Here is a 53,038-nt window from a genome sequence, read left to right on the forward strand (position 1 = left end):
ATGTGAACCATTTTACACCTTTACGAATCTTGTATGTATATGTCAATCCATCTTGAGATACTGACCAGTCTTCAGCGACTGCAGGAGTTAGATTTCCATATTGGTCATTTGTAAAGAGACCATCGATACCATTTGAAGTAGCAACTTTTGTACTTTGTTTACCAGAAATTAGGTAGTCCAATGTTTCTGGGTCAGCAGTATAAGTATAGCCATAAGCCTTTGGTGCTTCAGCATTTGATGATTTTGAAGAACCGCAAGCTGCAAGAACACCTGTAGCAAGTAGCGCAACACCCGCTACCGCAAGAATCCGACTTTTTTTCATATTTTTAAACTCCTCGTTTTAAATTGTGGATATTGAAGATTATACCACAGTTTTTTTAAAAAGTAAACGAATTTTCAGAATATTTTGTCGCATGTTTTTTTAAACATTTGAATCTTATGTTTTCAGAAAAGAAAACTATTGACGAGAAACAATTTTCAAGGTATAATAATAAAAGTTAAGGCGGTATAGCCAAGTGGTAAGGCACGGCTCTGCAAAAGCTTGATCGTCGGTTCAAATCCGTCTACCGCCTCTATATAAACGAAGACTCCTAACGGAGTCTTTTCTTTTTTGCACTTAAAAAGCTTTATCAGTATTCTCTGATAAAGCTTTTGTTTTATTCAGTTTCTTCTTCTGATTCAAGTTCTTGAATTTGAACCTTAAGCTTGGTGACACGACCATTTTTTACCTTGTCATTTGTCAAGGTGATATGCTTGTTGCCACTATCTAACTCATAACTGAGTTTTTCTGATGTTGGAATAGTTCCCACACCAGTCAAATAATAACCAGCAATGGTATCTACATCGTCACTTTCAAGCTCGACATCAAAATAATCATTGAAATCGTTCAAATTCATTGTCCCTTGGACAATATGAGTGCCCTCGCCGATAGTATGAACATAGACTTCAGCACGGTCAGTCTCATCATCAATCTCACCAACAATCTCTTCAAGGAGGTCCTCGAGTGTTACCAAACCAGCCATTCCTCCGTATTCATCAAGAAGAATAGCCATCTGTCTTTGTGAATTTCTCAGTTCTTTTAACAAATCATCAACAAAAATAGTTTCAGGTACAAAGAGAGGTTCCTGTAATATCTTTTTCAATACAATATTATCAAAACCATCGGTAAAACCCGCTTTTAGCAGACTCTTGGTGTGAATCAAACCAATCACGTTGTCCTTGTCATCATCATAGACAGGAATTCGAGAAAAGTTTTGTTTTAAAATACTTTCGATAATGGTCTGAGTGTCATCTTGGATATCTACCATGAAGGCATCTGTTCGAGGAACCATGACTTCACGTGCCATGAGCTCATCTAGTGAGAAAATTCCTTGCAACATTTCGATTTCATCCGCATCCAAAGTTTCTTCACTATTGGTAAGCATATACTCAATCTCATCCCGAGTCATTTTTTCATCTGCATCGTCAAATGTCATTGGTGTCAAACGACTCAAGAGATTGGTTGATGCTGATAGCATCCAAACAAAGGGACTCACAATCTTACCGAGAGCAATAATAAATGGCACTGTTCGGATTGCCAAGGCATCTTTTAGATTTAGAGCAATGCGTTTAGGATAAAGTTCACCAAAAACGATTGAAATATAGGTCAAAAAAGCAAGTGACAGGAAGCTTGCGATTGCATGCGCAGTTTCGCTATTCCCCATCCATGAGGCTATCAATTGTCCAAGAGAGTCTGCAAGTTTAGCCCCTGACAAGATTGTAATTAAAGTAATCCCAACTTGAATGGTTGATAAAAAGTGATTTGGGTTTTCAAGTACCTTTAGCAAACGGATATAACGTTTATCACCTTCTTCAGCCTTTTGTTCAACACGTGAACGACTAAGGGAAACCATAGCCATCTCTGTCGCAGAGAAAAAAGCATTTAAAAAGGTCAAAACAACTAATAATACAAACTGCAGTAACAAATCCTGACTGCTCGGGTCTTCCATTTTCCTTCTCCTAAAAAGTATAATTGAGACTATTATACCATATTTTTCAATTTCTACACATTAATTTTCGATTTCTATAGTAAATCCCCTATCAAAACGATAAGGGATTATCTATTTATTAGTCTTTTGTAACCGTAACTTCCCCTGTTCGGTAATCTAACCGAATTCCCTTTTGAACATTAGGAATTACTACATTAAACTCCAATTCTCCGTCAGAGGATTTTGCTTCAATTTGAGAGGCAGAAGGTACTAGGTCCTCTTCTGTCGCATACAGTAGCGTAACGCGGTAACGCACTCGTTTATTCTTATCTAGCGCTTTTCGAACTAAACCTTCATAATAGTTTTGTCCTGTTGAATCTTCTGCGCGAGCTTGGTTGGCCCAGGCTGTTTGTACAGCGATGTTTTTAGGATTACTAGTAGATGCATCAAAGCCATCTAGACCACCAATCAAGGCATAGCCTAATAAATGTCCTCTATCTACAGCGTGATTATAACTTCCTTTTAGGTTCTTGACCTGATGCCAGCCTGCTGGAGTCCAAGAGGTCGAACCATTACCCGTCTCTTCGCGATCCTTATACTGTCGAGTTGCTTTTGACATGAGAGCATTGGCTACGGTAGGAACGGTCTCACCACCTACAGTTTTAGTTTTATTATCAGCATAGGGTTTACTTGATACCTTAGCATCTAGATTGGTTTTGTTCCCATTTACAATAAAGGCACCTGCTCCATTCCACTCAAGGGATCCCTTTATTTGTTTTTTGACCGAATCAGTCAATACACTCTCAGCCAATTCTTGACTAGGAGTATCAGGTGACTCTGACTTTTGCTGTACCTGTGTTTGTGGTGTATTATTGGAAGCCTGCATTTCTCTTATGTAGTAACTTCCTGCCGACAAAAGTAGAAAAATCAGGAGACCTATGAGGGCCTGTCTGGTTTTTTTATTCATGTTTCCTCCTTATTTTTTATCCTTAGAAAAAGGCCGGTTCCCCAGCCTATTTCCCTGTAAATTTTGCAATCAGTTCATGCCATTTATCGGGTGTCAAAATTGCCCACGGATCTTGACCTTTTCCTACGATACCATAGCCAATCATCAAGCCAATTCCAAGCGCCAAAATCCCTAGAAGCAAAACAATAATGACCAATAGAAATCGACGTAGCACATAAGATACTTCTTTATTCATCTTCATCAGCTTCCACACTTACCCGTTCAATATTAGCCCCTAACTGAGCTAATTTTTCATGGAAACGATAATAACCTCTATCCAAATGGACAAGTTTCCCAACAACAGTCTCACCTTCAGCTATTAAACCTGTCAGGATCAAGGCTGCACTGGCACGAAGGTCCGTAGACAGCACTTCTGCCCCTTGGAGAGGTTGCCCGCCAACGATACGAGCAGTGTCACGGATGATCTCAGAATGCAAGCCCATGCGACGCATTTCTTCTAGATGTTGGAAGCGATTCTCAAAGACTGTCTCAATCATAGTCGATTCTCCTTGAGCAACCGTCATAAGAGCAGTAAACTGCGCCTGCATGTCCGTAGGAAACCCTGGATGTGGTAAGGTCTTGACATGAACTGCTTTTAGTTTGTCTCGTTGAGAACGGATGCGGATTCCTTCATCTTCGTCGATGACTTCAACACCCATTTCTTGTAATTTCGCCAACAAGGGACGGTTGTGTTCCCAGATAGCATCTTGAATCAGGACATCTCCACCTGTCATTGCAGCAGCAACCATGAATGTCCCTGCTTCGATGCGGTCTTGAACAACGTTATGGGTTGCACCATGCAAGTTTTCAACACCAGTGATGGTAATGCTCTCTGTTCCCGCACCTTTGACTTTAGCTCCCATTTTATTCAAGAAGACAGCCAAGTCTACAATTTCAGGTTCACGCGCAGCATTTTCGATAACAGTTACGCCATCAGCTAGCGTTGCAGCCATCATCAAGTTTTGGGTTGCCCCAACACTAGGAAAGTCCATATAGATATGGGCTCCATGCAAGCGTTCTGCCTTAGCTTCGATATAACCAGCTGTTTGGGTAATCTTAGCCCCCATTGCTTCCAAACCTTTAAGGTGAAGGTCAATCGGACGACTACCAATCGTACAGCCACCTGGCATGGAAACTTTAGCATGACCAACTCTAGCTAGAATTGGACCCAAGACTACAATAGACGCACGCATCTTGCTAACATACTTATAAGGTGCTTCTTCTGTGATATCATCTGTCGCATCAACTTCAACAATATGTGCTTCTTGATCAAAGTCCACTTTCGCATTTAATCCACGAACCACTTGATTCATGGTAAAGACATCTGATAAGATCGGAACATTTTTTAAAACTGTTTTTCCTTCACTTGCTAAAATAGTCGCCGCAAGTAGTGGTAAAACTGCATTTTTCGCACCTTCAATCGTAACACTTCCAACTAGGCGATTATCTCCACCTTGAACTACAATTTTTTCCATGGATATTTTCCTTTACTATTGATTTTGTATTAGACTTACTTTTTGAATAATCCTTTTATCTATTTTATTAACAATCCACGCCAAAATCAGACTAATTATCAACACAAATAATGTGAATAGTACATCGTTTACTCTAGATGACACAAATATTTTTGCTAACATAGAAATTACTAATCCATGTATCATATATAATTCAAACGATATACGACCAATTAAATTTAAATAGACATTTGAAAAATTTATTTTTTTCAAAAAAACTATAATAAAATAGATTGTAAAAATAATATTATCTAAATTAGCAGCTAGTGCATAACTATAGCTATCTTCTATGTGTAAATACTTAAGTAAAATATCGTATCTATGTGAAACAAAGAGTAACACAGTGACTAAAACAATTACGATAAAGTAATATTTTTCTAAAAATCTATCAATTTTATTTTGATTTTTAGCCCATATTAGGCCAATAGCGAAGGCAAGAACGCTATTATACCACCAAAAATTATAACCTAACTTTATAGCCAAGCAGATGTAACAGATTATAAATATTGTATTGAAAACAATAGACAAGAACTTATTTTGAAAAAACTTAAACGATAAATAAAAAAATATATACATTAAAATTATAATGTCTACGAACCAACCATTATAGATAATAGTACTTCCTTGTTTAAATAAATTAATAAAGAAATTTAAATCAATTAATTGACCATTTACGAATCTATAAAACATATAAATCAAAGATATAATAAAAAATGGAACTATAATTTTGGAAAGTCTTTTTACTAAAAAATTATCCAGATAGTTTTCTCTGCTTTCATTTTGAACATACAACCCGTATGCAGATAAAAAGAAAAATATAGAAACGATATAGGTCCCCATATACGAAAAATTAGAAAACTCCTCACCAGTTTTAACCAATGGTGATATATGATGAAATATTATTCCTAAAGCTAAAAAACCTCTAAGACCTGATGTGGACTTAACATTGAGATACTCCTTGTTTTGAGGCAACAAATAAAGTAATAGCGTTATCAACAATAAGATTACAATATCCATTAAATCTCTTTCTCCAAATATCTTTATTAATTCTTAAAAATTATAATAATCCTCGTACTGCTTCTTGCCATAATTGATAGAGATTTAGGAAAAAAGAACTAATCAGATACCCTAAACCGATACTACACAATACTACTAAAAGTCGTACCTTCCTCGCATTGTCCTTAGTTACCTTTAAAATTTGATCCCATTTGACCAAATCTTTCAACAGTTGAAAAACTAGGTAGACAAAAAACATATGACTACTGAGGGTAAAAAACAATTGAATCATCTGCCTATTATACCATCTTCTCTTTTTCTACGCTAGTCTATGGACTTGCACTATATTTTATGGGTTGTTTTTCAAGTAATCAATTGCATCCTGAAGTGTTTTTACAGGAACAATCTTCATGTCTGTTTTAATCATTTCAGCAGCTTCTACAGCCGTGTCATAATTACTTTTAGCATTAGGATTGGCCTTTTTAGCTTCTTCAGTTACTGGATTGTTTGGAGCAAAGAATACAGTAGCTCCTTTTTTTGCAGCAGCAACAACTTTTTTGTCAATTCCACCAATATCACCAACATTTCCATCTCTGTCGATACTTCCTGTACCAGCAATGATTCGTCCATTTCGAAGAGTAGGGTCTGCAATTTGCGTATAGATGGATAAACTAAACATCATTCCAGCACTCGGACCACCAATGCCAGCAGTTGAAAACTTGATTGGCACATAACTTGACACTTCTGTGCGGTCAATCAAACCGATTCCAATACCGTTTTTCCCATTTTCCAGAGTAATGATTTTTCCTTCAGCAGTCTTGACTTTTCCGTCTTCCTGGTAGGTAACCTTAACCTTGTCTCCAAGAGTTTGAGAGTTGACGTAGTCGACCATCTCCTTGGAGCTTTCAAAAGTCTTATCGTTTACAGCCGTCACGGTGTCAGCGATATTGAGAATCCCCTTGAAAGTCGAGTTATCCGTCACAGTCAAAACATAGACCCCCAGATATTTGAGCTCTATTTCCTTACCAGCAGATTTCAGACCTTGATATTTGGCCATGTTTTGCGAAGTTTCCATGTAAAACTGGTTGATTCGCATAAATTCTGCATCTGAAGAACCACCTGTCATCTCTTTAGCACTTCGAATATCCGTAAAAGGCGTCAGCCAAGCATAAACCAAGTCCACCAGTCTAGCATGTTTAACCCCAACTGTCACAAATTGATAGGAACCTTCCTCTTGGTCAGCTTGATTATTGACTTGTAAGACTTTTCGAATATCTTCTGAAGTCCCTGGAACCTCAATGTAATAAGGCAGGGGTACCGTAAAAGCTATAAAAGTAATAACAAGCCCAATGATTAAATATATGGGCCATCTAGTTTTTTTCTTCATGTTTTAACTCCTCTAAGACAGCATTTGGGACATACTCACTGATATCTTGACCAAATTTCAACAATTCTCTCACAGCTGAAGAACTAATATAGATATGTTCTGGGCGACTGTGGAGATAGACTGTCTCCATTTCTCCTGCTAATTGATGGTTGTAAAAATCAAAACTAGCTTCATACTGAAGATCAGTAGCATTACGCAAGCCACGCACCAAGACCTCTACACCTAGTTTTCTAGCAACATCAACCACTAACTCATCGTGAGAAGCTATGACTTGAACATTTTCTAAATGTACCACTGCTTTTTCAACCGTCTCTAGTCGGCTTTCTATCGGTAAAAATCCATTTTTGTGTGGATTATAAAAAATTCCTACATACAATTGATCAAAGAGCTTACTTGCACGCTCAATGAGATCCATATGCCCATTCGTCATTGGATCAAATGAACCTGTAAACAACCCAATCTTATCTGACATAAACCGTCACCTTACTAATCCCATATATTTTTTCCTTCCAGATGCCCAAACAGGCGATTTCTTCTGGAAGTTCTACTGATTTATCAGTCTCGCAGACCACCATGACATCTTCTGAAAAAAGATTTCTCTCCGCCATTTTTTCAATATCCGACACGATTTGTTCTTTTGCATAGGGAGGGTCCAAGAAAATAAGATCAAAGACACCATCAATCTGTTCCAATGCACGGCTAGATTCCATTTTCAATAATTGAAACTTTGAGGTTTCCTTGGTCATCCGGATATTTTCTGCCACAATATTCTGGGCCCGTCTATCCCTCTCGACCAGAACAGCACTTGACATTCCCCTTGAAACTGCTTCGATGGATAAACCGCCGCTACCCGCATAAAGATCTAGTACACGTCCTCCTTCAAAGTAGGGACCAATCATATTGAAAATAGCTCCTCGGACCTTGTCTGATGTCGGCCTCGTTGTTTTGCCCTCCAACGTCTTTAAAGGACGTCCTCCGTAGATTCCTGATACGATTTTCATAAGGTATATTATACCAAATTCTGATAAAAAAAAGAAAATCGAACCTTGCGGCTCGATTGATTAAAGAATATTGTCGTAAGTATCTCTGACTTCTTGTGGCCAAACACTTGTTTGAACTTCACCGATATGTTTCTTACGAAGTAAGAACATAGCCATACGTGATTGACCAATTCCTCCACCAATTGTCAATGGGAAGAGACCGTTTAAGAGAGCTTTGTGCCATTCCAAAGAAAGACGATCTTCATCTCCTGTAATAGCTACTTGTCGACGGAGGGTATCTTCATCGACACGAATTCCCATTGAAGATAATTCAAAGGCTGCACCCAAGTTATCATTCCAGACAAGGATATCTCCATTCAAGCCATGATAACCATTTTCAGATTCAGTTGTCCAGTCATCATAGTCTGGTGCACGGCCATCATGAGGTTTCCCATCCGATAATACACCACCGATACCAATTAGGAAGACAGCACCGAATTCCTTACAGATAGCATTTTCACGTTCTTTCGGTGTCAAGTCTGGATAGCGTTCAACAAGCTCTTCTGTATGGATAAAGGTAATTTGCTTAGGCAAAATTGACTCAATATCGTATCGTGCTTCAACTGCTAGCTCAGTCAAACGAATAGCCTTATAAATCTTTTCAACTGTTTCTTTAAGATAGGCTAGATTGCGTTTTCCATTAGGAATAACCTTTTCCCAGTCCCACTGGTCCACATAAACCGAATGAGTCGCATCTAGTGAATCTTCGTCCGGACGAAGAGCCTTCATGTGAACGAAGAGACCTTCTCCTTCACCGAAACCAAAACGTGCCAAAGTATGGCGTTTCCACTTAGCAAGTGAATGTACCACCTCGTAGGTTTCGTCTGGAATTTGCAGAACCTTAACAGATACTGGATGTTCAATCCCTGAAAGGTTATCCTGCATCCCGTCTCCAACCTTACTTAAGATTGGGCCTTGTACTTCTACTACTTCTAACTTATCTTTTAAATACTGGGTAAAGGTATTTTTCACAAATGAAATCTCTTCTTGCTGATGGATAAAACTTTTCTTCATACATTCCTCCTTTAGAATAATAATAAAGATTATACCTTTTTATCAGTAAAAATAAAAGAAAAAAGAGCTCATTTGAGCTCTAAAAGCATTAATCGTCACGTCCAAAGATACGTAGGAAGCTAAGGAAGAGGTTGATAAAGTCAAGGTAGAGGCTAAGTGCTAAAGAAATTGCCCAGCCTGTAGCGACTTGACCATCTGACTCTTCGTAAACATAACGAATCTTTTGATTATCCCAAGCAATCAAACCTGCAAAAACAAGCACCATAACAATACTAATAATGTAGTCCATTAGGCCACTATTTAAGAAGATATTGACAACCATGGCCAGTATTAGACCAAATAAAGCTGCAATCAATGCACGTCCGATACCACTCAAATCCTTTTTGATGACGACTCCTATGATAGCCATGACAAAGAAGAGGGCTGCACTGGAAATAAAGGCAGTCAAAACTGTTCCTGGAAGATAGAGCGATACGATGAAACTCAGCGAAAAACCGTTCACTACTGAATAGATGAGAAACATCGGAAGAGCTGCTGGGCTATTTTTATAAGCCATATTGCTGGCTGCAATTACAAGAGCAACTTCAACTACTCCTGTCACGATTAGCCATATGCGTGCATTTAACATTAACTGTACGAGAAGGTCTTGGAAGGTTGTTAACATTAAGGCTGAGACAATTGCAGATAAGGCAATCCCAATCCCTACAAAAGCATAAACTTTTGCATAAAATTGATTCAAACCAGAACGTTCTTGAATAATTGTTTGATTCATATTTCTTCTCCTTATGAAATCTTTTTACTGATTATAACAAAAATTAACTATTTTAACTCAAATAAAACATGAGTATGCCTGCAGCGATGGCGACATTCAGACTTTCCGCCTGCCCCTTCATGCTGATATGAACCAGTTGATCTGCTTGATCTGCCATGAAGGGACTAATGCCTTGCCCTTCATTTCCCATAACCAAAGCAAAATCCTCTAACCGATCCAGTTCACGATAATCTTTAGAGTTCTGGGACAAGGTAGTTGCTAGAATGGACAAGTGATTCTTTTTAGCCTCTTCAACGAATGTTTCAACAGACATGCGATAAATCGGCAAATGTAAATGACTGCCCTGCATGGAACGAAGTGTTTTGAGACTGTAGATATCAGCCGACTTGCTTGAAACGATGACTCCAGAAAAACCTGCAGCATCTGCCGTCCGAATCATGGTCCCCACATTTCCAGGATCCTGCACATCTTCCAAGAAAAGATATTTTCCAGAGGTCAAATCCGGCAACTGCTCCTCTTCCTTTTGAACAATGGCAACGATGCCCTGAGGCGTCTGGGAATCTGCTAAATCGAATAAAATTTCCTCTGTCACAAAGACAGTCTGAGGATAATCTACTAGTTTATCTCCATACTCTACTAGAGCAAATATTTTCTCTATCTTTGCACCAGCCTGAATAGCTTCTTCGAACAAATGCCATCCTTCAATTAAATAAGAAGATTTTCGATATTTTTTTTGATGCAATTTCTTGGCATTTTTTACCACAGAATTTGCTTTAGAGGTTATAATAGTCATAGAAATATTATAACACAATCAAGGAGGTTTAGTATGCAAAAGGTCAAAATGATCGCACAGGGACGCGTCCAAGGCGTTGGTTTCCGCTGGGGCGTCTATACCCTTGCCCTCGAGCTAGGTGGAATCACCGGTCGGGTCTGGAACAACGATGACGGAACAGTTGAAATTCTTGCCCAAGCAGAGTCTTCAGCTATCATGGCTAAGTTCATCCAAGAGATCCGAAAAGGGCCCACTCCCTTCTCAAAAGTAACCTATCTCGACGTCCAATTAAGCAACTTTCCATCCTATTCAGATTTCAAAGTCGCAAATTAGGTCTCTAGAACTATTGTATATTTTCAAAAAAAGCAGTAGAATAGAAAGGTATAATTTTTTAAGAAGGAATAAAAACAGTGAAATCAATTAAACGAATCGCCCTCTCAGTCATGGGAGTGGCTATGCTATTAGTCTTGACAGGATGTGTCCAGGTTGATAAAGCAACAGGTCAGCCAACCGGATTTATCTGGAATACCATCGGAGCACCTATGGCAGAGGCTATCAAATATTTTGCCAATGACCAAGGTCTTGGTTTCGGTGTTGGTATTATCATCGTAACTATTATCGTCCGCTTGATTATCCTTCCACTTGGTATCTACCAATCATGGAAGGCTACCCTTCACTCTGAGAAGATGAACGCCCTCAAGCATGTCCTTGAGCCACATCAGACTCGTCTCAAAGAAGCAACGACTCAAGAAGAAAAACTAGAAGCCCAACAAGCTCTCTTTGCTGCTCAAAAAGAGCATGGTATTAGTATGTTTGGTGGTGTAGGATGTTTCCCTATCCTCATTCAAATGCCTTTCTTCTCTGCTATCTACTTTGCTGCTCAACACACAGAAGGTGTTTCTGAAGCTAGCTTCTTAGGTATTGCACTGGGTTCTCCAAGTTGGATTCTCATTGCCTGCGCAGGTATTCTCTACTACATCCAATCACTCCTTTCTCTACACGGAGTTGAAGACGAGACTCAAAGAGAACAACTCAAGAAAATGATTTACATGAGTCCGTTGATGATTGTCATGTTCTCAATCTTCTCACCAGCTAGTGTAACGCTTTACTGGGTTGTCGGTGGTTTCATGATGATCCTTCAACAATTCATCGTCAACTACATGATTCGTCCAAAACTTCGTAAAAAAGTACGTGAAGAATATGCCAAGAACCCACCAAAAGCAAGTAAAACTTCAGGTGCTCGTAAAGATGTAACCCCTGAATCAGCTGCAGTTATCTCAACTTCTGCTAAGAAGAACAAAAAACGCAATTCTGGAAAACAACATTCTAGATAAAAAATAAAAGGCTTAGCATTCGAGCTAAGCTTTTTTTATATCAGAAAAGCCCGATATTTTCATCAGGCTTATTTTTTATCCATGAACACGTTTCATGTAATCTTGATAGCTTTCTGTATCCATCAATTCCTTAGCGTTTTTAACACGATCTGCTGTTGGAGGTTTAACCCCTTCAAGTGAATACGGAATCCCAAGTTCACGCCACTTGAACTCACCCATGGTATGGTAAGGCAAAATCTCAAATTTATCAACATTTTTAAGAGTTTTTACGAATTTCCCAAGCTCAATCAAATCTTCATCACGGTCTGTCAATCCTGGCACGAGAACATGACGAATCCAAACAGGTTTCCCAATATCTGACAAGTACTGCGCACACGCCAAGATATTTTTGTTGGTTTGACTGGTTACAATCTTGTGCTGTGCTTCGTTGATTTCCTTGATATCAAGAAGAACCAAGTCTGTCACGGCCATTAGTTTATTGAATTTCTCTAAATAACGTGGTTTATTACGGAATGGAAGGGCACAAGTATCCAAGGTACAGTGGATGCCTTTTTCTTTTGCTTTTGTAAAGAGAGCAATTAGGAAATCAATCTGTAAGAGAGCTTCTCCTCCACTGACAGTAATTCCACCCTTATCTCCCCAGAAACCACGAAAACGAAGCGCTTCTTCTAGAACATCGTCTACTGTTCGTACACGAGATTTATTGGTTTCCATTGCCCATGTGTCAGGGTTATGGCAATACTGGCAACGCATCTGACAGCCCTGCAAAAAGACAATGAAACGAATTCCGGGACCATCTACCGCCCCAAAACTCTCTGTCGAATGTACCATTCCTGTCACTTGTCCGTAGTCTATTGTTTCTTCTGACATCACGTCACCTTCCTTGAAACCGTTTTATAATTTTATTATATCACGCTTGAAAGGAAAAACAATAGATTTTGTCTATTTTTTAGAAAACAATCTGTTTTTCACTTTCAACTTTCATGATTTTCAAAATTCCTCTATTCCTTGTCAAAGTCAAAGCCATAGAGAGTCGCAAAATAGTCCTCAGGTCGCTCTGCTCTACGGATTAGTCGAGCACCACCGTCCTCTGTGTAGAGAATCTCTGCCGAACGAAGTTTCGCATTGTACTGGTATCCCATAGAGAAGCCATGGGCACCTGTATCATGAATCACTAACAAATCACCAATTTCTGTTTGAGGCAACTCACGATTTACTGCAAACTTGTCGTTGTTTTCACAAAGAGAACCAACAACATCAACCATTTCAGTCTGACCATCAGGATGCATCATGTTAGTAATATGATGGTAAGCACCGTACATAGCTGGTCTCATAAGATTGACAGCTGACGCATCTACTCCTAGATAAGTACGGTAGGTTTTCTTTTTATGAGTAACTTTTGTAACGAGAATGCCATGAGGTGCCAACATAAAGCGACCTAGTTCTGTAAAGATTTTAACCTGACCAAGATCTGCTGGCGTAAGAACTTCTTCATAAACCTGACGAACTCCCTCACCAATCAAGGCGATGTCATTTGGCTCTTGATCTGGACGATAGTTGACTCCGATACCTCCAGAAAGGTTGATAAAGTCCAGCGAAATACCCAACTTTTCCTTGATTTCTACTGCTAACTCAAAGAGCTGACGTGCTAATTCTGGATAGTAGAGGTGGGTCACAGTATTGGAAGCTAGGAAGGAATGAATCCCAAAGGTTTTAGCTCCCTTTTCTTTCAGGATAGCAAAGGCTTCAAAGAGTTGCTCCTTGGTCATCCCAAACTTAGCTTCACCAGGATTATCCATAATGTCTGTCCCTAGTTCAAATACGCCTCCAGGATTGTAACGACAAGAGATAATCTCAGGAATCCCCGCAGCGCGCTCTAAATGGTCGATATCTTCAAAGGCATCCAAGTTGATAGTCGCCCCTAATTCACGGGCATAAGCGTACTCTTGGTCTGGTGTATTGTTAGATGAAAACATCATCTCCGCCCCTGAAAACCCGAGCTTATGACTCATTAAGAGTTCTACATAACTAGAACAATCCACTCCACATCCTTCTTCTTGCAAAATCTTCAAGATAGCTGGAGTTGGGGTTGCCTTAACTGCGAAGTATTCTTTAAAGCCTTTATTCCAAGAGAAGGCTTTGTTTACTGCGCGTGCTTTCTTGCGAATACCTTTTTCATCGTAGAGATGGAATGGAGTTGGAAACTCTTCAACAATCTTTTCTAAGTCTTCACGTTTAATAAATGGCGTCTTCATAGGGCTCCTTCATATTCATTATCAAAGAAAGGCTGGGACGAAAGTTCCAACCTTTAAGCATCTTATTCTCTCTTATTTTTCTGTTTCGAAGATGTTCCCAACTTCAACTTCAATTTGTTGGTTCTTCACATCAATATTGGTAACTTTTAAGAGTGATTTGTAGTCAAACTGCTGTTCACGATCTTCCTGCGCATTATCAGCAAAGACAGCTACACCAGCTAACTCAGAATCAAACTCTGTTAAAAGGCTAATCATACCGTTAATCGTTCCTCCGCCTTTCAAAAAGTCATCAACAATCAGGACACGGCTTCCTGCCTTAAGGCTACGTTTTGAAAGGAACATTTTTTCAATACGGTCGCTAGAACCTGAGACGTAGTTAACACTCACAGTTGAACCTTCTGTGATTTTCAAGTCACGACGAACAATGACAAAAGGTACGTTGAGAACATTTGCTACTGCATTTGCAAGCGGAACCCCTTTGGTCGCTACCGTCATAACAGCATCAATCTTTTGGTCCATAAAGCTCTTGGCAATAATACGTCCAATATTTTTCAAAATAGCTGGAGTGCTAAGGAGATCAGACAAATAAATGTAGCCTCCTGGAAGAATGCGGTCGCTCTCTGAAAGTTTATCGCGAAGCTCTTGGATGATTGTTTTGGACTCAAGGGTAGAGATAGAAGGTGTGAAAATAACCCCACCACCAGCACCTGTCACCGTTTGAATATGACCAATTTCAATTTCTTCAAAGGCGCGCTTAATAATGACAATATCTTCTGAAATAGAAGACTTGGCAGATTCATACTTTTCCGCAAAGGTATTGAGACTGGTTAATTTGTATGGATTGTTAATCAAATAATTGGAAATAACAACCATCCGATCACTTCTTCTTAATTTCATTAGTTATTCACCATTCTTTTTAATTAGTCTTTTTCTCATTATAACACACTAAAGCAAAAAAACGAACTTTATTGTCTAAATAAAGCTCATTTTTTTAGTTTCTAGTCTAATTTTGGCTTGTAGAAGGAACGATTGTCCATTGCAAAGACCTTATTGGTCATTTCCCCCTCATCAACAAGGGCGAGCGCTGTTGACATCATCATCATACTCGCATCCAAATTATCAATCATATGAATAATTTCAGCTTCCATCACACGAGGACGAACAGGACTACCATACTCGAGTAATCCATGGTGGCTGAGAATCACATGGCGCAGAAGCACCACTTCTTCTCGAGTATCATCAATGCCAAGTTCCATAACTGCTTTGGTAATCTCGCTATCAATCAAGGCGATATGCCCGATAAGATTTCCTCTCACTGTATACTCTGTCTGGTCCGGACCTGTTAACTCAATAACCTTAGCCAGGTCATGAAGCATAATTCCCGCATAGAGCAAGCTCTTATTGAGTTGTGGGTACACATCAGCAATTGCCTCTGCTAAACGAACCATAGTCGCTGTATGATAAGCTAGCCCTGTTTCAAAGGCATGGTGGTTGGTTTTTGCAGCTGGATAGGAATAAAATTCTTTATCATATTTAGTATAGAGGGCCCGAACGATTCGTTGCCAGATGGGATTTTCAATCTTGAAAATCATCTGTGCCATGTACTCACGGATTTCTTTAACATCCACTGGTGATTTGACCTTGAAGTCTGCTGGGTCATTGGGTTCGCCAGGCTGAGGTAAGCGAAGGGTAATTTGATTTACCTGTGGAGTGTTGTTGTAAACTTCACGACGCCCTTGCATGTGGACAACTTTTCCTGCAGTAAAGGCCTCAACGTTATGAGGTTGGGCATCCCAGAGCTTTCCTTCGATTTCCCCACTATCATCTTGGAAGGTGAAAGCTAGGTAGTTTTTCCCAGCACGCGTCTGTCTCAGATCGGCTGATTTGATTAGGTAAAAGCCTTCGAACAGTTCATCTTTTTTCATGTGACTAATCTTCATATTCTTCCTCATCTTCTTGGAACTGGAGCAAATCAAGCATAGGCTCACCTTCTGACAATTCAATATGTCGGAGAGTTCGCTCAATAGCTGAAGTACGTCGGTTTAACAATTCATCAATATTACCAGTGGCATGTTGGAGGTGTTTTTGCGCTTTAACCAGAATACCACCAAACTTGCCAAATTCGGTTTTGACGTTGGCTAGAGTTTGGCTAATATGGTCAGCACTCTTTTGGATACTCAGAGTCTTGAAGCCAACAGATAGGGAGTTAAGAAGGGCTGACAAGGTACTTGGTCCCGCAACGATAATCTGCTCTTCCCGTCTCAAACCATCAAAGAAAATCGGATTTCTAACGATTTCTGAGTAAAGACCTTCTGTCGGAACAAACAAGACTCCAAAATTGGTTGTCCGAGGTGGCGCCAGGTACTTACTCTTAATATCCTTAGCAAAACGCTTGACGCTTGCTAGGAGAGACTTACGACAGCGCTCAATCTCGTCCTTGTCACCTGCTTCATAGGCTTCTTCCAGACGGTAATAATCTGCCAGTGGAAACTTAGAATCAATCGGTAGATAGACATATTCCTGGTCACCTTGTCCAGGTAACTTGATGGCGTATTCCACACGTTCACTAGAGTTTTCAACCGTTGCAAATTCTCGTTCATACTGGGCAGGTGTCATGATATCTTCAATAATCTGTCCCAGTTGTAATTCTCCTAGAATTCCTCGAGTTTTTGTACCAGATAAGATCTTATTAAGAGCGCCGACATCACGGGCAACCGTCTGCATTTCACCCAAACCTCGGTTGACAGATTCCAGTTGTTTTGAAACTGTCTCGAAAGACGCTTGCAAACGTGTCTGCAAGGTCTTTTCTAACTTTTCCTCGACCGTTTGGCGCATCTGCTCTAAACGTTGCTCATTTGACTCCTGCAAGGCCTGTAGTCTTTGGTCAGTCTTATCTCTGGTTTGGAGGAGGTTTTCATTCATCTCCTGTCGAACCTGAGTCAGACCTTGGTGCAATTCAATCCGCACCTCCTGCAAACGGTCGCTAACAGCCACTTCTAGATTTTTTTGGTCCAACTGACTAGCTTGTCGTGCTTGTTCAAATCGATAATCTAACTGGTCTGAGAGATTATCTGCCTGGTCTTCTAAACTCTTGGTCAAATATTGCTCCTGCTTGTCCTGCCTTTGCCAAATGAGAAAGAGGCCAGCCAGGTTAGCAATTAATAACAGTAGTAATACAATCTCCATCCTATCTCCTGTCCTTACTATGCAGTACGACCACATAGCCATCCGGGCATGTTACCGAAACTTCCCTATCTATATATTCGTTAGAAGCATAAACTTTCTTAAAGAAAAAATTCTCCTCAGTTAGTTCATACTTGGCTCCGATAATAGTCAACTGACTATCCCTCACAGGCATAAAAGCAAGGTAATCATAGTCCGAACGTGGTTCTAGCTGACTGGTTCCTTCTGGACAATAGCTAATCAAGTTTTGCCCATCCTCAATCTCTATCTGACGCATATAGGGCGCCAATTTAGGATTGCTAGGCAGAAAGACATTAGCCAACATATGGTCAATGCGACCACCTAGGGCACCAAAAATAGTCACCCGAGCTTGAGGATTCTTTTCAAAAATCGTTAAAAGTGCTAGTTCCAGATCGGTATCATCTTTTTCTGGCTGGGCTTGAACAAAATGCTGGGCACGTTTTTGAATCAACTGACATTCTTCTACAGTCACAGAATCAAAATCCCCAACGGCTAAAGCAAGAGGAAGTTTTTCCTCCAGTACCCAAAGTGAGCCTCGATCCACACCGACAAAGCAGTCAAAATCTGTCCGATAGTGACCGCGGTCTCCGCCTGCAAAAACTGCAACTTTAGTCCAGTTGTTTTCTGAGAGCTTGCACTCGTTCATTGACATCTCCCTTAAAGACATAGGACCCTGCTACAAAGACTGTTGCACCAGCTTCTTTGGCTTGAGCAATAGTTTTATCATCAATCCCACCATCAACTTCGATTTCAAAGTTCAAGCCCTTCTCCTCACGAAGTGCCACTAACTCACGAATCTTATCCATGGTTTCAGGCAGAAAAGCTTGCCCACCAAATCCAGGGTTAACGGTCATGACTAATACTTGGTCAACCAAATGAAGCACATGTTTAATCGCCTCAACAGGTGTTCCAGGGTTAATGACAACAGAAGGCTTCACTCCCAAAGATCGAATTTTTTGAAGGGCCCCATGGATATGAGGTGTTGCTTCTGCATGGATGCTGATGACGTCTGCACCTGCACGCGCAAAGTCTTCTAAATGATGTTCGGGATTTGATACCATCAAATGGCAATCAAAGACCATCTTGCTATGAGGACGAAGACTTTCGACCACACCTGCACCAAAACTGATTTGGGGTACAAAGTGACCATCCATGATATCGATGTGGGCATATTCAGCCCCAGTTGCTTCTAAGCGTTTGATTTCACGTTCAAAGTTGGCATAATCCGCTGCCAGAATTGACGGAGCAATCTTGTATTGAGACATAGGTTTCTCCTTATTTTGGAATTTTTTTGCTGACTTTTTTATAGGTTTCTCTACGATTTTCAATCTCACTGAGGAATTGCAGGTAGTTGTCAAAACGGAAGGTAGCAATGATGCCCTCTTCTACTGCTGGTTTTACAGCGCAAGATGGCTCATGGGTATGGGTACAAGTGCGGAATTTACAATCACGACTGACACTAGCAATCTCTGGAAAAGCCTGATTCAGATCTTCTGCTGTTGTTACTTCGTAATCCAGCGATGAAAAACCTGGTGTGTCTGCGATTTTCCCACCATTGAGATTGTAAAAACTAACCGCTCGAGTAGTGTGACGACCACGACCCAGACTGTCTGAGATTTCTCCCGTTTCTAGATTGAGATCAGGTGCGATTTTATTGAGCAAAGTTGACTTTCCAACACCCGTCTGCCCCATGAAGACCGTAATCTTGCCTGTCAACAAGGGTAAAAGTTCTTCTTTACTCGTCACAAAATCGTAACCAATAGCACGATAGGTTTTCTCGTAGAAATCCAGTTCTCTCCTATCCTCTAGTAAGTCCATTTTGGAAATATAGACGATAGGATGAATGCCCTTGTGCTCCAAAAGAACCAAGAACCGATCCAATAAGTTGCTATTAAAGTCAGGCTCTTTGACCGACATGATCACCACAGCTTGGTCAATATTGACAATCGGTGGACGAACCAGACTATTTTTTCGTTCGTGAATCTTGAGAATATAACCTTCGGAATTTTCCTCCGCAGAAAAATCTACCCAATCTCCAACATAGGGCGTATGACCCTTTTTACGAAAATTTCCACGCGCGCGTGTTTGATAAACCTGACCATCACTCTCCACATAGTAGAATCCGGCCAAAGCTTTAATGATTTGTCCCTGCATCCTAGAGTCCTTGTCCTTTAAGCGCATCTGCTAGACTAGCGAATTCTTCTAAGCCAAGAGCTTCACCGCGTACACTTGGGGATAGTCCTGCCTGATCCAATGCCTTAGTCAATTTATCCTTGATTTCATCAGTCTTGCCAAAGTAACCTGTCAGATTATTCCACAAGGTCTTACGACGATGGATAAAACTAGCCTTGGAAACTTTAAAGAAGAATTTCTCGTCTTCCACTGCTACAGCCGGTTCTGGGCGACGTACCATTTTCAGGATAGCTGAATCCACATTTGGTGCTGGCACAAAGACCGTACGAGGTACGATAAAAGCAACCTTAGCTGTCATGTAATACTGAACGGCAATCGACAAGCTGCCGTAAGCCTTGGTATTGGGCTTAGCAGAGATACGATCTGCCACTTCTTTTTGCATCATAACCACAAACTCACTAAAAGGAATGCCACTTTCAATCAAGTGCATGAGAATAGGCGTCGTGATATAGTAGGGCAAGTTGGCTACTACCTTGATTGGTAAGTCAGGATTTTTAAAATTCTGGATGTGCTGTGCCAAGTCAACTTTTAGAATGTCCTCGTTGACTACGGTCACATTGTCAAAATCTCGCAAGGTATCGGCTAGGATTGGTACCAAGCGGTGGTCGATCTCAAATGCCATGACTTGAGCTGCACGCTCAGCCAAAAATTCTGTCAAGGCACCAATCCCTGGCCCGATTTCGATAACATTAACCTGATCATCAATTTCAGCTGTATCCACGATTTTTTGAAGGATATTGGTATCCGTCAAGAAATTTTGCCCGAAAGATTTTTTAAAGGTAAAACCGTGACGCTCCAGCACTGCCTTGGTCACGCTATAATCTGCAATTCTCATTTATTCTCTTTTCTATCTCTTAACCATCATATAAAAAATCAACCTAATTACTAGTGCAAGTATGAGCAAATATACTATACCATTCCTCCACTTGTTCGCTTTTGTATCGGCTCCAGTCATATCGTCCCCTTGCTTATCATCTTGAGGGTTCATTTTATTTAGTTCATCCTGATAGGCAACCGAATCTAGAATATTGTCTTCTGGCAATAATTCTGAAGCATAATAGTCAGGAAAGCCCATAGCAAGACCAATTAGGTTCTTATCCGTTAGAGAAAAGTCCAAATCTTTTGGTTGATTTTCCCGAATAGCTCGGATATTTTTTAACAGTTTATCAGCGACTACAGAGACTTGGTCCATAAAAACTACATCCAAAAGATCAAATCCTAACACATCACCATCTTTTACGTTTGCAAGAATATAACGAACAAAGGCATCATATAGTTTCAAGGCTTGTGGGACATTATCTTCTAAAAAAGAGCGGTTTTGGAGGGCGTTTTGCTGGAATTTTTCAATAGGAAGCAAGATATCTACATTCTGCTCTTGGTAAAACTTTTCTGCTTGCTCTTCATCTTCTTCGAGTTTTTCTGCTGTTTCCCAGAGAGCAATAGGAGCTTTTAAATCTTCTTCATCCCAAAACAATTGCCAAAAATAAGGTATTGTGTAAATTCCCTCTGTTAGAATACGGGCTTCATCTCCGTTTTTTAAGTAAATATAACTTCTATTTGCCATATCGTTTCCTTTCACAATCTTTGAAAAAGGTTACTGGTTCAAGTAAGTGTGGATAAAACTATAAAGTTTCCCAATGTAAAGATCTTTCTAATCTTGAGCTCTTCCTTCTTGTTCCTCACTAAGTTTTTGCATGTCTCTAAAAGCTGTTAGACTAACATAGGCACCCGCTTCATAGTATTCCGTTGGGTTTATAGCATAGTCAAAGCCTTCAATCATGCCTCCCGCTTCTTCAATCATGCCATTCCATTTTTCGTCAAAGACCATTCGCAGACGTTTCCAATCGGTAAATACCGGCACAGAATTTCTGCCATCTTTTCCTTCTTTGACTGGAATGTTGAAACTAGAATCTTTTTCCAAGACAAAGGAGCTTCCTTCCTGACTATCGTCCTTAAATTCCGAAGCAGCATCTAAAGGAATTAGGAATTTTGCTTTCAGCATAGCTTCAGAGAAGAACTTATAATAGAGTTTGTAAATTACTTCTTCATCTTCTGTCGTCGGGCTATCCAGTTGTCCCATTAACAGCATCCATCTTACTAGGTCAGGGTTCATTACAGGAACTTGTATTTCAGGCAAATCAGAAAAATCTGGTTTTTGAACTAAGGCAGAGGCACTGATGCTGACTTCCTTGGAATTAAAGATTGCTCCCAAGGCACCATTTAAGTAAAAGGCTGTCCCAAGGAAATTTTCAATCCCTTTTTTATCTTCCGTATTTTCAATCAGTTTTACGACTGAGTTTGGTCGACTATCAATGGTTTCCTTAAATTGGCGATACCAAGATGGTGTCAAAAGCATGATCATGGGATCAGTACATAGGTATCCCTCTTCTCCCCTGTCATAGGTCGTTGAGAAAAGATAGGGTTCACCTGTTTTTTCTGAATAAACTGCATAAACAGAATCTGCTGCTAACAACTTATCCTTGACAATTTCTGCTAGACGCTCCAACTTGCGGGTGTTAGCTTGATAGCTTTCTTCACTTTCAGTTTCCTGATTTTGACGGCATTTCCATAAAAAGAGGCGTAAAATCTCTACGCTATCATCAAGACTAGATGCCAAATAGTCTTCATTAGTCAATTGACCTTCTTGAATGGCTACAAAAGCACGATAAAGAGCATCTGAATAGCTAGATAATTTTTGCTCTTCCTCAATACCTGAACTAAAGAGCACACTTCCTTTTTTCAGTTTATCCAAAGAAGGAATCCTATCAACCACTAGATGGGCAAGAACTTCATCAGTTAGACTATCTGCATCTTTGTTTTGACTGCTGAGTTTTTTAACCTCTACAGAGCCAAGAATTTCCATTCCTTGGTCGGGATTGCAAAATTGCAACTGATCTCCAACCTTGATACTTCCTTCTAGACTCCCAACAATCAATAATTGATTCGTTTCCTTCATCGGGAACAAATCTAGAACTCCCAAACAAGCATTGCCTTTCGCCTCTTCTGTTTCCTTATTGGATTCAGTTGTTTTTGTTGTTTCTGTCTTTTTTAAAAAATCAAAGATTCCCATAACTTTTCCTCATTGTCTCCACTTAGCACAAAGCCTATGGAGTCACTTTTCTAATGCTTGCAAGCAAGCCTGATTAAACCGTATAAACTTACTTCTATTGTATCATATTCCCCCTACATTTTGGGGGAGTTTCTCAATTCTCATATGATTTCATGGCATCTTCAACTTCAGCTAAACGGATGCCAAATAATTCCAAACGCTTGAGAAGTTGCTTCCCATTGGAATAACCGATACGTAGACTTTCTCCTAGATATTCTCTGCGTTTTCGACTATCTGCCCCAGCCAAAAATCCCAATCGAATCAAGTCACTACGGCTAATATCAAAATCACTTTCTACTTCAAATTGCTCTGTTACTTGAGCCAGTGCTGTTTTCAGGTCCTCGTAGCTGGCATGTTCGATTCCTAGAGAACGTCCCTTGGTCTTAGACTTAGGCACTGCCTCGTCTCGTTTGAGAAAGGCGTGTTGCACTGTCGGAATGGTCGTCATAATCATACGACGGATTCGCTCCCCATTATAATCAGGATCTGTAAAGACAATCACCCCATGACGTTGGTGTAGACGTTGGATGCGTTCTATATCCTGGTCATTTATTGCGGAACCTCGTGTTTCATAGGTCTCCACATCAAAATAACGTTTAAGATTTGCCGTATCATCACGCCCTTCGACTACGATGACTTGGGAAATTTTCTCTTTCATGATTTATGTTCCAATCCAAAGATGCCTTCTGCATTAGCACTTGTCACAGCTGCCAATTCTTCTGTCTTCATGCCACGCAAGTCCGCGATAAAGTCCACTACATAGCGCGTGTAAGCTGTCTTGTTTTCGCGACCACGCTTGGGTGCAGGGGCTAAATAAGGGGCATCTGTTTCTACCAAAATCTTATCCAAAGGTAACTCTTTTGCTGCTTCTTGAATATCTGTTGCCTTTTTGAAGGTCACCACCCCAGAAAAGGAAATAGTCATACCCAGTTCCACAAACTTTTCAGCCCATTCCAGAGAACCAGAGAAGGAATGCATGATGCCACCACGGGGACCGACTCCTTCACTTTTGATAATCTCATAGGTATCTTCGAGCGCATCACGGGTGTGAACTACAAAAGGTAAGTCCAATTCCTTTGATAGCTGAATCTGACGACGGAAAACCTTCTCTTGAACTTCTTTAGGCGCTGTCATCCAGTGATAGTCCAAACCAATCTCACCTAGGGCAACAACTTTTGGATGTTTTAGTTTTTCTAGCAAGTAATTCTCAATATCCTCTGTATAATCTCCTGCTTCTGTTGGATGCCATCCAATTGTCGCATAGAGTTGGTCATATTCTTCCACCAACTCTAGGGCACGCTCAATCGTCGGCTTATCAAAACCAACGATATTCATCCGAGTTACACCCATTTCCGCTGCTAAGGCAAGCTCTTCTTCTTCACGTCCCAAAAATTCCTCTATATTTAAATGTGTATGAGTATCAAAAATCATTTATATTTCCTCGTTTTTTCTACTTTCTATTATACCAAAAAACTAGTCGCATCCTTATAGGAAAAAAATATTTTGAAATCAATGATTTTCCCTTGACGGTATTTTTTCATAGCAGTATAATAGCTCTTGTTGAAAATTTCAAAAAAGGAAAGAAAATGTTTACAAAACTAAAATATACCTTTATCGGTCGTCCCCTTAAATCCTTAACAGAAGGTGAAGGAGGACTTCTTGGAAAAACACAAGCACTCGCAATGCTCTCAAGCGATGCTCTATCTTCTATCGCTTATGGACCCGAGCAGGTCGTCCTCGTCTTGGCTAGTCTTTCTCCCCTAGCTATTTGGTGGAGTCTCCCTATTGGTATCTTTGTCCTCTTACTATTAGCTAGCCTGACCATTTCTTATCGACAAATCATCCATGCCTACCCTCAAGGTGGAGGTGCCTATATGGTTACTCGAGAAAACCTCTCCCCTGAGTTAGGTTTGATTGCTGGGGGAAGCCTGCTTGTTGACTACATGCTAACAGTAGCCGTATCTGTGGCTGCAGGTGCTGATGCGATCACAGCTGCACTTCCTGCTCTCCATCCTTACAATCTCCACATCTCTATTTTTCTAGTATGTTTGCTCATGCTTTTGAATCTGAGAGGCTTGAGGGAATCTGCTAGTTCTCTGATGATCCCTGTCTATCTCTTTATCTTTAGCACGGTCTTCCTCTTATTGTTTGGCTTATTCCAACTATTGACAGGTTCTCTCAGCTATCATGCAACTTCTGCAATTGGTCAAACTGTCCCAAGTCTCTCAATCGTCCTAATTTTAAGGGCCTTCACAAGCGGTTCGGCTTCACTAACTGGAGTTGAAGCTATCTCAAATGCTGTTCCATTTTTCAAGACCCCAAAAGAAAAGAATGCGGCTCAAACATTGACCATCATGTCTCTGATTCTTGGATTTCTATTTGCAGGAATTACCTTCCTAAACTACTGGATGGGGATTACACCTCAACACGGAGAAACAATCCTTTCACAAATGGCTAAAGGAATTTTAGGGGATTCTGCTCTCGGTCAGATTGTTTATTATCTCTTCCAATTCTCAACTGCCCTAATCCTAGCCGTTGCTGCAAATACTGGTTTTTCTGCCTTTCCGATGTTGGCTTACAATATGGCTAAGAACAAGTACATGCCCCATCTCTTTATGGAAAAGGGAGATCGTCTAGGTTACTCAAACGGTATCCTAACCTTGGCCTTTGGCGCTATGATTCTTCTGCTCATTTTTAACGGAAATACAGAACGCTTGATTCCTCTCTATACTATCGGAGTTTTCGTTCCTTTTGCACTTTCTCAAACAGGGATGATTCGCCACTGGAAAAAAGAAAAAGGCTCTCATTTCTTAAAATCTGCCTTTGCTAACATCCTCGGCGCTATCATTTGTTACGCTATCGTTCTTATCCTACTCTTCTTCAGACTTGGAGATATCTGGCCATTCTTCCCAATTATCCTAGTCTTAACCTTCCTCTTTTTAGCCATCCACAGTCATTACCAAAAGGTGGCCAAACAACTTCGACTTTATGAAGGAGTTCAAAAGAAAACCTACGATGGCAATGTCGTCCTTGTCTTAGTGGGAAATGTGACTCGAGTCAGCGTCGGAGCGATTAATTACGCTCAAAGCATAGGAGATGAGGTTTTGGCTATGCATATTTCCACCAAGGAAACGGAGGAAAAAGACCAAGAAATCCTTCAAGAATTCGCTGACTACTTCCCAAATATCACTCTAAAAAACATTAATACTAGCTATCGAGATATCATCACTCCTACAGTTCGATATGTCCGAAAAATCTCTCAAGAAGCCAAGAAAAAGAACTACACGGTTACAGTTCTAGTACCTCAATTTATCCCTAACAAGCCTTGGCAAAATATCCTACACAATCAAATGAGCCTCAAATTGAAATACGCTCTCAGATGGCACGAAGATGTCGTCGTGGCTAGCTACTCTTATCATTTGAAAGAATAAAGAAAAGCTCAAAATCAGAAATTCGCCTTCTGCTTTTGAGCTTTTTCTATTAATCAGCTTTCCAATACATCTCCTACGGTTTTCACATTACATCAATTGCCATAGAAGTTTCTCTCTTTTAGATAAACAGAAAAGTCAGTAGGCTCGAGTTCCTACTGACTTCTTTGTTTCATTTGTTTGGATTATGCAGCCAAAACTTTGCGTCCTTTACGACGACGAGCTGCCAATACGCGACGACCGTTTTTAGTTGACATACGGTTACGGAATCCGTGTTTGCGCGCACGACGAAGTTTACTTGGTTGATAAGTACGTTTCACGATGAATACCTCCTCATAGATTTTGTATTCGTTTAGCCGGCTATAAAGTGATCAGTTACTAAACATACTTTACTATTCTATCTGATTCTTACTTATTTGTCAATAGCTCTGACAAATGTTTCCAGCTTTTTTGCTATGAAAGCCTTATCTACGATACTGCTTCAAGAAGCGAGTCATCTTTTCCTGTATTTGGGCTAACTCATCAACACGTGGTAGATAAACGATTCGGAAGTGATCTGGTTCTTTCCAGTTAAAGCCACGTCCATGTACCAAGAGAACCTTTTCTTGTTTCAAGAAATTAAGGACAAATTGTTCATCATCGTCGATACGATACATATTGCGGTCAATTTTAGGGAAGATATAAAGACCTGCTTTTGGTTTAACAGCAGACAAGCCTGGAATATCTTGAATGGCATTATAAATAAAGTTTCTTTGCTCGTAGATGCGACCACCTGGCAAGAGCAATTCATCCACTGACTGGTGACCACCTAGTGAAGTTTGAACAACCTGTTGAGCAAGCACATTCGAACAGAGACGCATATTTGAGAGCATATTGAGCCCTTCAATGTAGCCTTTTACATGGTGTTTAGGCCCAGACAAGACCATCCAACCCACACGGAATCCAGCGATACGGTGAGATTTAGAAAGACCGTTCATGCTGACACAGAAAAGGTCTGGAGCCAAACTTGCTACTGGTGTGTGGACATTCCCATCCATAACCATACGGTCGTAGATTTCATCCGCAAAAATAATCAAGTCATTTTGGCGAGCAATCTCGATGATATCTAACAAGAGTTCTTTGGGATAGAGGGCACCCGTTGGATTATTTGGATTGATCAAAACAATGGCCTTGGTATTGGAACTAATCTTAGACTTAATATCATCTAGGTCTGGATACCATTCAGCTTCTTCGTCACAAATATAGTGTACGGCATTTCCTCCGGCCAAGCTGACTGCAGCAGTCCAAAGAGGATAGTCTGGCATAGGAACCAAGACTTCATCACCATTGTCCAAAAGCCCTTGCATGGACATAACGATTAGCTCACTAACTCCATTTCCAAGGTAAATATCATCAATGCCTACATTAGGGAAGTTTTTCAGTTGGCAATATTGCATAATCGCCTTACGAGCTGAAAAGATACCTTTTGAATCTGAATAACCTTCACTATCACGGGCATTCATAATCAAGTCGTGAATCACCTCATCCGGAGCTGTAAAGCCAAACTCAGCTGGGTTCCCTGTATTCAAACGAAGAATTTTTTCTCCATTTGCGCGCATGCGCATAGCTTCTTCCAAAACTGGACCACGGATATCATAAGCCACATGCTCTAATTTAATTGATTTGTTAAATTCTTTCATTTGAGTTCCTCTATTCATCAGGATAGTTAATATTATACCACTCCAAAACGAAATCGCAAATTTCCCAGTACTATTCCACAAAAAAACCTTGCTTAACGCAAGGTAACAGGACAAATCCGATTTCTTTCTATTTTTGGAGAAGAAAGAGTTGATAGGTCCTCTAAAAAGCTGGATAAATTGGACCAAAATCTTTGTAGAGAAACTCTGGTGATCGAAAACAAAGTCATTGTAAGGGATGGTAACTGCATGAACAAAAGAATTTCTGCTTCTATTCAGCAAAACGCAAAGAAAAAATAAGTAGACTGACCAACATTAGGAATAATGTTAGACTAAGCCGAGTCTAGTTGTAACAATACCATCTCACCAACTTATTTCCTTGCCCTGTCAATTCATATTATACACTAAAATTTTTGCATTTTCAAACAAGTATGCATACAAAAAGAACTCAATATTTGAGTTCTTTTTGTATGCTATTTTACAATTTCTGCCAACGTTTTCTCAATGTGTTGGATGGATTTTTCACGTCCAAGCAAGTAGATGGTATCTGGCAATTCAGGACCATGCATTTCACCTGAAACGGCGATACGGATTGGCATGAAGAGATTTTTCCCTTTGATACCAGTTTCCTTTTGAACTGCTTTGATTTGTGGGAAGATATTTTCTACCACAAACTCATCGTCTGACATGGCTTCAAGTTTCGCTTTGAAAGCCTCAAGTACAGTCGGAACAGTTTCGCCAGCCATGACTTCTCGCTCAGCTTCTGTCAATTCTGGGAAGTCTGAGAAGAAAAGGTCCGTCAATGGAACGATTTCATCAACTGACTTCATTTGTGGTTTGTAGAGCTCCACCAATTTTTTAGCCTTGTCTGTCAAACGTCCTGCTTCTTCAAGGAATGGTTTTGCCATTTCAAAGATAGTCTCAAGATCCGCATTCTTGATATACTCATTGCTCATCCAGTCCATTTTCTTCTGGTCGAAAGCTGCTGGAGACTTGCTGAGACGGTTTTCATCAAAGAGTTGAATGAGTTCTTGGCGAGAGAAGATTTCGTCTTCCCCACCAGGATTCCAACCAAGCAGAGCGATAAAATTAAAGACTGCTTCTGGAAGGTAACCTTTCTTACGGTAATCTTCGATAAATTGAAGGGTGTTGGTGTCACGTTTAGACAATTTCTTACCTGTTTCAGAGTTGATAATCAAGGTCATGTGACCGAACTCTGGAGCTTCCCATCCGAGTGCTTCATAAACCATAAGCTGTTTTGGTGTGTTAGCAATGTGGTCGTCTCCACGAATGACGTGAGAGATTTGCATGTCGTGGTCATCGATGACAACGGCAAAGTTGTAAGTTGGGTAGCCATCTTTCTTTTGGATAACCCAGTCTCCACCGATATTGCCACCTTCAAACTCGATATCGCCTTTGACCATATCATGCCATTTGTAAATACCAGACTCATTGACTGCCAAACGAACCGTTGGGATGATTCCTGCTGCTTCACGTTCTGCAATGTAAGCTGCTTTTTCTTCCTCGCTCATACCAAGGTATTCGTTGATGTAGCGAGGTGTTTCCCCAGCTGCTTCTTGGCGTTCGCGCTCAGCCGCCAACTCTTCTTCTGTAACGTAAGATTTGTAGGCTTTTCCTTCAGCCAAGAGTTGGTCAATGTATTTTTGATAGAGTTCCAAACGTTCAGACTGGCGGTAGTTTTCATGAGTCTCTGGACTTTCATCCCAGTCCATGCCCAACCAACGAAGGTTTTCAAGCTGAGAACGTTCTCCGTCTTCAACGTGACGCTTGCGGTCTGTGTCTTCAATACGGATGATAAAAGTTCCACCATGGTGGCGTGCATACAAGTAGTTAAACAATGCTGTACGGGCATTTCCGATGTGTAGTAGTCCTGTTGGACTTGGTGCATAACGCACACGAATATCTTTTGACATAGTTTCTCCTGTAAAGTCTCTAGGCATCTGCCTTTTTGCTCTCTATATTATATCACAAGTCTTGCCATAGTCCAATTTCTCTTTTCGAGAAATAGCAAAAAGAGTGGTAAGCCCACTCTTTATTATTTAATTATAGACGAGCATTAAGTTCTTTGCTCAATTCTTCAAATCCTGGTTTACCAAGAAGGGCAAACATGTTGCGTTTGTAAGCCTCAACACCCGGTTGGTCAAATGGGTTGATAGCATTCAAGTAACCTGAAAGGGCGATTGCCAATTCGAAGAAGTAGATAGTGTAACCAAGAGTGAAGGCGTCTTGCTCAGGAAGAGTCACGTACATATTTGGTACATCACCGTCAGTGTGGGCAAGAAGAACACCATCAGTCGCTTTTTTGTTAACGAAATCAACGTCTTTTCCTTGGAGGTAGCCAAGTCCGTCAAGGTCTTCTTCCAAAGTAGGGATGATCACATTCTTACGAGGTTTGTCAACGCGGACAACTGTTTCAAACATGATACGAGTTCCTTCTTGGATAAATTGACCCAATGAGTGCAAGTCTGTTGAGAAGTTAGCTGAAGTTGGGTAAATCCCTTTTTGGTCTTTTCCTTCTGACTCACCAGCCAATTGTTTCCACCATTCTGAGAAGTATTGAAGTGATGGCTCGTAGTTTACCAAGATTTCAGTAGCATATCCTTTACGGTAAAGGATGTTACGAACTGCTGCGTATTGGTATGCTTCGTTTTCTGAAAGTTTATCTGATGTGTAATCTTTACGGGCTGCGTTCGCACCTTCCATAAGGGCTTTGATGTCTGCACCTGATGCAGCGATTGGAAGCAATCCAACTGCTGTCAATACTGAGAAACGTCCACCGATATCATCTGGAACCACAAAAGTTTCCCAACCGTTAGCATCTGCTTCAACCTTAACAGCACCTTTCTGGCGGTCAGTTGTTGCATAGATCCGTTTGTTTGCTTCTTCTTGTCCGTATTTCTTCACCAAGAGTTCTTTAAAGACACGGAAAGCAATCGCTGGTTCAGTTGTTGTACCTGATTTAGAAATCACGTTTACTGAGAAGTCTTTGTCTGCAACATACTCTACCAAGTCAGCAAGGTAAGTAGATGAGATTGAGTTTCCAGCATAAAGGATTTGTGGAGCTTTGCGTTCTTCTTTTGTTTGCAAGTTTGCAAAGTGGTGGTTCAAGAAGTCAATGGCAGCTTTCGCTCCAAGGTATGATCCACCAATACCGATAACGACCAAAACATCGCTGTCTGCTTTGATTTGTTCAGCAGCTTTCAAGATGCGGTCAAATTCTTCGCGGTCATAGTTTTCAGGAAGGTCCAACCAACCCAAGAAGTCGCTACCAGCACCAGTTCCTTTACGGATCAATTCGTCTGCTGCTGTAACTTGTGCTTGCATGTATTCCACTTCATGTGGTGCAACAAATTTGTCTAATACTTTTGAATAATCAAATTTAATATGTGACATAGTATTCCTCCAAAATTTCTTCTTTTCTATCATAACGCTTACCTTGGATTTTTTCAAGTTTTTATACTGAATTTTTCCAAATTTTATCATAATTCAAACGTTTGCGTAAAAAATGTTACAATATTAAAATTTGAAGAAGCAAAACAAAAAAACGACTAGGTTTCTAGTCGTTACAATTCATTCAATAAATACTCAAATAATTCTAAATTTCCATCTTCTTCATTAACCAAAAACTCTGGATGCCACTGCAAACCAATAATACGGTGTTCGTCGATAGATTCGATTGCTTCAATCGTTTGGTCGCGAGGATCTACTGCCGTTACACGGAAATTAGGTGCCAAGTCTTTAATACTTTGACGATGAACTGAGTTAACTTGACTTTCCTTACCAAATAATTTAGACACTACACTGCCATCAACTGTCTCAATAGAATGTGAAGTCCCAAAAGGTAGACCTTGCCAGTGACCTTCAATCTCCTGATTGAGTGTGCCACCAAAGGCAACATTGACAAGCTGAACGCCACGGCAAATGGCTAAGATTGGTTTGTTCTGACGTAGAGCCTCTTGTAGAAGAGCCAACTCGAACTCATCACGAGCCAGGTTATAGTCGTCGCTATCAATCGTTTTTTCTTCACCATAAAACTGAGGATGAACATTTTGTCCTCCAGTCAAGATAAGCTTATCAATCATTTCTACGTAGTCGTGGACCACCGACTCATCTCCTACCGGAATCACCAAAGGAAGTCCACCAACCTGACGAATACTCTCAGCAAATTTACAAGAGACTGATGAATGAATATTTTTACCTTCTGCGTCCACAGGACATAGGTTTGCTGCAACTCCAACAACTGTTCTTGCCATTACTGATTTCCTTTCGTCTTCTATTGATAATCTTATCTTATCATCCTTCCCCACTCCTGTCTAATATGTATTTTTTAAGTCCGTGATAAATTTTTTTTATAAGAAAAAGTTGCCCAAAATTAGGACAACTTTTTTGCTTATACTCAATGAAAATCAAAGAGCAAACTAGGAAGCTAGCCGCAGGTTGCTCAAAACACAGTTTTGAGGTTGTGGATAGAACTGACGAAGTCAGTAACACATATACGACAAGGGGATGCTGACGTGGTTTGAATTTGATGTTCGAAGAGTATTATTCAAAGACAAATTGATTATGGTACAGTTCGGAGTAAAAGCCTCCAAGCTTGAGTAATTCGTGATGGTTTCCTTGCTCAATAACTTCACCATCCTTAAGGACAATGATCTGATCGGCATTGAGAATGGTTTTCAAGCGATGGGCAATTACAAAACTAGTTCTTCCAGCTACAATTGCCTCCATGGCATTTTGAATCTTACTTTCTGTTACAGTATCAACGTTTGATGTTGCCTCATCCAAGATTAAGACCTGTGGATCTGTCATCAAGGTACGGGCGATGGAAATCAACTGCTTTTGACCGGTCGAGAAGACACTCTGGTCATCATCAATCAATGTATCGTACTTATCTGGTAGACTTTCGATATATTCATGGATATGTGTAGCTTTAGCAGCTGCTTCAACCATTTCCTGACTGGCATCTGGGACACCAAAACGAATATTGTCCCGAATAGTTCCGCTAAACAAAACAGAATCCTGTAAGACAATTCCTACCTTACTTCGCAAACTATCTAAATCAAACTCGCGGATATCTGTTCCATCAAAGCTGATACTACCAGCATCCACATCATAAAAACGATTGATGAGGTTCATGATGGTTGTTTTCCCTGAACCTGTCGGACCAACAACCGCAATCATTTTTCCTTTTGGAGCTGAAATGCTAACATCTTTCAGAATCGGTTTCCCTGGGAGATAGGAGAAGTCTACGTTACGAATCTCCACACCATCTTTTAATTCGTTAAAGACTGGAGCATCTTTAGGACGAATTTCTTCTTCTGCATCAAACATTTCTTGGATACGGTCTGCACCTGTAAAGGCCAGTTGCAAACTTCCCCAGCTCGCCGCTAATTGGATAATGGGCTGGTAATACTGCTGAGAAAACTGGGTAAACATGACAATCAAACCCAGAGCAGTTGCTGTCTCGATGTTCTTATCATTCAGTAAGACAGCTGATCCTACAAAAATAACTACTGCTGTGTTGACCAAACTCATCCCGTTCATGACAGGAAAGAGAATTCCTGAGAACATTCTTCCCTTAAAAGTGGCTTTTCGAACCCGTTCATTTTGCTCAACAAAACCAGCAATCACATCTTCTTGGATACCTTGAACGATAACTGCTTTTTGTCCAGAGATACTCTCATCCATATAAGCATTGAGCTTCCCAACTTCCTTTTGTTGGAGGTTGGTATATTTTCTTGCCAATTTCAAAATGACAATCAACATGATGACAGCTATCGGAGTGCTGGCAATCGTAATCAAAGCCAAGGTGATATTTTTTGCAAACATGACAATCAGCAAGCCAATATAAAGAGCAATGTTGGTCATAACAGACACTAGACTTTCGTTGAAAGCCTGGAGGATATTATCCAAGTCACTGGTGAAACGTGACAGGATATCACCATCTTGATGGCGGTCAAAGAAGGAAACGGTCAAGCGAGAAAGCTTGCCAAAAAGTCCCTTACGCATCTCATTTGTCGATTCAGCAATAATGCGGCTCATCAAGACCATATAGATGAGACTAGACACTACTAAAACTATCAAAATATAGGCAAGATTGACAAGGAGTCCCAAGAGACTTTGCCAAACCATGTCAGGATTTCCATCTTGATAAGCTATAACCAAATTAGCCAGTTCTGTGACTGTTTGACCTGCAAAAACTGGAAAGAGGGCTTGTGCTATCGTTGCAATGATAATCATAGCAATAACAACGACGAAGGATATCTTATAAACTTTAAAATAGTTCCAAAAGAATTCAAATGTCTTCATCCTACTCCTCCTTTCCTTTTTGCGTCTCGTAAATTTCACGATAAACTGGATTCGTTGCAACCAAGTCAGCATGCTTACCTTGACCAATCAAGCGACCTTGGTCAAGCACTAAAATTTTATCAGCATGAACAACAGAACTAATTTTTTGTGCGATGATAATCGTAGTCGTCCCCTTCAAATCCTTGTTGAGGGCTTCTTGGACCAAACGTTCTGATTTGGCATCAAGGGCAGAGGTTGAATCATCGAAAATCAATATCTTAGGATTGCTGACAATCCCACGCGCAATGGACATTCTTTGTTTTTGTCCACCAGAAAAGTTGGTCCCACGTTCTTCAACCGGACTTTCAAAGGCTAAGTCCATACGACTAATAAATTCACTGGCCTGGGCGATGCGAGCTGCGCGTTCCATTTCTGAAACTGTCGCATCTCCCTTACCTTGTCTGAGATTATCTGCAATGGTTCCACTAAAGAGAATGGCTTTTTGTAGGACGATAGAAACTGTCTTACGAAGCGTCCCTTCACTAACTGTCCGAATGTCCTTTCCACCAATCTTGATCGAACCTTGCTGAGGATCAAATAATCGTGGAATCAACTGAGCCAAGGTTGATTTCCCTGCACCAGTTGCTCCGACAACCCCAACCATTTCACCAGCTGCGATATCGAAGGATACATTCTTTAGGATAGGTTCTTCATCATTTGGATAGGTAAAGGTCACATTTTCAAAACTGAGACTTCCTTCCAATTCTTCATCTTCCACATCATTGAAAGTCATAGCTGGTTCTGTATCAAGGATTTCACGAATACGACGAAGGGAAATCATGGCACGAGTAACTGAGTTCCCCAAAAATCCAACCATGACGATGGTAAAGATAATCTGACTCAGGTAGTTTACAAAGGAAGCAATGGAACCAACTACTGACGGATCTGACTCTGCCATACCTGCTACAAGCCAGATTGAAAGAAAGACAGCCCCGTATGAAATCATCATCATTACAGGTTGAACGATAGAAAAGGCGTAGCCGATATAAAGGTTTTCACCCAGTAATTCATCGGATACCTGCGTAAACTTAGCAAACTGGTCTTTTTCTCGAACAAAAGACTTAACCACGCGCACACCACGTAAATTTTCTTTGGCAATGGCATTGATACGCTCCAATAAGGTCTGGAATTTTGCAAAGCGCGGTCCCATCATCCCCATCATAAGACCTGTCATGGCGACGATCAAAACGACCATAAGAACCAGCACCCACCACAACGAAGGTAGAGTGACAACGGCTAATATAAAGGAACCAATAAATAAAATCGGTAGTCGAAAGAGGATTTGGAAGGTCATCATAACGACGTTTTGAATCTGATTGATATCGTTGGTCATACGCACAACAAGGTTCCCTGCATTAAATTTCTCAATATTAGCGTATGAAAAAGTTTGAATCTTACGAAAGGCATCTTCCCGTAAGTCTGACGAAACTCCCTGAGCAATGTAGGCTGCTAATACAACATTAATTCCACCTGCGACTAGACCAATCAAGGCAACCAGGATTAACCAAAAACCGATATTGTAAATAGCTTCATTATCTCCTGCTAGCAAGGCCTCTAAAACTTCCTGCAAATAACGTGGTTGCAGGAGTGAACTCGTTACCATTAGACCTGTCATAATTAAGGAAGCCAGAGCCTGCCATTTATAGGCTTTTATTTTCTGAAACAGCATATTTCCCCCTTATAAGATAGACAAAAGGGAACGACAGCTCTGTCAGTCCCTTCTTATGCTTTCATGTTGATGCTATTCTAACAAAAAAGAATGCTATTGTCAAAGCACTCAGCTCTCGCAAGCTTGTGCAATGACGACATCAGCATTCTATCAATCCTTTAAAAATTCTTCTAAATTTAGTGCTGAATTTTATTGTTCTGAACTATCTTGCTCGTCTAGCTTAACTCGTCCAATTTCACGGTAGCTACAGTCCCCAACAATCTCAACTGAGAACTGACCATCTTGGTACTCGAGAATCGTCACACTTCCATTATCAAGACCATGCGGATGCATGCCGTTGATAAGATAGACAATGGTTCCGATTGTCATTCCATGGCTAACTACCAGAGCATTTCCTCCCCCATTAGCTTCCATTTCCTTGGCAATGGCTTCAAAACCTTCCCAGATACGACCACTTAGTTTTTCCCAGCCTTCAGCCCAGCCTGCTGTATCCACTTCTACCAGACCTTCAGCCAGCTCAGCATAGGACAAACGATGCACATGATCGACATTAAAGATACGAGGAATAATCCCCATAAATAAGTCCCCATCATAAGCACCATCAAAACTACCAAAGCACCATTCACGAATTCGCTTATCCATGCGATAAGGAATTTGCCCTGTCAAACCAAGTTCTTCAAGGATAATTCCCATTGTCTGAATGGTCCGCCCAGAATCGCTTGAATAAGCACGTTCAAAGGTTAAACCTGACTCCCGCAAACCAATCCCCAATTCATGAATGCCTCGTTCTCCATCAGCTGTTAGGGGAGTATCACTCCAACCTTGAGCACGACCAATCGTATTAAACATTGTTTTCCCATGACGTACTAGATACAATTTTACACTTGACATATTCCATCCTCCATATGTATCTATTATAGCATGATTTCAGACAAAAACCTCGTCCTAACTCACTGGCCTTCAACCTCACAATTGAAGCAAAAATCCAAGCTATTCCGTATCTTTCTTTGAAGGAGTAACTTCAGAAGACTTTGCAGTTTCTTTTTTGCCCCCTTCTTCTTTTTTCTCCTCATTTCCTTCTTTGGACTTATTTTCTGTCTTTTTAGTCTTATCTTCAGTTTTCTCCAAAGGTGAAAAACGAAATTCAAATTGATTTTTGCCACTAGTAACTATCGTTAAAAAGCCTTTTTCATCAGTATGATAAGTTGCTTTTCCGACATCAAATGACTGGACTCCACTTTCAGAATTAGCTTTTTCATAAGTTCTTTTAGCCATTGCAAATGCAAGAAGCTTTTCTTTATTAAGGGCATAATCCTGATGATGAGCCACTTGTCGATTCAGATAAAACTGCAATAAGAGACTAAAAATTCCAGCAATAGTAATAGCGTAAAGGAGAACTCCAGCTCTAACTTTCTTCTTTTTCAACACGATAGATAAATTCCCTCTCTAGTCCCTTTTCAAACTGAAAATTGAAATGAACATTTTGCCCTTTTTGGTAAATATGCGTTGATTTAAGGCCATAAACCATGGGTTGATAACCACGTCCACTAGCATCTGTTTTCCGGAAATCATTTGACCTTGATTTCCCAATGGAAATGGGTTTGCCTTCCTGTTTGAGGTAAAGCCTATCATTCTCCACTTTTTCAAATTGGGTTCGATTCAGCTCTGCTTCCAGCTGATCCACAAATAAAAGCCATTCTTTTTGCTCACTTCTCTGCTGGTAGCGAACCTCTGAAACCAAGAGCTGACTCATAGCTTGAAAGAGGAGTAAGCTACCACTAATAACGATAAGGGAAACCAAGGATTCTAATAGTGTAAAAGCTCTGACCCTACTTGTCTTGAATCGCCAGTAATTTCTCCGTTCCATGGTATACCTCCAAACCTCGCTCATTCGAGACAACATGAACCGTAAGGCCATTGACAGTCAACTCCTTTTGTCCAGTCTGCAAAGCCATACGAGCCACTCGCAAAACTTCTTCCTGTTTTAGAAGTTCTACTTCTCTTTTTCTACTTTCTTGAATTTGTCCTAGTAAGAGAGTTGCTATACTGGCAAAAATAGCTAGTGAAATCACTGCTTCCAGTAAAATAACCGCCTTAATTTTTTGCTTCTTGAATACGTTTAATCTTTCCATTTCCTAGATATAGTTGGTATCGAACCACTTCTTTCCTTGTTTGAAATCTCACGCTGGCCAGAGACGAATTCCCACCAGACTTGTCAAAGGAAATTGACTGATTGGACTGTAGTTGAATTCCTTTAGGGATGGTTAATTTATGATAGCCATTTCCAATACTTCTCTCTTCTAACATTAAGTTGATCTTTTGCTGACTAGCCAGACTTCGCTTCTGCGTTTCCCGATAAAGTTCCTCAAACTCCATAAAGAAAATCTGCTCCTCTACAGTCTCAAAAGTCGACTGAACTGAACTCGACAAGCCCACGACTAACAGACTAACAATCCCTAATACCAATAGACTTTCTAACATGGTAAAAGCCTTAATCCGCAACTGTTTGATTTGTATTTTGTTTTGCATGGTATTCTTTGTAGGCTTTTGCCTGCTCAGCAGTGATACGTCCATCTGCCTGTAATTTGCTTAGACTGGCATCTTCATTTTTATCCAGACTATAGAGTTCTGCCTGGCTTTCTACCACCTTGACGACAGCTGCTTTCCCCTTGTCATTCACTGCATCCTTTTGCTTAGTTAGGTTTGGCACAAACAGTAAGAGTAGGACACTAATGATAAGCAACACCACCAACATTTCGACTAGTGTGAAAGCTTTAACCTGAGCTTTTTTAAATTTCATCAACATTTTTTTCATCTAAAAATTTACCTCCATATTTTGATACATTGGCAGCAACATGGCTGCGTACAATAAAACGATTAGTAGGGCTACAAAAATAAAGACCAGTGGTTGAACTAAGTTCATAGTCCTATTAACTCGGGTAAAGAATGATTCCCACGTTTTTTCCGCATAGATTTCCAATTCACTTCCCAACTTGGATTTGACCTCTCCATATTCAATGATTAATCCCAACTCTCTTCTAAAGAAGGGATAATCTTGAACAACTTTAGAAAATTCATGACCATTTTGTAATGACTGAGATAAATCCAAACTAATTTCATTAAAAAGTGGATTTCCCTGCTCCTGCATCATCTGGAAAATCTGTGACAATTCTAATCCTTGTCCAATCATATTTCCCCATTCTCTAGCATAATAGGCCGTCAGATAATACTGAATAAACACACCGATAAAAGGAATTCTAGCTAGAAAAGAAAAGACTTGTATCTTCCTAGATTTTCTGTAGAAAATCAATCCTGTTAAAAATGCGAGTGCTACTACTAGAGTAAGTCCAAGAAAAATATGTGGTAGCTTGCTAATCACTAAGGTAGCTATGTTACTACTATCCAGTTGGGGCAAGAGATAATTTCGCAAACCCAACATAATGAGCAGTAAGAAAGCTAGCAGAATAAGTGGATAGGTCGCAACTTCAATTAACTTCTTCTTCACCTTAGCAAGATTATCCAAATATTCTTCAATTTTCCCCAAACTCAAATGGAGATTTCCATGAACTTCAGCCAAAGAAAGTTGCGTGACAATCGCACTCGAAAAACCTAAATTCCCCATCATTTCCGAGAAAGATTTTCCTTTCGATAGTCCTAGGCGCATCTGTGAAACATATTCCTTCTCCAACAAATGACTTCTATCAAGAAAGGAAATGATTTCTACCAAGTGAAAACCACTCGAAAACAAATTGTTAAAGAGAGTGATGATTTTCTTCTGCTTACTGGTAGCTAATTTTCTCCGTTTCAGCTTGAAGGGCAGTGATATGTCCATCTTTAAGAAGCTGATCCATGTGCTCATTCCATTTTTCTGCCTGGTGTTCTGAATAATTTTGGTTTGCAAAATCAATAATTCCTCCTCCCCCGATTAGTCTCTGGTAGCAAACACCTTGTAAAACAACTGCGAGTTCATCTTCACTGACACCAAGTTCTAAAAGACGCTCATAGACCCCACGAATACTCTTTGCATGAATGGTCGAAAACACTGTAGCTCCCGTTAAGCTCGCTCTTACAACAGCACGAGCCGTTTCGCTATCCCGGATTTCTCCAATGATTAAAAGATCTGGACGGTGGCGCAAAGAAAGTTTTATCAAGTTTTCATAGCTCAGTCCAATAGCTTCATTAAGTTGTAATTGCAGCATCTCTTCTTGCTTAATCTCAACTGGGTCTTCAATAGACATAACCTGCTGTCCCTTGAATAATGACTTAGCTAATTCATGCATTAAGGTAGTTTTCCCACTTCCTACAGGGCCTGCAAAAAGATAAAGACCGCGTTGCCTAAAGCCCTTTCCCAGTTCCTTAAGGCCTTGAAACCAGAAGCGCAACTCTTGTTCTTCATCGTGCAAAAGGCGAATAACTAAACTCTCATGACCACGATAATCTCCTACCGTCGATAAGCGTAGTGAAGTAACCTTGCCATCATGCTGATAATCACAGGACCCAAGCTGACTACGACGCTTTTCTCCAACATTCATCCCCGCAACAAATTTAAAGTGACTAATAACTGCTCCCAACTTTTCAAAGTCATAGCTATTAATCAAACGCCTTTCATCTCCTATTCGCATATGCAACTCATAGACCTTATCCTTGGGAATAAAATAGATATCCTGAGCTCCATCCTTTTTTGCGAAACTAATCAATTCTTGTGCAAGTGCTTGTACCATATTCCCTCCTCAGTTAATTATTCGAAGAAAATACAAAAAAAGAACAACTTCATTAAAAAGTTGTTCCATCTTTTTTGATACGACAAGTTCTGTGGCTTTCTATACCAGTTTGTTTCTCATAACCTGGTCGGAATTTTTCGTCTGGGATGACTTGACCATCTTCTAGCAAAGCCAGTGAATGATATTGTTGCAGAAATTCGTCACATTCCTCGCACCAACGTTTATCCTCTGGATTCCAAAATATAGTCATCAAGTCCCCACGACTTTTATATAGTGGAATTTTCTTTTCCAGTTCAAACCAGCAAGATTTATAATACTTCAAGGCATCATAGTAGTTTTCGAATTTCTTACTACTAATGACGTCTTCTTCCCATCCTTCTATGAACCACCAAGGTTCAAAATCCCCGTACATTTCTATAACTCGATACATAGTTTCATTTCCTTTGTATCGTCTATTATAGCGAAATTTTAAGTACAAAGAAAGAAATTTGCTCGTTTTCAGTAACTACCTTAAGGACTTTCTCTTTAATCAAGTCACACAATAAAATGCAGCTAACGAAAAAGCAGCAACTAAAACTAGTCACTGCTTTATGTTTCTAAGCTTGATAACGTTTTTCCCCATCAAGATAAGTTGCTACCAATTCCAAATCTTTATCAAGAACGATAAAGTCAGCATCGTAACCTTCACGGATTTGTCCACATACATCATCAATGTGAACTGATTTTGCTGGGTTGAGACTGGCCATCATGACTGCTTCATGAGGATTTGCAATACCCCATTCAACAACATTTTTCAAACCGTCTTTAAGTTTGAGAATAGAACCTGCCAAGTTCCCTGTAGATTTAAGACGAGCAGTCCCATTTGCAACCACAACTGGGAATTCTCCCAACATATAGTCACCATCTTGTAAACCACCAGCTGTCATACAGTCTGTAATAAGAGCAATATTTTCAGTACCTTTTTGTTTAAGAAGAATATCACAAGCTTTAGGATCCACATGATGACCATCGCAAATCAACTCTGCGTAAGTATGAGGCAATTCATACATGGCACCAACCATCCCAAGTTCACGATGAGTCAAACCACGCATACCGTTATAAGCATGTACCCATACACTTGCTCCAGCATCAACAGCTTTTTTAGCTTCATCAAATGTTGCATTAGAGTGACCAAGAGCAACCGTTACACCTTCTCCAGTAATAGTACGAACAAAGTCTTCTACACCTTCACGTTCTGGAGCAAGCGCAATCTTATTAAGAAGGCCATTAGCAGCCTTCTGCCAAGCACGAAACTCATCCATTCGAGGATCCTTCATGTAAGCTGGATTTTGAGCTCCCTTATACTTTTCAGTAAAATAAGGACCTTCAAAATAAATACCACGAATCTTAGCACCAGTAGCTTCTTGGTAACGAGCCCCAATATTCTCAGTTACTGCTAATAACTGCTCATATGAAGAGGTCAAAGTTGTTGGCAAAAAGCTTGTAACACCAGTACTAAGAAGCCCTTCACTCATAGTATGAAGCGTACCTTCAATATTATTGTCCATAACATCGACACCACCAAAACCATGAATATGAGTATCCACAAGACCAGGTGCAATACTATAACCACTATAGTCAATAATTTCAGCACCTTCAGCTACTTGATCTACATGCTTACCAAATTTCCCATCAATAAGTTCTAAGTAACCACCGCGACGAACACCATGAGGATAGAAAAATTGATCAGCTTTAATATATTTAGGCATAATGATAACCTCCGTATACAATTTTCTAATATTTATTATGTCAATTACATTATAAACCTTTATAAGTAATTTGTAAATGGTATAGACCTATCATAGTTAAAAATAATGTGAAATAATTGAAGATTTAGTAAAAATAAAGTAAAAAATGTTTACTAGATAAAAATAATTATTTAAAAAAATAGTAATTTTAAGTAACTCTGAGAGAAAAAATTGGAAGAAAAAATAAAAAGACAAGGCTCGAAAACCTTGTCGTTATTACTATACCGGCGGCCAACAAACTAGCGTTAAAATAAGTTCAAATAAATAACAAAAAAGCGATTAAATCAAGATATTATCACACGCTAGTTAGTATTGAAATTAAGGAAATTGACCAATGGTTGACCAAATAAATTTTTAGTTTTTACTATAATTTCTAAGTTGAAAATTTAATAATCACAATTTTTGATACATTGTTCGATACCGTATTCGGCGCAATCGGTATAGTCCAATTTCCATTCTTAAAATTAGTTTAAATAGCGCAGTCTTTTAAACTAGTTTTGAGAATCCAAAAAATCTTCCTACATATGTAAGAAGATTTTTTAATTATTCTATGATTGTATAATCTCCACTATCTAACAAGTCTATTACTTTTTGAACAAACTGAGTTGAAAGTAAATCTACTATATCAGCTCCATGAGTTTGAAAATTCTCATCTATTTCTTTGATTTCTAATTGAGTATTTTTTTCTGCCCTTTCTTCTGTAATTGGGGTATGAAAACTATATTCACCGATTTCATAATACAAGAAATATAAATATTTTTTCTCACCTAAGCTATAATCAAAAAAGTCAACTTCCTTATTTCTATCGTAGTCATAGTAACTATTTTCCCAAACAATATCATTTCTTTTTTCATTATATAGTTTTTCATAATTTTTTTGATAACTATAGACTCGTTGTCTTTTCTCCCCTACATACTGTTTATGAACCAATTTTGGGCTGAAGTTTAATAATAAATCTTCTTTCATACTATAGTATTTTTCTTTTTGTTCCTTTGCTTTTTCATTATTAATTTCTTTGTATTTGTAGAACCCAGCTTGATTAGAATCTTCTATTTTATCTCGATAGTTTTTTGCTCTTTTATTAACAGAATATATACATTCTGCAATAATTTGATTTGTTATTTTTTTATTCTTAATTAAATCAGTATATCTCTTAGGAGTTCTCATTTTTTAACCCTCATATTTTTTCTATCTTATAGTATATATTTTAACAAAAATCTTCCTATTATAAAATAAGAAGATTTTTATTTTTCTAGTTCTTTCTACGTACCGTTACAAGTCCAAATGCTCCAAGAATTGCACCGAGTACCAACATTGCAACACTCGACGACTCGCCTGTATTTGGCAATGATTTTGCGCGTTCTACTCGTGAATAAATCGGCTTACTTAATGCTTGTTGCTTACTTGTGTATGTTTGACCATTTACGACAACATTTCCTTTGTTGTCAATAGTCACATTTTTATCACTTGTGTACGCCTGCTTTGATTTATCATTGCTCGTTTTTGGATGTTCAACACTAATTGGTTTTGTAGCACGTACAATAACTTTTCCGTCAATAATTTCAATATCTTTACCTGATGCAATAGCTTCTTTTAGTGCTTTAATATCAATTTCAGGACGCTCTTCAGAAACTGGTGTCCCTTTAGGTACAGCAACAATTGTTCCGTCAGGTAATGTTGCGATGACGTTATCTTTAGCTTTTTCTTCTAAATCTTGAAGTTTTTCATATTTTGTTTGAATTTCGTCAAGTTTAGTTTGTTCAGCTTCAAGTGTTGAAGTGATTACTTCAACAAGATTTTTAGCACTTTGAGCTTTAGTTTCAGCATCTTTAAGAGCGTTTTGTTTTTCAGCTAATTTATCTTTAGCTTTAGCTAAATTAATTGGTGCTTCAACATAACCTTTTAATTCTTCAGCAAGAGCTTTAGCTTCTTTAACCAAGCGGTCTTTTTCCTCAATTAATTTAGCTTTTTGAGTTTTAAGAGCTTCAAGTTTTGATTCTTGTTTTGTAAGTTCAGTTTTTGAATCAGAAAGAGCTTGAACTTTTTGTTCTTGAACACGTTTAGCTGATTCAAGAGCTGATTTAGCATCATCAAGAGCTTGTTTCTTAGAAGCAAGGTCAGCTGAGAAGTTATCAACTGCTTTTTGAGCTTCAGCTTGACGTTTTTGTGCGCTGTCAAGAGCAAGTTTTGCAAGACGCAAGTTGTTTTCAGCAACAGTTGTTTGAATTGGTGTAGCAGTAGCGTCAGCCAATGTCTTTTCAGCTGAAGTCTTAAGTTCTAGCGCACTTGCATAGTCAGCAGATGCTTGTTTAAGAGCGTCATTTGCTTTTTCTGAAGCCGTTTGAGCTGTATCTTTTTCAGCTTTAGCAACGTCATAAGCTTTTTGAATAGCTTCAGCATCTTTTGGATTTACAAGGTCTTTACCTTTATCACTGAAAGCAATTACCAACCAGTAATAACCATTGATGTTTGTAACATCAAGACCAACTTTTGCTCTTGATGCAAAGTCAAGGTTAGCTTTCAAGTGTCCCCATTTTGATGGGGCATCACCGAATGATGTATGAAGTAGAGAGTCAACAACGGCTTTCTTCAAGTCATACATTGATGTGAAGTATTCTTTTGGACCTAAGCCTGCAAGGTTTTCAACACCTAGACCAATGTGACCGTGAGTTACTGGACTTTGACCACGTTCTGTGTAAGCTTTAGCTCTTTCAGTAGCAAGTGCAATAGCTTCTTTTGTTGTACCTGTATTTTCTTTTGATGCAACTGAATATTTACCGTTATCTTTTAATTGTTCACGGATTTCCTTCAATCCTTGAATGTACAAATGAGAAATTTCTTCTTTTTGTGCATCTGTCAAGTTATCAAGGTCAACAGGTTCATTTTTAGAGCTTTCTGAGATTAAAGATTCTGATTTTGAATTTTCCCAGATAGTAGCACCAGTGCTAGTCATTAATTCATCGCTACCTGAAGCAATAGCTTTCTTGAATTGAGTCAAATCTGGAATTTTGACGATATCAATGCTATCTAGAGCTTTAGTAGCTTCATTAAATTTATCTTTAGCTTGAGAAAGTTTTGATGTAGCATCATTAGCTTTTGTAGTAGCTGAAGCAAGTTTTCCTTTAGCTTCGTTAACTGAAGTTGTTTTAGCGTCAACGTCTGCTTGAGCTGTATCAATAGCTTCTTGACGTTTTTGATCAGCTTTATTAGCATCAGTCAATGCTGTGTCTGCAAGAGTGACATTCTTTTCAGCACCCTTAGTTTCAGCTTTAGCTTCATCAAGTTTATCTTCAGCTTGAGCAAGTCCAGTTCCTGAAATTGCGTCTTTAGCAGATTGAACTTGAGCTTGTTTAGCAGAAACATCAGCGTTAGCATCTTTTAGTTCTTGTTCAGCGCTAGACACTTCAGTTTGAGCTTTAGTTACAGATTCATTTTGAGTTGCGATGTTTGCATCAGCAGTAGCTGTTTCTTTAGCGTTAGCTTCTTGGTCAGCAAGATTAGCTTTTTGGTCCGCTTTATTAGCTTCAATGTTTTGAGGCGTAGCTTTAGAAGCAACTTCTTCAGCGTGTTTAACATCTTCAGTAGCTTTATCTACAGCTGTTTGAGCGTTAGACACTTGTTTGTTAGCTTCATGAGCTTTAGTTTGTGCGTCAGTAAGTTGTTCTTTAGTTTTTTCTACAACTTTCTTTTGAGCATCAAGAGCTGGTTTTACGTCTGATGATTTTTCAATAGTTTGCTTTTCAACAAGAGCTGGTTCATTTACGCTTGTTGCCGTAGCTACATCAGAGTTGGCTTCTTGAGCAAACGCAGGCACACCAGCTGATGCAAGCCCAATAACTGCTGTAGTTGTTAGGGTTTTAATAGTATTTTTTGACATAACATCTCCAAAAATTAACATTAACAACTATATATAGTTGTTTTTTCTCTAATTATACCGCACTTAACCAACCTTGTAAAGTCATAAGCAATCTTTTAAGAACTAAAATATGTAGTAAAAAAACTGTAGTATTAAGTTCGAGAGGTATTACATGAAACAATCATTAAGAAAATATATAGGAAAACGAATTCGCCTTTTAAGGTTGAAAAAAGGATTTACACAAGAACAAATTGAAGAAAGAGCAGACCTTGGAACAAACTATGTTTACAAACTTGAACATCTAGAAACAAATATAACAATTAATACCCTTGAAAAAGTTATGAATGCCCTTGAATGTGATATTTCATCTTTCTTTGATATTACAAAAAAAGATGAAAATCCTGAGATTGTTGAATTAATTACGAATATAAAAAATTTACCTGATAGTAAACAAAAAGAAATACTTTCTGCATTCCATACAATTCTTAATAATGTAAAATGATAATTTAATGAATTTTATTTACTTCTAATTAAACTATAATTTAGTTTAAAAAACGCATAATTCTAGACGAACATGCTAGAGCTATGCGTTTTTATTTTATATTCATCAAATCAACAGTCCACCTATTTAAACTATCCGTTAAAACTATTTCTCCTTCCAATTGTTCTTGATAATGAATTATAGATTTTATAAATGTATCTACTGATTTAGAAAAATCAAGTTGCGGATGAAATTTAGAATCAACACCAGGTAATGAATCAATGTTCATTTCAGCAGTCAATGATAAATTTTGTAAAATTAAATTAAAAAATTCTTTTCCTCTATTAAATAGTGTACCGTTTGAAATCATATCTAATAGTTCGGTTTCAAAAAAATTAGTAATTTTTTTATCTAATTTTGTAGTATACAAATCACTAAAATAATTAGCATGTCTTTCAAAAAACTCTTCCTTATAATGATTGTATAAAAGTTGCATAGCTAATAAACTTTTTTCATTACCTTTTTCAATCTCAAAGTTTGGAAATAATAAGCTAATTCCATTACCATATCTATTTTCCAATTCTCTGATAGCCAAATCATATGCGTAAGGAACATAGTAACTCAAAGATTTTTCTATTAACCTTGTTTCTTTCTTTAAAAGATAATTCATACCTGTAAAAAATAACATCCCAAAGTAAGATTCACGTTCCATTTTATTTCCCCAAATTAAAGTATATGAATCTGTAAACTTCAAATTTTTAACAATTTCAAAAGCAAAAGCCGGTGTCAAAAGATACGGATTTTTTTTATATCTTTTATTATTGACAATATTACTAACAACATTTGGGTCACTTAACAAAATATCAATATTTTGTAACTTTTTATCTTTTTTTCTATATTTCACACGTTGACTAATCATTCTATAAATTTCTTCATCAATTTTCATATAGTTCCTCTTTTCTTTAGTTTGTAATATTAGTATAACATAATCTTGGGTGGTTTTTCAAATTTTTTATATAGAAAAACAGCCAATTCAAACCCAATAATTATAATTATAATAGATTCATGATAGTCGATAGCTATCAAAAATAATTTAACAAAGGAGGCCTATTATGGCATTTTTTAAAAAAACTAACGGCTACAGTGCTAGCCTCGCGGAACAAGCTCTTTCAGATGAAGTTGTGAAGTTAGCTGGTAAACAACTAGAAATTCAATTCGAATTTGAGAAAACTGGGGAATTTGTTAATGGTAAAGAAAAAATGAAACGTACGGATAACATTCAAAGTTATCAAGTCTACGTTGCAACTGACAATCACAATCCTTTCAAAGTCAAGTTTTTACCTGAAGATAAACCAGTCCTATCTAAGATTGATATCGGAGATGTTGTTGAATTTGAAGGGTTAGAAGCATTTGAAAATAAATACGGACAGCTTTTTTTCAGAGCATCAAGTATCAAGAAAGGAAAATAACTGATGGCTTTTCTAATGAATAAAAGTCAAAGTCATGCTACATCAGCAACTTCTGCTGATGTAGTTGAGTTTGGCAATAATAAATACGAATTAGCTCAATTCATTCTAAGAAATTTGAATAATGCGCTTAATATTAATGATGAATCATCCTATCTAAATTCATTTGACATCAAGGTTCTAAGCAACGATAAAGGGTTCTTATTTATACCTAACTTGCCGGTATCGTACTCAATTGATGCTAAATTATACTTTGAACTATATGCAATTTGTTCTGGTATTTTATATCCTTTCAAGACCTTATTAGCTCAAAATAATGCTTATTTCGTTTCATATGATACAAAAAATGAAAACCAAGCACGAGCATTCTTCTTCCCTTGGATTGATGGGGTTCCAAATCGCTTAAAAATAGGTAATTTACAAACTTTTATTAAAGAAAAAGTATCAGAAAAGCATATTCCTATCATGTCGAAAAATATTGCAATTGATATGACAAAAGTTGTTCATGTTGCAATAAGTGGCTCCAGCGGTTCTGGAAAAACTCATTTTGTTCAATATCTCATTTATTGTTTAAAATCAATTACAAATCAAATCGTTTGTATTGACCCTAAATTATCAGATATCTATTTATTAGCTAAAGAACTTCAACTTGAAGTTTTCTCACCTCAAAAAGGCTCTAACTTAAATAGTTTTATTACAGAAATTAATGAATTACTTGGTCGTATCATAAACAAAATATACGAACGGCAAGAAATATTATTAAAACAACCAGATAAAAGTTTTGAACGCATCTATATTGTTATTGATGAACTATTGGCATTGGTACAAGGTAGTTCGAAACAAGCAAGAGAAACCTTTGCTCAATTATTAGGAACGATTGCTCTATTGGGCAGACAGACAAATGTGAGTCTTATCCTATTAAGTCAACGTTTTGATGCAAATGCTTTTGGAGGTAATACAGCAGTACGTGAACAAATCAATTGTATTTTTATCTTGGGTGAAATAAATGCAAATACTTGCCAATTTTTGTTACCAAATTTCAACGTAGAAAATATTGTAATACCCGCTGGAATTGGTACAGGAATTATCAAGTATACAGATAGCGAACACAGGACACATATTATGCCACTGCTAACACCCACATATACATATAATAGAAAGGAATAAATTTTATGAAACATTATTTCAATAGGTACAATATTCTTAATTTCATCATGTTCACTTTATTGATTTTCTTTATTTTAGAACGTATATCTACTTTCTTAATTTTTCAAATTCATCTAGATACTATCTTTTATTTTTTAGTTTATATTATAAGCTTGCGTTTCATTTTACTGTTAGAATTTTGCATTTTTATTTACATGATTATAATTGATTTAATTTTTCGTATTGTAGAACGTGATTCTTTCAATAATAGCATGAAATCATATATCGCAACATGGAAAATTAGACGCTTTCTAAGTCAGACAAATGTAGATACAACATTTAACGAACTCGCTTCGATTTTAAATAGAAAACAAATGATTATTAAAAAAGCAAATCGTTCTCTGTTGACATTAACTGTTGATTACTATGAGAAAGGGGCTATTGCAAAATGGACTTTACCAGATAATTGTGAAAGTTATAATATTATGGAAGAATTGTTGGCGCAGGCAAAAAGAGAATTAAATCAGTTAGATAATAGATATTTATTTAATGATTTCATTAGATTAGAAAATGGTAGAACATTTATCTCAACAACTGCTAGAAAAAAAAATAAAGGTGCGGTGTACTGCTACTGAAGGTAAGCAAGTACACCAGCACAATAAGTTTTAAACAATTCACGTCTAATGAATAAGATTTTTATGTTGTGATGTGTCAAGAAAATATGATGTTTATTTGGATGAGGACGCACAGTTTTCTCCGTCTGTGCGTCCTCATCCAAACCATATCACAACAACACAAATAAACACAAATTATTCATTTTGTGTCAAAATCAGAAAGGATTTTTATGAAAATTAATCAAAATGATAGAAAAAGAAAATTTTTCGGTCAAATTTCATATGAATATGAACACAATGCAAATTCAAAATTAACTGAAAAAGATTTTCGTGAATCAGTTATTCAACGTATTCATGATTATTGTAAAAATGAAGAAGATAGGTATCATATTATTTTTCACGATAAGGATTTGAAAGATGACGGCAGTTCAAAACCATTACATGCTCATTTTTATATTGATTTCAAACACGCTCATACTTACTCATCAGTATTGAAGGCTCTATCAATTTCAAGAAAACAAAATTTAGAATTTGTTCGTAGTTCGATAAAAGCATGCCGATATCTTACACATCGCAACGAACGTAACATGGAAGAACATAAATTCCCCTACGAAGTCGCAGACGTTATTTCATCAGAAAATGCAAACTATATCAATGATATCATGGGAAAAATCAAAAATCACAGCAAAGAAAAAGCTGACAATGGTCTAGAAATAGACGATTATTGTTTAGAATTAAGCTATCTAATCTCAGAAGAAGGCCTACTTACAACTGAAGCAAAACAACAATTGTTTGAGCAATTCACTCAACGTATAGCACAGAAAGCGTGGAATTCAAATAAAAGACAATTTGAGGAGAACAGACAAGAATTTATTCAGAAGGAGTTTATTCGAATGAGCAAAGGGGAACGGAATCATACAGGTATTTATATTCAAGCTGAAGGGGGAACAGGAAAATCATATCTAGCACGTTTACTTGCAGAAGAACATGATAGGTTAGGAGCACATACCCCATCAATAAATAAAAAAAGATTTGATTTAGGTTCAGGTTATAAAGGAGAAAAAACAATTGTAATCAATGAATTAGATGCAAGTTGTGGTATGACTTTTCGAGAGTTATTTCAGATACTAGAACCAGATTCAGCAACTCAACTAAGTTCACGGTTTAAAGATGCGTATATCATTAATGATTTAACAATTATCACAAATTCAGATACTTATTGGGATTGGTGTGATTCGTGGTTTGGTAAGAAAAATAAAGAATATCATCAGCTAATGCGAAGAATTAGATTTGTAATTAAAATGGTTCATGATGATAAAAATAAAGGAATTAATATTGAATTATGGTACTACAATGCAAATCGGGATTTAAAAGAAAAGGCGAAAAAAGAATTCAAAAAAATACAAACGTATACACTAAGTAGCGTTAAAAATGAAGAAGAATTTCGAAAAATTGCTTCAGATATATTAGAAAAAATTAATAAAGAAAATAATATTGATAATAAAAGAAAAGTTATCGCTACAAACCTAACCGACCAAAGCAAGGGTAGCGATAACTAAAACTAGTAGAAATAATTAATACTATTTCTGCTTCTATTTTATCATAGAAAGAGAAAAATTTATATGACAGATAAGATTTTAATCAAAATAGACAATTTAGAAGTAAAGTTACCTGCCACACATATCATTGTTGAAAAAGAAGAATATCTCAACTTAAAAACACAAGCTTCAGATGGGAAATATATGAGCTTATCCGAGGTTTTAGAGATGATTTCAGTATCTCGACCGTGGTTATTAGAAAATGTTCTCTATCGTGCAGATATTCGCTCAAAAATTGATATTGATAAAAACAAGGATGGTTTTGTGAAATATCCAAATAATCAGGGTGGACGGTACTACTTCTTAGCTAGCAAAACGAAACAATTTTTTGAAGAAAATTTTGCAGAAATTTTTAGTTTATGATACGATAATCAAGATAATATCTTGATTATCGTCTTTTAGAAAGAGGTAATCATGTCAGTTTCATACAGAAAACGAGGAAAAAAGAATTTATGGGATTATAGAATTTTTGATAAAAATAAAAAGGTAGTTGCTTCAAATTCAGGATTTAAGACAAAAAGGGAAGCAGAAATTGAAGCACTCGCACTTGAACTCAAATTGATTAACGGAGCAATAATTGATAAAAACATTCCATTCTATACTCTATGGGAAAAGTGGTTAGAATTGACTGTAAAACCACTTGGAAAAGCAGAGGCTACATTTAATAAACATTTATTGCGTGGTAAGTTTATCAAGGAATATTTTAAAGACAAACCAGCCTTAAAAATCAAAGCGAGTGAATATCAGGCTTTTATAAATAAGTACGCTGAAACAAATTGTCGTGATAATGTTAGTAGAATGAATGCGGAAATTAGAAACGTGATTGTGTTTGCAAAACGAGATAAACTTAATATAGAAGATTTTACTGAGGGTGTAATTCTTTCAGGACGACCTCCAAAGAAGCGAAAAGATGAAAAATACATTCATAGCTTTGAAGATTATCAAAAATTAGTAACATATTTAGAAAATAATCTTGATTTAGCAACTTCCATAGTACCGTATTTACTATTGATTCAACTGAAAACCGGAATGCGTGCAGGAGAGGTTGCAGGTCTTACATGGGATTGTATCTTGTGGGAAAATTCAGAAATCAAAACTTATCAACGATATGATACAGCAAGAAAACGGTGGGCAAACGCTAAAACAGAAGAGTCAATCCGTACAATTCCAATTGATAATGCTACGTTAACAATTTTAAAAAAATTAAAACAAGAACAAACTGTATTCATTGAAAATGGGATGATTACAAATAATGAAAATATGATTTTTTTTGATTTGAAGTATAATGTTGTAACAAATGCAGGAGTGAACAAGCATTTAAAGCAAATTTTAAAGACCTTAAAAATTCATCCTCAAAATATGACAAGTACAGGTCTGAGACACACGTATTGTTCAACAATGTTAGCAATGGGTGTTGATATTTGGGCAGTGTCAAAGTTAATGGGGCATCGAGATATTAAACAAATAACTGAAACTTATGGACATCTTATAAAAGAAAAAGCTGATATTGAAAATAACAAAGTTCGTGCAGTTTTGACGAGTCTAGTTAAAAAATAGAATCACTGACCAGAAGTTGACCAAATCAAAAAGAAACGCTGAATTATCAACGTTTCTTAATGCTATTTTATACCGGCGGCCGGGGTCGAACCGGCACGTCCTTGCGG

Annotated in this window: 56 protein-coding genes and 2 tRNA genes (2 of these 58 cut by a window edge); 11 read left to right on the forward strand and 47 right to left on the reverse strand. The window is 38.3% G+C overall.

Annotation, left to right across the window (positions count from 1 at the left end; translation table 11 throughout):
• A protein-coding gene (locus tag HW271_RS07425) for a peptide ABC transporter substrate-binding protein (protein ID WP_006150231.1) crosses the window boundary here: on the reverse strand, positions 1 to 322 show its 5' end (the start). Its footprint begins 1,658 nt before the window's first position; 322 of the gene's 1,980 nt are visible here — the first part of the coding sequence; its start codon is at positions 320 to 322; the stop codon falls past the left edge of the window.
• A 179-nt stretch (positions 323 to 501) separates the two neighbouring features.
• Here HW271_RS07425 and HW271_RS07430 point away from each other — a divergent pair.
• A tRNA-Cys gene (locus HW271_RS07430) sits at positions 502 to 572 on the forward strand.
• An 84-nt stretch (positions 573 to 656) separates the two neighbouring features.
• On the opposite strand, the gene HW271_RS07435 is transcribed toward HW271_RS07430, so the two are convergent.
• From HW271_RS07435 to HW271_RS07490, 12 genes are all read right to left on the reverse strand, one after another.
• Positions 657 to 1,988: a hemolysin family protein gene (locus HW271_RS07435; RefSeq protein ID WP_178895475.1), complete on the reverse strand. Its 1,332-nt coding sequence runs from the start codon at positions 1,986 to 1,988 to the stop codon at positions 657 to 659.
• Between the two features lie 118 nt (positions 1,989 to 2,106).
• Positions 2,107 to 2,934 carry a DNA/RNA non-specific endonuclease gene (locus HW271_RS07440; protein WP_178895476.1) on the reverse strand — a complete coding sequence of 276 codons (828 nt, stop codon included), beginning with the start codon at positions 2,932 to 2,934 and terminating at the stop codon, positions 2,107 to 2,109.
• 46 nt (positions 2,935 to 2,980) lie between these two features.
• Complete coding sequence (locus HW271_RS07445; RefSeq protein ID WP_178895477.1) at positions 2,981 to 3,175, reverse strand: DNA-directed RNA polymerase subunit beta; 195 nt, start codon at positions 3,173 to 3,175, stop codon at positions 2,981 to 2,983.
• Positions 3,162 to 4,448 (reverse strand): UDP-N-acetylglucosamine 1-carboxyvinyltransferase, encoded by a 1,287-nt coding sequence (gene murA / locus HW271_RS07450; RefSeq protein WP_178895478.1) that lies wholly within the window; start codon positions 4,446 to 4,448, stop codon positions 3,162 to 3,164. The genes HW271_RS07445 and murA overlap by 14 nt, the downstream gene beginning before the upstream one ends.
• A gap of 15 nt (positions 4,449 to 4,463) precedes the next feature.
• Positions 4,464 to 5,504 carry an acyltransferase gene (locus HW271_RS07455; protein WP_178895479.1) on the reverse strand — a complete coding sequence of 347 codons (1,041 nt, stop codon included), beginning with the start codon at positions 5,502 to 5,504 and terminating at the stop codon, positions 4,464 to 4,466.
• A 40-nt stretch (positions 5,505 to 5,544) separates the two neighbouring features.
• Positions 5,545 to 5,775 (reverse strand): DUF1146 family protein, encoded by a 231-nt coding sequence (locus HW271_RS07460; RefSeq protein ID WP_178895480.1) that lies wholly within the window; start codon positions 5,773 to 5,775, stop codon positions 5,545 to 5,547.
• A 57-nt stretch (positions 5,776 to 5,832) separates the two neighbouring features.
• On the reverse strand, positions 5,833 to 6,870 hold the full coding sequence (locus HW271_RS07465) for a SepM family pheromone-processing serine protease (protein WP_178895481.1): 1,038 nt from the start codon (positions 6,868 to 6,870) through the stop codon (positions 5,833 to 5,835).
• The gene (gene coaD, locus HW271_RS07470; RefSeq protein ID WP_178895482.1) at positions 6,854 to 7,342 is read right to left on the reverse strand and encodes a pantetheine-phosphate adenylyltransferase; all 489 of its coding nucleotides are present in this window, start codon (positions 7,340 to 7,342) and stop codon (positions 6,854 to 6,856) included. The genes HW271_RS07465 and coaD overlap by 17 nt, the downstream gene beginning before the upstream one ends.
• Positions 7,332 to 7,871: a 16S rRNA (guanine(966)-N(2))-methyltransferase RsmD gene (rsmD, locus tag HW271_RS07475; protein WP_178895483.1), complete on the reverse strand. Its 540-nt coding sequence runs from the start codon at positions 7,869 to 7,871 to the stop codon at positions 7,332 to 7,334. The genes coaD and rsmD overlap by 11 nt, the downstream gene beginning before the upstream one ends.
• A gap of 60 nt (positions 7,872 to 7,931) precedes the next feature.
• Positions 7,932 to 8,924: an aspartate--ammonia ligase gene (gene asnA / locus HW271_RS07480; RefSeq protein WP_178895484.1), complete on the reverse strand. Its 993-nt coding sequence runs from the start codon at positions 8,922 to 8,924 to the stop codon at positions 7,932 to 7,934.
• 88 nt (positions 8,925 to 9,012) lie between these two features.
• Positions 9,013 to 9,696 carry a Bax inhibitor-1/YccA family protein gene (locus HW271_RS07485; RefSeq protein WP_178895485.1) on the reverse strand — a complete coding sequence of 228 codons (684 nt, stop codon included), beginning with the start codon at positions 9,694 to 9,696 and terminating at the stop codon, positions 9,013 to 9,015.
• A gap of 52 nt (positions 9,697 to 9,748) precedes the next feature.
• Complete coding sequence (locus HW271_RS07490; protein ID WP_178895486.1) at positions 9,749 to 10,489, reverse strand: RNA methyltransferase; 741 nt, start codon at positions 10,487 to 10,489, stop codon at positions 9,749 to 9,751.
• Positions 10,490 to 10,522: 33 nt separating this feature from the next.
• Here HW271_RS07490 and HW271_RS07495 point away from each other — a divergent pair, with 33 nt between their 5' ends.
• Together HW271_RS07495 and yidC are read left to right on the forward strand one after the other, a co-directional pair.
• Positions 10,523 to 10,801: an acylphosphatase gene (locus tag HW271_RS07495; RefSeq protein ID WP_001174501.1), complete on the forward strand. Its 279-nt coding sequence runs from the start codon at positions 10,523 to 10,525 to the stop codon at positions 10,799 to 10,801.
• Between the two features lie 77 nt (positions 10,802 to 10,878).
• Positions 10,879 to 11,802, forward strand: a complete 924-nt coding sequence (gene yidC, locus HW271_RS07500; RefSeq protein WP_178895487.1) for a membrane protein insertase YidC — start codon at positions 10,879 to 10,881, stop codon at positions 11,800 to 11,802.
• Between the two features lie 75 nt (positions 11,803 to 11,877).
• Here yidC and pflA read toward each other — a convergent pair whose 3' ends face one another.
• The 13 genes from pflA to HW271_RS07565 form a co-directional block, all read right to left on the reverse strand.
• Positions 11,878 to 12,672 carry a pyruvate formate-lyase-activating protein gene (gene pflA / locus HW271_RS07505; RefSeq protein ID WP_178895488.1) on the reverse strand — a complete coding sequence of 265 codons (795 nt, stop codon included), beginning with the start codon at positions 12,670 to 12,672 and terminating at the stop codon, positions 11,878 to 11,880.
• Between the two features lie 131 nt (positions 12,673 to 12,803).
• Positions 12,804 to 14,057, reverse strand: coding sequence for a diaminopimelate decarboxylase (locus tag HW271_RS07510; RefSeq protein ID WP_178895489.1), 1,254 nt, complete (start codon positions 14,055 to 14,057; stop codon positions 12,804 to 12,806).
• Positions 14,058 to 14,129: 72 nt separating this feature from the next.
• Positions 14,130 to 14,954: a pur operon repressor gene (purR, locus tag HW271_RS07515; protein ID WP_006147832.1), complete on the reverse strand. Its 825-nt coding sequence runs from the start codon at positions 14,952 to 14,954 to the stop codon at positions 14,130 to 14,132.
• Positions 14,955 to 15,055: 101 nt separating this feature from the next.
• The gene (locus HW271_RS07520) at positions 15,056 to 15,997 is read right to left on the reverse strand and encodes a 3'-5' exoribonuclease YhaM family protein (RefSeq protein ID WP_006152067.1); all 942 of its coding nucleotides are present in this window, start codon (positions 15,995 to 15,997) and stop codon (positions 15,056 to 15,058) included.
• Positions 15,987 to 17,243, reverse strand: coding sequence for a DNA recombination protein RmuC (gene rmuC, locus HW271_RS07525; RefSeq protein WP_178895490.1), 1,257 nt, complete (start codon positions 17,241 to 17,243; stop codon positions 15,987 to 15,989). The genes HW271_RS07520 and rmuC overlap by 11 nt, the downstream gene beginning before the upstream one ends.
• A gap of 1 nt (position 17,244) precedes the next feature.
• The gene (locus tag HW271_RS07530) at positions 17,245 to 17,907 is read right to left on the reverse strand and encodes a thiamine diphosphokinase (protein WP_178895491.1); all 663 of its coding nucleotides are present in this window, start codon (positions 17,905 to 17,907) and stop codon (positions 17,245 to 17,247) included.
• The gene (gene rpe / locus HW271_RS07535; RefSeq protein ID WP_178895492.1) at positions 17,870 to 18,526 is read right to left on the reverse strand and encodes a ribulose-phosphate 3-epimerase; all 657 of its coding nucleotides are present in this window, start codon (positions 18,524 to 18,526) and stop codon (positions 17,870 to 17,872) included. Before rpe ends, HW271_RS07530 begins: the two co-directional genes overlap by 38 nt.
• A gap of 10 nt (positions 18,527 to 18,536) precedes the next feature.
• Positions 18,537 to 19,415: a ribosome small subunit-dependent GTPase A gene (gene rsgA / locus HW271_RS07540; protein WP_178895663.1), complete on the reverse strand. Its 879-nt coding sequence runs from the start codon at positions 19,413 to 19,415 to the stop codon at positions 18,537 to 18,539.
• 1 nt (position 19,416) lies between these two features.
• Entirely contained in the window at positions 19,417 to 20,289 is an 873-nt protein-coding gene (gene rsmA / locus HW271_RS07545) for a 16S rRNA (adenine(1518)-N(6)/adenine(1519)-N(6))-dimethyltransferase RsmA (protein WP_178895493.1), read from the reverse strand.
• Between the two features lie 12 nt (positions 20,290 to 20,301).
• A complete protein-coding gene (locus HW271_RS07550) occupies positions 20,302 to 21,018 on the reverse strand; it encodes a dimethyladenosine transferase (RefSeq protein WP_178895494.1) in 717 nt (238 codons plus the stop codon).
• Positions 21,019 to 21,105: 87 nt separating this feature from the next.
• A complete protein-coding gene (locus HW271_RS07555) occupies positions 21,106 to 22,524 on the reverse strand; it encodes an SseB family protein (RefSeq protein ID WP_178895495.1) in 1,419 nt (472 codons plus the stop codon).
• 133 nt (positions 22,525 to 22,657) lie between these two features.
• The gene (gene rnmV, locus HW271_RS07560; RefSeq protein ID WP_178895496.1) at positions 22,658 to 23,221 is read right to left on the reverse strand and encodes a ribonuclease M5; all 564 of its coding nucleotides are present in this window, start codon (positions 23,219 to 23,221) and stop codon (positions 22,658 to 22,660) included.
• A complete protein-coding gene (locus HW271_RS07565; protein ID WP_178895497.1) occupies positions 23,218 to 23,994 on the reverse strand; it encodes a TatD family hydrolase in 777 nt (258 codons plus the stop codon). Before HW271_RS07565 ends, rnmV begins: the two co-directional genes overlap by 4 nt.
• 155 nt (positions 23,995 to 24,149) lie before the next feature.
• On the opposite strand from HW271_RS07565, the gene HW271_RS07570 reads away from it, so the two are divergent.
• A complete protein-coding gene (locus HW271_RS07570; RefSeq protein WP_178895498.1) occupies positions 24,150 to 25,994 on the forward strand; it encodes an APC family permease in 1,845 nt (614 codons plus the stop codon).
• Positions 25,995 to 26,176: 182 nt separating this feature from the next.
• On the opposite strand, the gene rpmH is transcribed toward HW271_RS07570, so the two are convergent.
• The 19 genes from rpmH to HW271_RS07665 all read right to left on the reverse strand — a co-directional run bounded on the left by rpmH (position 26,177) and on the right by HW271_RS07665 (position 46,090).
• Positions 26,177 to 26,311, reverse strand: coding sequence for a 50S ribosomal protein L34 (rpmH, locus tag HW271_RS07575; RefSeq protein WP_000831905.1), 135 nt, complete (start codon positions 26,309 to 26,311; stop codon positions 26,177 to 26,179).
• Between the two features lie 144 nt (positions 26,312 to 26,455).
• Positions 26,456 to 27,670, reverse strand: coding sequence for a pyridoxal phosphate-dependent aminotransferase (locus tag HW271_RS07580; RefSeq protein WP_016466880.1), 1,215 nt, complete (start codon positions 27,668 to 27,670; stop codon positions 26,456 to 26,458).
• Between the two features lie 470 nt (positions 27,671 to 28,140).
• The gene (gltX, locus tag HW271_RS07585) at positions 28,141 to 29,601 is read right to left on the reverse strand and encodes a glutamate--tRNA ligase (RefSeq protein ID WP_178895499.1); all 1,461 of its coding nucleotides are present in this window, start codon (positions 29,599 to 29,601) and stop codon (positions 28,141 to 28,143) included.
• 130 nt (positions 29,602 to 29,731) lie between these two features.
• Complete coding sequence (locus HW271_RS07590; protein ID WP_061564458.1) at positions 29,732 to 31,081, reverse strand: glucose-6-phosphate isomerase; 1,350 nt, start codon at positions 31,079 to 31,081, stop codon at positions 29,732 to 29,734.
• 170 nt (positions 31,082 to 31,251) lie between these two features.
• Positions 31,252 to 31,941, reverse strand: a complete 690-nt coding sequence (locus HW271_RS07595) for a gamma-glutamyl-gamma-aminobutyrate hydrolase family protein (protein ID WP_016466883.1) — start codon at positions 31,939 to 31,941, stop codon at positions 31,252 to 31,254.
• A 289-nt stretch (positions 31,942 to 32,230) separates the two neighbouring features.
• Positions 32,231 to 33,997 carry an ABC transporter ATP-binding protein gene (locus tag HW271_RS07600; protein WP_178895500.1) on the reverse strand — a complete coding sequence of 589 codons (1,767 nt, stop codon included), beginning with the start codon at positions 33,995 to 33,997 and terminating at the stop codon, positions 32,231 to 32,233.
• Between the two features lies 1 nt (position 33,998).
• On the reverse strand, positions 33,999 to 35,705 hold the full coding sequence (locus tag HW271_RS07605) for an ABC transporter ATP-binding protein (RefSeq protein WP_178895501.1): 1,707 nt from the start codon (positions 35,703 to 35,705) through the stop codon (positions 33,999 to 34,001).
• Between the two features lie 189 nt (positions 35,706 to 35,894).
• A complete protein-coding gene (locus HW271_RS07610; RefSeq protein ID WP_178895502.1) occupies positions 35,895 to 36,596 on the reverse strand; it encodes a histidine phosphatase family protein in 702 nt (233 codons plus the stop codon).
• Positions 36,597 to 36,695: 99 nt separating this feature from the next.
• A complete protein-coding gene (gene comGG / locus HW271_RS07615; protein ID WP_178895503.1) occupies positions 36,696 to 37,133 on the reverse strand; it encodes a competence type IV pilus minor pilin ComGG in 438 nt (145 codons plus the stop codon).
• A complete protein-coding gene (gene comGF, locus HW271_RS07620; protein ID WP_178895504.1) occupies positions 37,111 to 37,572 on the reverse strand; it encodes a competence type IV pilus minor pilin ComGF in 462 nt (153 codons plus the stop codon). Before comGF ends, comGG begins: the two co-directional genes overlap by 23 nt.
• Positions 37,535 to 37,837: a competence type IV pilus minor pilin ComGE gene (gene comGE, locus HW271_RS07625; RefSeq protein ID WP_178895505.1), complete on the reverse strand. Its 303-nt coding sequence runs from the start codon at positions 37,835 to 37,837 to the stop codon at positions 37,535 to 37,537. Before comGE ends, comGF begins: the two co-directional genes overlap by 38 nt.
• Entirely contained in the window at positions 37,800 to 38,234 is a 435-nt protein-coding gene (gene comGD, locus HW271_RS07630; RefSeq protein WP_254730736.1) for a competence type IV pilus minor pilin ComGD, read from the reverse strand. The genes comGE and comGD overlap by 38 nt, the downstream gene beginning before the upstream one ends.
• Positions 38,197 to 38,520, reverse strand: coding sequence for a competence type IV pilus major pilin ComGC (gene comGC, locus HW271_RS07635; RefSeq protein ID WP_178895506.1), 324 nt, complete (start codon positions 38,518 to 38,520; stop codon positions 38,197 to 38,199). The genes comGD and comGC overlap by 38 nt, the downstream gene beginning before the upstream one ends.
• Positions 38,521 to 39,537, reverse strand: coding sequence for a competence type IV pilus assembly protein ComGB (comGB, locus tag HW271_RS07640; protein ID WP_178895665.1), 1,017 nt, complete (start codon positions 39,535 to 39,537; stop codon positions 38,521 to 38,523).
• Entirely contained in the window at positions 39,485 to 40,426 is a 942-nt protein-coding gene (gene comGA / locus HW271_RS07645) for a competence type IV pilus ATPase ComGA (protein WP_178895507.1), read from the reverse strand. Before comGA ends, comGB begins: the two co-directional genes overlap by 53 nt.
• A 52-nt stretch (positions 40,427 to 40,478) precedes the next feature.
• Positions 40,479 to 40,856: a DUF1033 family protein gene (locus tag HW271_RS07650; protein WP_178895508.1), complete on the reverse strand. Its 378-nt coding sequence runs from the start codon at positions 40,854 to 40,856 to the stop codon at positions 40,479 to 40,481.
• A gap of 166 nt (positions 40,857 to 41,022) precedes the next feature.
• The gene (nagA, locus tag HW271_RS07655) at positions 41,023 to 42,174 is read right to left on the reverse strand and encodes an N-acetylglucosamine-6-phosphate deacetylase (RefSeq protein ID WP_178895509.1); all 1,152 of its coding nucleotides are present in this window, start codon (positions 42,172 to 42,174) and stop codon (positions 41,023 to 41,025) included.
• A gap of 582 nt (positions 42,175 to 42,756) precedes the next feature.
• A complete protein-coding gene (locus HW271_RS07660; protein WP_178895510.1) occupies positions 42,757 to 43,380 on the reverse strand; it encodes a hypothetical protein in 624 nt (207 codons plus the stop codon).
• 85 nt (positions 43,381 to 43,465) lie between these two features.
• Entirely contained in the window at positions 43,466 to 46,090 is a 2,625-nt protein-coding gene (locus HW271_RS07665) for an SEC10/PgrA surface exclusion domain-containing protein (RefSeq protein ID WP_178895511.1), read from the reverse strand.
• 151 nt (positions 46,091 to 46,241) lie between these two features.
• On the opposite strand from HW271_RS07665, the gene HW271_RS07670 reads away from it, so the two are divergent.
• Positions 46,242 to 46,571, forward strand: a complete 330-nt coding sequence (locus HW271_RS07670; RefSeq protein WP_049478720.1) for a helix-turn-helix domain-containing protein — start codon at positions 46,242 to 46,244, stop codon at positions 46,569 to 46,571.
• Between the two features lie 91 nt (positions 46,572 to 46,662).
• Here the strand turns inward: HW271_RS07670 and HW271_RS07675 are convergent, their stop codons facing one another.
• A complete protein-coding gene (locus HW271_RS07675; protein WP_178895512.1) occupies positions 46,663 to 47,496 on the reverse strand; it encodes a hypothetical protein in 834 nt (277 codons plus the stop codon).
• A 166-nt stretch (positions 47,497 to 47,662) separates the two neighbouring features.
• Between HW271_RS07675 and HW271_RS07680 the strand changes: the two genes are divergently transcribed.
• The 6 genes from HW271_RS07680 to HW271_RS07705 all read left to right on the forward strand — a co-directional run bounded on the left by HW271_RS07680 (position 47,663) and on the right by HW271_RS07705 (position 52,931).
• Positions 47,663 to 48,019 (forward strand): hypothetical protein, encoded by a 357-nt coding sequence (locus tag HW271_RS07680; RefSeq protein WP_178895513.1) that lies wholly within the window; start codon positions 47,663 to 47,665, stop codon positions 48,017 to 48,019.
• A 3-nt stretch (positions 48,020 to 48,022) separates the two neighbouring features.
• The gene (locus HW271_RS07685; RefSeq protein ID WP_178895514.1) at positions 48,023 to 49,183 is read left to right on the forward strand and encodes a cell division protein FtsK; all 1,161 of its coding nucleotides are present in this window, start codon (positions 48,023 to 48,025) and stop codon (positions 49,181 to 49,183) included.
• Positions 49,184 to 49,377: 194 nt separating this feature from the next.
• Positions 49,378 to 49,797: a hypothetical protein gene (locus tag HW271_RS07690; RefSeq protein ID WP_259274708.1), complete on the forward strand. Its 420-nt coding sequence runs from the start codon at positions 49,378 to 49,380 to the stop codon at positions 49,795 to 49,797.
• Between the two features lie 209 nt (positions 49,798 to 50,006).
• Positions 50,007 to 51,335: a Rep family protein gene (locus HW271_RS07695; protein ID WP_178895515.1), complete on the forward strand. Its 1,329-nt coding sequence runs from the start codon at positions 50,007 to 50,009 to the stop codon at positions 51,333 to 51,335.
• A gap of 63 nt (positions 51,336 to 51,398) precedes the next feature.
• The gene (locus HW271_RS07700) at positions 51,399 to 51,737 is read left to right on the forward strand and encodes a DUF771 domain-containing protein (protein WP_049478726.1); all 339 of its coding nucleotides are present in this window, start codon (positions 51,399 to 51,401) and stop codon (positions 51,735 to 51,737) included.
• 51 nt (positions 51,738 to 51,788) lie between these two features.
• A complete protein-coding gene (locus tag HW271_RS07705; RefSeq protein ID WP_049478727.1) occupies positions 51,789 to 52,931 on the forward strand; it encodes a site-specific integrase in 1,143 nt (380 codons plus the stop codon).
• A 70-nt stretch (positions 52,932 to 53,001) separates the two neighbouring features.
• Here the strand turns inward: HW271_RS07705 and HW271_RS07710 are convergent.
• Positions 53,002 to 53,038, reverse strand: a tRNA-Leu gene (locus tag HW271_RS07710); it runs 47 nt beyond the window's last position.

The sequence above is a fragment of the Streptococcus sp. oral taxon 061 genome (assembly GCF_013394695.1).
Lineage (GTDB): Bacteria > Bacillota > Bacilli > Lactobacillales > Streptococcaceae > Streptococcus.

Coding starts and splice junctions, on each gene's coding strand:
- HW271_RS07435 (WP_178895475.1), bottom strand. CDS start 1,988: ATGGAAGACCCGAGCAGTCAGGATTTGTTACTGCAGTTTGTATTATTA.
- HW271_RS07440 (WP_178895476.1), bottom strand. CDS start 2,934: ATGAATAAAAAAACCAGACAGGCCCTCATAGGTCTCCTGATTTTTCTA.
- HW271_RS07445 (WP_178895477.1), bottom strand. CDS start 3,175: ATGAAGATGAATAAAGAAGTATCTTATGTGCTACGTCGATTTCTATTG.
- murA (WP_178895478.1), bottom strand. CDS start 4,448: ATGGAAAAAATTGTAGTTCAAGGTGGAGATAATCGCCTAGTTGGAAGT.
- HW271_RS07455 (WP_178895479.1), bottom strand. CDS start 5,504: ATGGATATTGTAATCTTATTGTTGATAACGCTATTACTTTATTTGTTG.
- HW271_RS07460 (WP_178895480.1), bottom strand. CDS start 5,775: ATGATTCAATTGTTTTTTACCCTCAGTAGTCATATGTTTTTTGTCTAC.
- HW271_RS07465 (WP_178895481.1), bottom strand. CDS start 6,870: ATGAAGAAAAAAACTAGATGGCCCATATATTTAATCATTGGGCTTGTT.
- coaD (WP_178895482.1), bottom strand. CDS start 7,342: ATGTCAGATAAGATTGGGTTGTTTACAGGTTCATTTGATCCAATGACG.
- rsmD (WP_178895483.1), bottom strand. CDS start 7,871: ATGAAAATCGTATCAGGAATCTACGGAGGACGTCCTTTAAAGACGTTG.
- asnA (WP_178895484.1), bottom strand. CDS start 8,924: ATGAAGAAAAGTTTTATCCATCAGCAAGAAGAGATTTCATTTGTGAAA.
- HW271_RS07485 (WP_178895485.1), bottom strand. CDS start 9,696: ATGAATCAAACAATTATTCAAGAACGTTCTGGTTTGAATCAATTTTAT.
- HW271_RS07490 (WP_178895486.1), bottom strand. CDS start 10,489: ATGACTATTATAACCTCTAAAGCAAATTCTGTGGTAAAAAATGCCAAG.
- HW271_RS07495 (WP_001174501.1), top strand. CDS start 10,523: ATGCAAAAGGTCAAAATGATCGCACAGGGACGCGTCCAAGGCGTTGGT.
- pflA (WP_178895488.1), bottom strand. CDS start 12,672: ATGTCAGAAGAAACAATAGACTACGGACAAGTGACAGGAATGGTACAT.
- HW271_RS07510 (WP_178895489.1), bottom strand. CDS start 14,057: ATGAAGACGCCATTTATTAAACGTGAAGACTTAGAAAAGATTGTTGAA.
- purR (WP_006147832.1), bottom strand. CDS start 14,954: ATGAAATTAAGAAGAAGTGATCGGATGGTTGTTATTTCCAATTATTTG.
- HW271_RS07520 (WP_006152067.1), bottom strand. CDS start 15,997: ATGAAGATTAGTCACATGAAAAAAGATGAACTGTTCGAAGGCTTTTAC.
- rmuC (WP_178895490.1), bottom strand. CDS start 17,243: ATGGAGATTGTATTACTACTGTTATTAATTGCTAACCTGGCTGGCCTC.
- HW271_RS07530 (WP_178895491.1), bottom strand. CDS start 17,907: ATGAACGAGTGCAAGCTCTCAGAAAACAACTGGACTAAAGTTGCAGTT.
- rpe (WP_178895492.1), bottom strand. CDS start 18,526: ATGTCTCAATACAAGATTGCTCCGTCAATTCTGGCAGCGGATTATGCC.
- rsgA (WP_178895663.1), bottom strand. CDS start 19,415: ATGCAGGGACAAATCATTAAAGCTTTGGCCGGATTCTACTATGTGGAG.
- rsmA (WP_178895493.1), bottom strand. CDS start 20,289: ATGAGAATTGCAGATTATAGCGTGACCAAGGCAGTGCTGGAGCGTCAC.
- HW271_RS07550 (WP_178895494.1), bottom strand. CDS start 21,018: ATGGCAAATAGAAGTTATATTTACTTAAAAAACGGAGATGAAGCCCGT.
- HW271_RS07555 (WP_178895495.1), bottom strand. CDS start 22,524: ATGGGAATCTTTGATTTTTTAAAAAAGACAGAAACAACAAAAACAACT.
- rnmV (WP_178895496.1), bottom strand. CDS start 23,221: ATGAAAGAGAAAATTTCCCAAGTCATCGTAGTCGAAGGGCGTGATGAT.
- HW271_RS07565 (WP_178895497.1), bottom strand. CDS start 23,994: ATGATTTTTGATACTCATACACATTTAAATATAGAGGAATTTTTGGGA.
- HW271_RS07570 (WP_178895498.1), top strand. CDS start 24,150: ATGTTTACAAAACTAAAATATACCTTTATCGGTCGTCCCCTTAAATCC.
- HW271_RS07580 (WP_016466880.1), bottom strand. CDS start 27,670: ATGAAAGAATTTAACAAATCAATTAAATTAGAGCATGTGGCTTATGAT.
- gltX (WP_178895499.1), bottom strand. CDS start 29,601: ATGTCAAAAGATATTCGTGTGCGTTATGCACCAAGTCCAACAGGACTA.
- HW271_RS07590 (WP_061564458.1), bottom strand. CDS start 31,081: ATGTCACATATTAAATTTGATTATTCAAAAGTATTAGACAAATTTGTT.
- HW271_RS07595 (WP_016466883.1), bottom strand. CDS start 31,941: ATGGCAAGAACAGTTGTTGGAGTTGCAGCAAACCTATGTCCTGTGGAC.
- HW271_RS07600 (WP_178895500.1), bottom strand. CDS start 33,997: ATGAAGACATTTGAATTCTTTTGGAACTATTTTAAAGTTTATAAGATA.
- HW271_RS07605 (WP_178895501.1), bottom strand. CDS start 35,705: ATGCTGTTTCAGAAAATAAAAGCCTATAAATGGCAGGCTCTGGCTTCC.
- HW271_RS07610 (WP_178895502.1), bottom strand. CDS start 36,596: ATGTCAAGTGTAAAATTGTATCTAGTACGTCATGGGAAAACAATGTTT.
- comGF (WP_178895504.1), bottom strand. CDS start 37,572: ATGGAACGGAGAAATTACTGGCGATTCAAGACAAGTAGGGTCAGAGCT.
- comGE (WP_178895505.1), bottom strand. CDS start 37,837: ATGGAAAGATTAAACGTATTCAAGAAGCAAAAAATTAAGGCGGTTATT.
- comGD (WP_254730736.1), bottom strand. CDS start 38,234: ATGCAAAACAAAATACAAATCAAACAGTTGCGGATTAAGGCTTTTACC.
- comGC (WP_178895506.1), bottom strand. CDS start 38,520: ATGAAAAAAATGTTGATGAAATTTAAAAAAGCTCAGGTTAAAGCTTTC.
- comGB (WP_178895665.1), bottom strand. CDS start 39,537: ATGGACATATCACTGCCCTTCAAGCTGAAACGGAGAAAATTAGCTACC.
- comGA (WP_178895507.1), bottom strand. CDS start 40,426: ATGGTACAAGCACTTGCACAAGAATTGATTAGTTTCGCAAAAAAGGAT.
- HW271_RS07650 (WP_178895508.1), bottom strand. CDS start 40,856: ATGTATCGAGTTATAGAAATGTACGGGGATTTTGAACCTTGGTGGTTC.
- nagA (WP_178895509.1), bottom strand. CDS start 42,174: ATGCCTAAATATATTAAAGCTGATCAATTTTTCTATCCTCATGGTGTT.
- HW271_RS07660 (WP_178895510.1), bottom strand. CDS start 43,380: ATGAGAACTCCTAAGAGATATACTGATTTAATTAAGAATAAAAAAATA.
- HW271_RS07665 (WP_178895511.1), bottom strand. CDS start 46,090: ATGTCAAAAAATACTATTAAAACCCTAACAACTACAGCAGTTATTGGG.
- HW271_RS07670 (WP_049478720.1), top strand. CDS start 46,242: ATGAAACAATCATTAAGAAAATATATAGGAAAACGAATTCGCCTTTTA.
- HW271_RS07675 (WP_178895512.1), bottom strand. CDS start 47,496: ATGAAAATTGATGAAGAAATTTATAGAATGATTAGTCAACGTGTGAAA.
- HW271_RS07680 (WP_178895513.1), top strand. CDS start 47,663: ATGGCATTTTTTAAAAAAACTAACGGCTACAGTGCTAGCCTCGCGGAA.
- HW271_RS07685 (WP_178895514.1), top strand. CDS start 48,023: ATGGCTTTTCTAATGAATAAAAGTCAAAGTCATGCTACATCAGCAACT.
- HW271_RS07690 (WP_259274708.1), top strand. CDS start 49,378: ATGATTATAATTGATTTAATTTTTCGTATTGTAGAACGTGATTCTTTC.
- HW271_RS07695 (WP_178895515.1), top strand. CDS start 50,007: ATGAAAATTAATCAAAATGATAGAAAAAGAAAATTTTTCGGTCAAATT.
- HW271_RS07700 (WP_049478726.1), top strand. CDS start 51,399: ATGACAGATAAGATTTTAATCAAAATAGACAATTTAGAAGTAAAGTTA.
- HW271_RS07705 (WP_049478727.1), top strand. CDS start 51,789: ATGTCAGTTTCATACAGAAAACGAGGAAAAAAGAATTTATGGGATTAT.